The organism is Microbacterium sp. STRO-2N (assembly GCF_057747775.1).
The window spans coordinates 3743519-3799772 of record NZ_CM173223.1; the positions used below are offsets into that span (position 1 = coordinate 3743519).

The 56254-nt window shown below is 70.6% G+C and carries 53 protein-coding genes and 1 pseudogene (2 of these 54 cut by a window edge); 25 read left to right on the top strand and 29 right to left on the bottom strand.

Annotation, left to right across the window (positions count from 1 at the left end; genetic code table 11):
* The 5 genes from AC3ANN_RS17205 to AC3ANN_RS17225 form a co-directional block, all read left to right on the top strand.
* Nucleotides 1-206 carry the 3' portion of a DUF1801 domain-containing protein gene (locus AC3ANN_RS17205; protein WP_488338600.1) on the top strand. The gene continues 217 nt to the left of window position 1, outside the view, so 206 of the gene's 423 nt are visible here — the last part of the coding sequence; the start codon falls outside the window, past its left edge; it ends in the stop codon at nucleotides 204-206.
* A 72-nt stretch (nucleotides 207-278) separates the two neighbouring features.
* On the top strand, nucleotides 279-875 hold the full coding sequence (locus AC3ANN_RS17210; protein ID WP_488338601.1) for a DUF1349 domain-containing protein: 597 nt from the start codon (nucleotides 279-281) through the stop codon (nucleotides 873-875).
* Nucleotides 876-998: 123 nt separating this feature from the next.
* Entirely contained in the window at nucleotides 999-1466 is a 468-nt protein-coding gene (locus AC3ANN_RS17215; protein ID WP_488338602.1) for an NfeD family protein, read from the top strand.
* 57 nt (nucleotides 1467-1523) lie between these two features.
* On the top strand, nucleotides 1524-3047 hold the full coding sequence (locus AC3ANN_RS17220; RefSeq protein WP_488338603.1) for a flotillin family protein: 1524 nt from the start codon (nucleotides 1524-1526) through the stop codon (nucleotides 3045-3047).
* 116 nt (nucleotides 3048-3163) lie between these two features.
* Entirely contained in the window at nucleotides 3164-3631 is a 468-nt protein-coding gene (locus AC3ANN_RS17225; protein WP_488338604.1) for a GNAT family N-acetyltransferase, read from the top strand.
* 31 nt (nucleotides 3632-3662) lie between these two features.
* Here AC3ANN_RS17225 and recQ read toward each other — a convergent pair whose 3' ends face one another.
* The 7 genes from recQ to AC3ANN_RS17260 all read right to left on the bottom strand — a co-directional run bounded on the left by recQ (nucleotide 3663) and on the right by AC3ANN_RS17260 (nucleotide 12134).
* Complete coding sequence (recQ, locus tag AC3ANN_RS17230; protein ID WP_488340865.1) at nucleotides 3663-5636, bottom strand: DNA helicase RecQ; 1974 nt, start codon at nucleotides 5634-5636, stop codon at nucleotides 3663-3665.
* A 130-nt stretch (nucleotides 5637-5766) separates the two neighbouring features.
* On the bottom strand, nucleotides 5767-6765 hold the full coding sequence (locus AC3ANN_RS17235) for a class I mannose-6-phosphate isomerase (protein ID WP_488338605.1): 999 nt from the start codon (nucleotides 6763-6765) through the stop codon (nucleotides 5767-5769).
* Complete coding sequence (locus AC3ANN_RS17240; RefSeq protein WP_488338606.1) at nucleotides 6762-8063, bottom strand: ADP-dependent glucokinase/phosphofructokinase; 1302 nt, start codon at nucleotides 8061-8063, stop codon at nucleotides 6762-6764. Before AC3ANN_RS17240 ends, AC3ANN_RS17235 begins: the two co-directional genes overlap by 4 nt.
* 27 nt (nucleotides 8064-8090) lie before the next feature.
* Nucleotides 8091-8954 (bottom strand): ketose-bisphosphate aldolase, encoded by an 864-nt coding sequence (locus AC3ANN_RS17245; RefSeq protein ID WP_488338607.1) that lies wholly within the window; start codon nucleotides 8952-8954, stop codon nucleotides 8091-8093.
* Nucleotides 8955-8988: 34 nt separating this feature from the next.
* On the bottom strand, nucleotides 8989-9834 hold the full coding sequence (locus tag AC3ANN_RS17250) for a carbohydrate ABC transporter permease (protein WP_488338608.1): 846 nt from the start codon (nucleotides 9832-9834) through the stop codon (nucleotides 8989-8991).
* Nucleotide 9835: 1 nt separating this feature from the next.
* Nucleotides 9836-10759, bottom strand: coding sequence for a carbohydrate ABC transporter permease (locus AC3ANN_RS17255; protein ID WP_488338609.1), 924 nt, complete (start codon nucleotides 10757-10759; stop codon nucleotides 9836-9838).
* A gap of 79 nt (nucleotides 10760-10838) precedes the next feature.
* On the bottom strand, nucleotides 10839-12134 hold the full coding sequence (locus AC3ANN_RS17260; protein WP_488338610.1) for an ABC transporter substrate-binding protein: 1296 nt from the start codon (nucleotides 12132-12134) through the stop codon (nucleotides 10839-10841).
* A 222-nt stretch (nucleotides 12135-12356) separates the two neighbouring features.
* Between AC3ANN_RS17260 and AC3ANN_RS17265 the strand changes: the two genes are divergently transcribed.
* On the top strand, nucleotides 12357-13169 hold the full coding sequence (locus AC3ANN_RS17265) for a DeoR/GlpR family DNA-binding transcription regulator (protein WP_488338611.1): 813 nt from the start codon (nucleotides 12357-12359) through the stop codon (nucleotides 13167-13169).
* A 3-nt stretch (nucleotides 13170-13172) separates the two neighbouring features.
* Here AC3ANN_RS17265 and AC3ANN_RS17270 read toward each other — a convergent pair whose 3' ends face one another.
* Nucleotides 13173-13709 (bottom strand): DUF1697 domain-containing protein, encoded by a 537-nt coding sequence (locus AC3ANN_RS17270; RefSeq protein ID WP_488338612.1) that lies wholly within the window; start codon nucleotides 13707-13709, stop codon nucleotides 13173-13175.
* A gap of 128 nt (nucleotides 13710-13837) precedes the next feature.
* Here AC3ANN_RS17270 and AC3ANN_RS17275 point away from each other — a divergent pair, with 128 nt between their 5' ends.
* Nucleotides 13838-14713: an SDR family oxidoreductase gene (locus AC3ANN_RS17275; protein ID WP_488338613.1), complete on the top strand. Its 876-nt coding sequence runs from the start codon at nucleotides 13838-13840 to the stop codon at nucleotides 14711-14713.
* 96 nt (nucleotides 14714-14809) lie between these two features.
* Here AC3ANN_RS17275 and AC3ANN_RS17280 read toward each other — a convergent pair whose 3' ends face one another.
* Nucleotides 14810-17431, bottom strand: coding sequence for a DEAD/DEAH box helicase (locus AC3ANN_RS17280; protein ID WP_488338614.1), 2622 nt, complete (start codon nucleotides 17429-17431; stop codon nucleotides 14810-14812).
* A gap of 95 nt (nucleotides 17432-17526) precedes the next feature.
* Here AC3ANN_RS17280 and AC3ANN_RS17285 point away from each other — a divergent pair, with 95 nt between their 5' ends.
* Entirely contained in the window at nucleotides 17527-17847 is a 321-nt protein-coding gene (locus AC3ANN_RS17285) for a GNAT family N-acetyltransferase (RefSeq protein WP_488338615.1), read from the top strand.
* Nucleotide 17848: 1 nt separating this feature from the next.
* Nucleotides 17849-18862 carry a pirin family protein gene (locus AC3ANN_RS17290; protein ID WP_488338616.1) on the top strand — a complete coding sequence of 338 codons (1014 nt, stop codon included), beginning with the start codon at nucleotides 17849-17851 and terminating at the stop codon, nucleotides 18860-18862.
* Between the two features lie 90 nt (nucleotides 18863-18952).
* On the opposite strand, the gene AC3ANN_RS17295 is transcribed toward AC3ANN_RS17290, so the two are convergent.
* On the bottom strand, nucleotides 18953-21964 hold the full coding sequence (locus AC3ANN_RS17295; RefSeq protein WP_488338617.1) for a S8 family serine peptidase: 3012 nt from the start codon (nucleotides 21962-21964) through the stop codon (nucleotides 18953-18955).
* Nucleotides 21965-22105: 141 nt separating this feature from the next.
* Here AC3ANN_RS17295 and AC3ANN_RS17300 point away from each other — a divergent pair, with 141 nt between their 5' ends.
* The 5 genes from AC3ANN_RS17300 to AC3ANN_RS17320 all read left to right on the top strand — a co-directional run bounded on the left by AC3ANN_RS17300 (nucleotide 22106) and on the right by AC3ANN_RS17320 (nucleotide 27157).
* Nucleotides 22106-22657: an ECF transporter S component gene (locus tag AC3ANN_RS17300; protein ID WP_488338618.1), complete on the top strand. Its 552-nt coding sequence runs from the start codon at nucleotides 22106-22108 to the stop codon at nucleotides 22655-22657.
* 70 nt (nucleotides 22658-22727) lie between these two features.
* Entirely contained in the window at nucleotides 22728-24770 is a 2043-nt protein-coding gene (locus tag AC3ANN_RS17305) for an ABC transporter ATP-binding protein (protein ID WP_488338619.1), read from the top strand.
* Entirely contained in the window at nucleotides 24767-25615 is an 849-nt protein-coding gene (locus AC3ANN_RS17310) for an energy-coupling factor transporter transmembrane component T (protein WP_488338620.1), read from the top strand. Before AC3ANN_RS17305 ends, AC3ANN_RS17310 begins: the two co-directional genes overlap by 4 nt.
* A gap of 25 nt (nucleotides 25616-25640) precedes the next feature.
* Complete coding sequence (locus AC3ANN_RS17315) at nucleotides 25641-26513, top strand: siderophore-interacting protein (RefSeq protein WP_488338621.1); 873 nt, start codon at nucleotides 25641-25643, stop codon at nucleotides 26511-26513.
* Entirely contained in the window at nucleotides 26510-27157 is a 648-nt protein-coding gene (locus AC3ANN_RS17320; RefSeq protein WP_488338622.1) for an ECF transporter S component, read from the top strand. The genes AC3ANN_RS17315 and AC3ANN_RS17320 overlap by 4 nt, the downstream gene beginning before the upstream one ends.
* Before the next feature lie 305 nt (nucleotides 27158-27462).
* On the opposite strand, the gene AC3ANN_RS17325 is transcribed toward AC3ANN_RS17320, so the two are convergent.
* Nucleotides 27463-28626, bottom strand: coding sequence for an acyl-CoA dehydrogenase family protein (locus tag AC3ANN_RS17325; protein WP_488338623.1), 1164 nt, complete (start codon nucleotides 28624-28626; stop codon nucleotides 27463-27465).
* Between the two features lie 131 nt (nucleotides 28627-28757).
* The gene (locus AC3ANN_RS17330) at nucleotides 28758-29987 is read right to left on the bottom strand and encodes a M15 family metallopeptidase (RefSeq protein WP_488338624.1); all 1230 of its coding nucleotides are present in this window, start codon (nucleotides 29985-29987) and stop codon (nucleotides 28758-28760) included.
* Nucleotides 29988-30174: 187 nt separating this feature from the next.
* On the opposite strand from AC3ANN_RS17330, the gene AC3ANN_RS17335 reads away from it, so the two are divergent.
* Both AC3ANN_RS17335 and AC3ANN_RS17340 read left to right on the top strand, forming a co-directional pair.
* A complete protein-coding gene (locus AC3ANN_RS17335) occupies nucleotides 30175-31281 on the top strand; it encodes an Rv2578c family radical SAM protein (RefSeq protein WP_488338625.1) in 1107 nt (368 codons plus the stop codon).
* A 55-nt stretch (nucleotides 31282-31336) separates the two neighbouring features.
* Nucleotides 31337-31585: a hypothetical protein gene (locus tag AC3ANN_RS17340; RefSeq protein WP_488338626.1), complete on the top strand. Its 249-nt coding sequence runs from the start codon at nucleotides 31337-31339 to the stop codon at nucleotides 31583-31585.
* A gap of 31 nt (nucleotides 31586-31616) precedes the next feature.
* Here the strand turns inward: AC3ANN_RS17340 and AC3ANN_RS17345 are convergent, their stop codons facing one another.
* Nucleotides 31617-32552, bottom strand: coding sequence for an alpha/beta fold hydrolase (locus AC3ANN_RS17345; RefSeq protein ID WP_488338627.1), 936 nt, complete (start codon nucleotides 32550-32552; stop codon nucleotides 31617-31619).
* 73 nt (nucleotides 32553-32625) lie between these two features.
* Here AC3ANN_RS17345 and AC3ANN_RS17350 point away from each other — a divergent pair, with 73 nt between their 5' ends.
* Entirely contained in the window at nucleotides 32626-33285 is a 660-nt protein-coding gene (locus AC3ANN_RS17350; protein ID WP_488338628.1) for a TetR/AcrR family transcriptional regulator, read from the top strand.
* Between the two features lie 228 nt (nucleotides 33286-33513).
* Here AC3ANN_RS17350 and AC3ANN_RS17355 read toward each other — a convergent pair whose 3' ends face one another.
* Nucleotides 33514-35295: a glycosyl hydrolase family 18 protein gene (locus AC3ANN_RS17355; protein ID WP_488338629.1), complete on the bottom strand. Its 1782-nt coding sequence runs from the start codon at nucleotides 35293-35295 to the stop codon at nucleotides 33514-33516.
* A gap of 140 nt (nucleotides 35296-35435) precedes the next feature.
* A complete protein-coding gene (locus AC3ANN_RS17360) occupies nucleotides 35436-37166 on the bottom strand; it encodes a DEAD/DEAH box helicase (RefSeq protein ID WP_488338630.1) in 1731 nt (576 codons plus the stop codon).
* A gap of 281 nt (nucleotides 37167-37447) precedes the next feature.
* Here AC3ANN_RS17360 and AC3ANN_RS17365 point away from each other — a divergent pair.
* Both AC3ANN_RS17365 and AC3ANN_RS17370 read left to right on the top strand, forming a co-directional pair.
* Nucleotides 37448-38062: pseudogene (locus AC3ANN_RS17365) on the top strand (DUF998 domain-containing protein); the annotation flags it as partial.
* A gap of 233 nt (nucleotides 38063-38295) precedes the next feature.
* Nucleotides 38296-38934 carry an antibiotic biosynthesis monooxygenase gene (locus AC3ANN_RS17370; protein ID WP_488338631.1) on the top strand — a complete coding sequence of 213 codons (639 nt, stop codon included), beginning with the start codon at nucleotides 38296-38298 and terminating at the stop codon, nucleotides 38932-38934.
* Between the two features lie 122 nt (nucleotides 38935-39056).
* On the opposite strand, the gene AC3ANN_RS17375 is transcribed toward AC3ANN_RS17370, so the two are convergent.
* From AC3ANN_RS17375 to AC3ANN_RS17400, 6 genes are all read right to left on the bottom strand, one after another.
* Nucleotides 39057-42758 carry an efflux RND transporter permease subunit gene (locus AC3ANN_RS17375; RefSeq protein ID WP_488338632.1) on the bottom strand — a complete coding sequence of 1234 codons (3702 nt, stop codon included), beginning with the start codon at nucleotides 42756-42758 and terminating at the stop codon, nucleotides 39057-39059.
* An 88-nt stretch (nucleotides 42759-42846) separates the two neighbouring features.
* The gene (gene crcB / locus AC3ANN_RS17380) at nucleotides 42847-43233 is read right to left on the bottom strand and encodes a fluoride efflux transporter CrcB (RefSeq protein ID WP_488338633.1); all 387 of its coding nucleotides are present in this window, start codon (nucleotides 43231-43233) and stop codon (nucleotides 42847-42849) included.
* Entirely contained in the window at nucleotides 43230-43643 is a 414-nt protein-coding gene (locus AC3ANN_RS17385) for a fluoride efflux transporter FluC (RefSeq protein WP_488338634.1), read from the bottom strand. The genes crcB and AC3ANN_RS17385 overlap by 4 nt, the downstream gene beginning before the upstream one ends.
* Nucleotides 43644-43675: 32 nt before the next feature.
* Nucleotides 43676-44644 carry a DNA topoisomerase IB gene (locus tag AC3ANN_RS17390; RefSeq protein ID WP_488338635.1) on the bottom strand — a complete coding sequence of 323 codons (969 nt, stop codon included), beginning with the start codon at nucleotides 44642-44644 and terminating at the stop codon, nucleotides 43676-43678.
* 46 nt (nucleotides 44645-44690) lie between these two features.
* Nucleotides 44691-44957, bottom strand: a complete 267-nt coding sequence (locus AC3ANN_RS17395; protein ID WP_488338636.1) for a DUF7218 family protein — start codon at nucleotides 44955-44957, stop codon at nucleotides 44691-44693.
* A 48-nt stretch (nucleotides 44958-45005) separates the two neighbouring features.
* Nucleotides 45006-45911 (bottom strand): SDR family oxidoreductase, encoded by a 906-nt coding sequence (locus AC3ANN_RS17400; protein WP_488338637.1) that lies wholly within the window; start codon nucleotides 45909-45911, stop codon nucleotides 45006-45008.
* A gap of 221 nt (nucleotides 45912-46132) precedes the next feature.
* On the opposite strand from AC3ANN_RS17400, the gene AC3ANN_RS17405 reads away from it, so the two are divergent.
* The gene (locus tag AC3ANN_RS17405) at nucleotides 46133-46297 is read left to right on the top strand and encodes a hypothetical protein (RefSeq protein ID WP_164861705.1); all 165 of its coding nucleotides are present in this window, start codon (nucleotides 46133-46135) and stop codon (nucleotides 46295-46297) included.
* 72 nt (nucleotides 46298-46369) lie between these two features.
* On the opposite strand, the gene AC3ANN_RS17410 is transcribed toward AC3ANN_RS17405, so the two are convergent.
* A complete protein-coding gene (locus tag AC3ANN_RS17410; protein WP_488338638.1) occupies nucleotides 46370-47152 on the bottom strand; it encodes a MerR family transcriptional regulator in 783 nt (260 codons plus the stop codon).
* Between the two features lie 188 nt (nucleotides 47153-47340).
* On the opposite strand from AC3ANN_RS17410, the gene AC3ANN_RS17415 reads away from it, so the two are divergent.
* Both AC3ANN_RS17415 and AC3ANN_RS17420 read left to right on the top strand, forming a co-directional pair.
* On the top strand, nucleotides 47341-48237 hold the full coding sequence (locus AC3ANN_RS17415; RefSeq protein WP_488338639.1) for a DUF4097 family beta strand repeat-containing protein: 897 nt from the start codon (nucleotides 47341-47343) through the stop codon (nucleotides 48235-48237).
* A 5-nt stretch (nucleotides 48238-48242) separates the two neighbouring features.
* Nucleotides 48243-48851 carry a PadR family transcriptional regulator gene (locus AC3ANN_RS17420; protein WP_488338640.1) on the top strand — a complete coding sequence of 203 codons (609 nt, stop codon included), beginning with the start codon at nucleotides 48243-48245 and terminating at the stop codon, nucleotides 48849-48851.
* A 59-nt stretch (nucleotides 48852-48910) separates the two neighbouring features.
* Here the strand turns inward: AC3ANN_RS17420 and AC3ANN_RS17425 are convergent, their stop codons facing one another.
* Nucleotides 48911-49450: a universal stress protein gene (locus AC3ANN_RS17425; protein WP_488338641.1), complete on the bottom strand. Its 540-nt coding sequence runs from the start codon at nucleotides 49448-49450 to the stop codon at nucleotides 48911-48913.
* Between the two features lie 168 nt (nucleotides 49451-49618).
* Here AC3ANN_RS17425 and AC3ANN_RS17430 point away from each other — a divergent pair, with 168 nt between their 5' ends.
* The gene (locus AC3ANN_RS17430; RefSeq protein ID WP_488338642.1) at nucleotides 49619-49816 is read left to right on the top strand and encodes a DUF3073 family protein; all 198 of its coding nucleotides are present in this window, start codon (nucleotides 49619-49621) and stop codon (nucleotides 49814-49816) included.
* A gap of 3 nt (nucleotides 49817-49819) precedes the next feature.
* Here AC3ANN_RS17430 and AC3ANN_RS17435 read toward each other — a convergent pair whose 3' ends face one another.
* The 4 genes from AC3ANN_RS17435 to purM form a co-directional block, all read right to left on the bottom strand.
* Complete coding sequence (locus tag AC3ANN_RS17435) at nucleotides 49820-50215, bottom strand: TIGR02611 family protein (protein WP_488338643.1); 396 nt, start codon at nucleotides 50213-50215, stop codon at nucleotides 49820-49822.
* 52 nt (nucleotides 50216-50267) lie between these two features.
* Complete coding sequence (locus AC3ANN_RS17440) at nucleotides 50268-51512, bottom strand: MFS transporter (protein ID WP_488338644.1); 1245 nt, start codon at nucleotides 51510-51512, stop codon at nucleotides 50268-50270.
* A gap of 163 nt (nucleotides 51513-51675) precedes the next feature.
* The gene (gene purF / locus AC3ANN_RS17445) at nucleotides 51676-53136 is read right to left on the bottom strand and encodes an amidophosphoribosyltransferase (protein WP_488338645.1); all 1461 of its coding nucleotides are present in this window, start codon (nucleotides 53134-53136) and stop codon (nucleotides 51676-51678) included.
* Nucleotides 53137-53175: 39 nt separating this feature from the next.
* On the bottom strand, nucleotides 53176-54318 hold the full coding sequence (purM, locus tag AC3ANN_RS17450; protein ID WP_488338646.1) for a phosphoribosylformylglycinamidine cyclo-ligase: 1143 nt from the start codon (nucleotides 54316-54318) through the stop codon (nucleotides 53176-53178).
* 97 nt (nucleotides 54319-54415) lie between these two features.
* On the opposite strand from purM, the gene AC3ANN_RS17455 reads away from it, so the two are divergent.
* Complete coding sequence (locus AC3ANN_RS17455; RefSeq protein WP_488338647.1) at nucleotides 54416-55027, top strand: zinc-binding alcohol dehydrogenase; 612 nt, start codon at nucleotides 54416-54418, stop codon at nucleotides 55025-55027.
* 6 nt (nucleotides 55028-55033) lie between these two features.
* Here the strand turns inward: AC3ANN_RS17455 and AC3ANN_RS17460 are convergent, their stop codons facing one another.
* On the bottom strand, nucleotides 55034-55387 hold the full coding sequence (locus tag AC3ANN_RS17460) for a potassium transporter Trk (protein ID WP_488338648.1): 354 nt from the start codon (nucleotides 55385-55387) through the stop codon (nucleotides 55034-55036).
* 66 nt (nucleotides 55388-55453) lie between these two features.
* Nucleotides 55454-55822, bottom strand: coding sequence for a sterol carrier family protein (locus AC3ANN_RS17465; protein WP_488338649.1), 369 nt, complete (start codon nucleotides 55820-55822; stop codon nucleotides 55454-55456).
* 225 nt (nucleotides 55823-56047) lie between these two features.
* Between AC3ANN_RS17465 and purD the strand changes: the two genes are divergently transcribed.
* Nucleotides 56048-56254, top strand: partial view of a phosphoribosylamine--glycine ligase gene (gene purD / locus AC3ANN_RS17470; RefSeq protein ID WP_488338650.1) — the beginning only. The gene runs 1068 nt beyond the window's last position; the window shows 207 of its 1275 coding nt (coding positions 1-207); it begins with the start codon at nucleotides 56048-56050; the stop codon falls past the right edge of the window.

Here is a 56254-nt window from a genome sequence, read left to right on the forward strand (position 1 = left end):
AGGCGACGACGGTGTACCTGCTCAACACCGACGCGCACAGCGAGCAGCTCGCGAAGCTCGGGCCCCACGACACCGGCGTCGGCTGCCTCTACATCAAGGACCTCGAGACTGTCGACGCCGACGTGCTGCGCGCCATCATCGCGGAGGACTACCGGCGCGTCCTCGCCGACGAGACCGAGGGCGTGACCTTCACCGTCACGGACTGACGGCGGGCCACCGCTGCGCAAGACTCCCCCCCACACCCCTGCGTCGCGGCGCACACACGAAAGCAGTGACTCTTGATCACGAACGTCTCCGGCGTGCCCGCGCTCGATTGGACGAACGGACCCACCCGATTCGAATCGCTCGGCGACGACGCCCTACTCCTCGAGGCTGCGGGCGGCGTGGATTGGACCAACGACGCGTCCGGCCAGGAGGCTGAGCCCCAGCATGGGGCGACGAGCCTCGCCTTCGCGGTCGACGGGGACTTCCAGCTGTCTGCGCGCGTGCGTGTCGACCACCCGCGCACCACGTTCGACGCCGGCGCGCTCACCGTGTGGGCGGACGAGGAGCACTGGGCGAAGCTGTGCTTCGAATGGTCGCCGGACGGAGCGGCGATGGTCGTGAGCGTCGTCACCAACCACTACTCGGACGACGCGAACGCCATCGACGTCGATACGGACGAGGTCTGGCTGCGCGTCTCGAAGATCGGACCCGCCTTCGCCTTCCACTGCTCGCCCGACGGTCGGCAGTGGCGGTTCGTGCGGCTGTTCCGCCTGCTGACCGATGCGCCCGTTCGCGCGGGCTTCCTCGCCCAGGCACCGCTCGGGGACGGCGCGACGGCGACGTTCACCGATGTGCGGTACACGCCCGGGACCCTGACACAGCTTCGCTGACCCGCGACGATCGGCTGCCGAGTCGCGGATGCCGCACGCCGCGTGATTCCACAGACTCCATCGCACGACGACCGCCCGCCGATAGGGTGAGGAAACCCCACCCCCTCGCCGTGGAGACAACTCATGCTGCCGTTCCTGATCGTCGGAGGCGTCGGCCTCGCCGTACTCCTCATCTCGCTCATCGTCGGTGACATCTTCGACCACTTCGAGATCGGCGACGGCGCGATCTCGGGAACCGCGCTGGGCATCGCGGCCGTCGTCTTCGGGGCATCCGGCGCCCTCACCTACACGTCGAACCTCGACCCGGTGTGGGCGTACGTGCTCGCGGCGGTGCTCGCGATCCTGGCCTACGTCGTCGCGGTGCTCTTCGTGAAACGGCTCACCAAGAGCTCGGACGGCATGCCTGCGTCGGCGGTGGGGCTCTCGGGCGTCACTCGCTCGACCGTCTCGCCCGCCGGCGGCGAAGTCAGCCTCGACGGTCCGCACGAGGTCGAGCGCCGGCTCGCGTACAGCGACGAGACCATCGCCGAGGGCGTCCGCATCCGCGTCATCGAGCATTCCGGCACCCGCGTCAAGGTCGCCGCGGAGTAGCAGCCACTCGCCGCCGGGCGCGACGCCGGGCGCGGCATCCGTCAAGAAAGGTCGTCAATGACGAACGAACTCATCCAGGTCCTCGCTGTCGTCGCGCTCATCGTCGCGGTGCTCGGCCTCATCACCTTCATCGCGCGACGCATCCGGCGCGTTCCGCCCAACGAGGCGCTCGTGATCGTCGGCCGCGGCGCCGGCCGGCCCGCGGAAGGCGAGATCGGCACCGGTCAGCGCGTCGTGATCGGCGGGCGCACCTTCGTGTGGCCGATCCTGCAGCAGGGCTTCTCGATCTCGCTCGAGCAGCGCCAGATCGGCATCACCGTCGAGGGCGTCGACAAGAACCGCATCAAGATCGCGATCAAGGCGTCGATCAACTTCAAGGTGTCGGGCACGGAGGAGGGCGTCCGCAGGGCCGCCCAGCGGTTCCTCTCGCAGCAGGACCTGCTGACCGAGATCATCAAGGAGTCGCTCGAGGGTTCGCTCCGGTCCATCGTCGGCGACATGACGATCGAGCAGATCATCTCCGACCGCAAGAGCCTGTCGGACCGCGTCGTCGCGGAGACCAAGGCCGACCTCGTCGAGCAGGGCCTCCAGGTGGATCTCCTCAACATCAGCGACATCTCGACGCCCGGCAGCGACTACCTCGCGAACCTCGGTCGCGCCGAGGCAGCGCGTGCCCGCCAGGTCGCCGAGATCAGCGAGGCCGAGGCGTCGCGCGCCAGCGAGTTCGCGCGCATCGAGGCGGCCGAGCAGATCGCCGAGCGTCAGAAGGCGCTCGCCCTCAAGCAGGCGACGATCAAGGCCGAGACCGACCGTGCCAACGCCGAGGCCGAGGCTGCGGGCCAGCTCGCCACCGCGGAGCAGGACAAGCTCGTCGCCGTGCAGGAGCGCGAGGCTCTCACCGAGCAGGCGCTGGTGACGCAGGAGCGGCTCGACATCGAGATCCGCAAGCCCGCCGAAGCGCAGGCCTACGCCGAGGTGCAGCGCGCGAACGCGCAGCGCGACGCCGCGAACGCCGCGACCGAGGCCGACGCCTACAAGCGCACGAAGATCGCCGAGGCGAACAAGGTCGCCGCCGTGCAGGACGCCGAGGCCGCCGCGACCGCCGTGCGCGTGTCGGGTGAGGCCGAGCGTGACAAGCAGGTCGCCCTCGCAGCGGGCATCAAGGCCGAGGGCGAGGCGCGTGCGTCGGCGATCCAGGCCGAGGGTCTCGCCGAGGCCGCGTCGACCGACGCGAAGGCGCTCGCCCTCCAGAAGTACGGCGAGGCCGCCCTCGCGCAGGAGATCATCTCGCGCCTTCCCGACATCGTGCGGGCCGCCGCCGAGCCCATCGCCTCGATCGACAAGCTCACGGTGGTATCGACCGACGGCGCGTCCGAGATGACCAAGACCGTCGGCCGCGTGCTCAGCGAGGGCACCGACGTGGTCAAGGGCCTCACCGGGCTCGACATCAGCACGCTGCTGCAGGCGTACGCGCTCAAGACCGCCGGCGCCGACGCCGTCGCGGCGGTGGACGGCTCGAAGACGGTGGCGAAGAACGCCGCCAAGGCCGCCGCTGCGGCGACGGCCGGCGCGACCAGCTGACCCTCGTTTCAGTCAAACGGATGCTGCGCCGCAAGTCTGCGGCGCAGCATCCGTCGTCTTGCTCGCCGATGCACGCGGCGCGTGCGCCCGTCGTCGTGTCGCCGTACCGTGGAGGCATGGCCATCGCACCCGTTCGCCGGGCGTCGGCGGACGACGCCGGCGTCGTGGCGCAGCTGCTCCACGACTTCAACACGGAGTTCGACACCGAGACCCCAGGACCCGCGGTCCTGCAGGAGCGGCTCACCGACCTGCTCGCGGGGCCATCGACGTTCGCGCTGCTCGGCGGGGAGCCCGCCGTCGGGCTCGCGCTCGTGACGCTCCGCCTCAACGTCTGGTATCCGGGGCCCGTAGCACTCCTCGACGAGCTGTATGTCGCCCCGGCGTACCGCGGCTCCGGCATCGGCGGCGCCATCATCGAGCGGCTCGTCGGGGAGTGCGCCGCAGCCGGCGTCTCGGCGATCGAGGTCAATGTGGACGAAGGCGATGCCGACGCCCTGCGCTTCTACGACAGGCACGGCTTCCACCTGCTGCAGCCCGGCACCGGCGAACGGGCGTTCTACCTCTCCATGGAGCTCGGCTCCTAGCTTCCGCCGCGAGCCGGACGAGAGCGGCGGGTCAGGCCGCGGCGGCGACCACCTCGAGCACGGCCTCGCCGTAGGCCTCGCGCTTCTTGGCGCCGATGCCGGTGACGCCGTCCAAGTCGGCGAGACTCGACGGGCGACGCTGCGCCAGCGCGCGGAGCGTCGCGTCGCCGAACACGATGTAGGCGGGCACGCCGAGCTCCTTCGCGACAGCGGCGCGCCACGCCCGCAGCGCCTCGAACAGCGCGACGTCGCCGGGGGCCAGGTTGTCGGGCGCCGTGGTCTTGCGCACGCGCGCCGCGCCGCCGGAGCGCCCGAGCACGTCACGGCGCAGCGGCACTGGAGTCTCGCCGCGCAGCACGGCCGCGGCCGGCTCGCCGAGCGCGAGCGTGCCGTACTCGCCGCGGGCGACGAGGATGCCGCGGGCCAGCAGCTGCCGGATGACGCTTCGCCAGTCCTGATCGCTGAGGTCGGCGCCGAGACCGTACGTCGATAGAGAGTCGTGTCCCTGCTGGCGGATGCGGTCGGTCGAAGCGCCGCGCAGGATGTCGACGAGGTGCCCGGCGCCGAAGGCCTGACCGCGCTCGCGCTGCAGCCGGACGATCGTCGACAGCAGCTTCTGCGCGGGGACCAGGCCGTCCCACGTGTCGGGCGACTCGAGGCACGTGTCGCAGTTGCCGCACGGAGCGGAGTCCTCGCCGAAGTAGGCGAGCAGGTTCTGGCGACGGCATCCGACGGTCTCGCACAGGGCCAGCATCGCGTCGAGGTGCTGCCCCAGGCGCATCTTGAACGCGCGGTCGCCGGGCGACTGATCGATCATGCGGCGCTGCTGCACCACGTCGCCGAGTCCGTAGGCCATCCAGGCGACGGATGCCTCGCCGTCGCGGCCGGCGCGGCCGGTCTCCTGGTAGTACCCCTCGACCGACTTCGGCAGGTCGATGTGCGCGACGAACCGGACGTCCGGCTTGTCGATGCCCATGCCGAAGGCGATCGTCGCGACCATCACGACACCGTCCTCGCGCAGGAACCGGGACTGGTTCGCGGCCCGCGTCTCGGCGGGAAGGCCCGCGTGATACGGCAGCGCGTCGATGCCCTGACCCGAGAGATACTCGGCCGTCTGCTCGACCGACTTGCGGCTGAGCGCGTAGACGATGCCCGCGGCTCCGGCGCCCTGGGAGCGGATGAAGGACACCAGCTGGCGGCGCGGATCGGTCTTGGTCTCGATGCGGTACTGGATGTTGGGCCGGTCGAAGCTCGAGACGAAGTGGCGGGCCTTGGGCAGCACGAGCCGCTCGGTCATCTCACGGTGCGTCGCGCGCGTCGCCGTGGCGGTGAGCGCGAGCCGCGGGACACCAGGGAACCGCTCGGCGAGCCCGCCCAGCGCGAGATAGTCGGGGCGGAAGTCGTGGCCCCACTGCGACACGCAGTGCGCCTCGTCGATCGCGATGACGCTCAGCCGGCCCCGCGCGAGGAACCGCAGCGTGGACTCGGTGTTGAGCCGCTCGGGTGCGACGTACAGCAGGTCGAGCTCGCCGGCGAGGTACGCGCGCTCGACGGCGGCGCGCTCGGGTGGCGCCTGCGTCGAGTTGAGGTACGCGGCGCGCACGCCGTTGGCCACCAGCGCGTCGACCTGGTCGTGCATGAGCGCGATGAGCGGGCTGACGACGAGCCCGGTTCCCGGCCGCACGAGCGCCGGCACCTGGTAGCAGACGCTCTTGCCGCCGCCGGTCGGCATGAGCACGACCGCGTCGCCGCCGCCGATGACGTGCTCGACGATCGCGCCCTGCTCACCGCGGAAGGTGTCGTATCCGAAGACCTCGTGCAGCACGACACGGGGATCGAACCCGGTGAAGTCACGCCGCGGACCGGCGCCCTCGAACGGGTCGTACGCCCCGCCGCCTGCGGCTCCGGGGTCTGGCGGCGGAAGCCAGCCGTCGTCGGGCCCGCCGACGAAGTCCGGGATCGGCGGATCGTCGTCGGGCGGCGGGGCGTCCGCGTCGGCCCACATGAGGTCGGCGTACGGGTCGCCCTGCGGATCGGTCACCCGTCCCAGGGTAGCCGCGGCATCCGACGCGGACTCCGCCGCCTCCGGATCCGTGCAGAGGGCCGCGGCGACCGACCCTGGGGAGGAGCCGACGTCACCGCGGAAGAGGCGGGCGGCACACGAGCACGTCGGCCAGGCCGCGCGCCCGTACCGACCCCGCGGCGTGCGGGAGCACGGCGGTCGAGCCGCGGACCAGCCGCGTCGATGCGCCGCCCTGCTTCCCCGCGGCCTCGAGCTCTCCGTCGATCACCACCGCGATCGCGAACCCGGGATCCAGCGCCGCCGTACCGTCGACGCGCACGTGCTCGAGCCGGAAGAAGCGATCGGCGTCGGCGGGCAGGAGCGACCCTCCGCCACCTGCCCGGTGCACCAGCGCGGCGACGTCGTGCCGCGAACGGGCGGTGCGCTCGACCGCGCCGAGCGCCGTCTCGAAGCCGACACCGAGGTGCCCCTTCGCGGGCCCGTCGATCGCGAAGCCGTCCCACTCGACGAGGATCGAGAGATCCTCGGGCTCCTGCAGCTCGACGAGGAGGATGCCCTCGCCGATCGCGTGCAGCACTCCGGCGGGCACGTGAACGACGTCGCCCGGTGCGACTTCGAGGCGATGCATCGCCCGGAGCATCGCGGCGGTGTCCTGTCGCTCGACGATGCCGTCGAGCTCGGCGCGGGCGAGGTCCCGCGCGAGCGCGAGGTGCACCTCACCAGGAGCGAGGATGTACCACGCCTCGGTCTTGCCGTGCGCAGCGCCCAGGTGCGCAGCCGCCCACGCGCCGTCGGGATGCGCATGCACCGGGAGCCGCTGCCCCGCATCCAGCAGCTTGACGAGCAGCATCGGATCCGCGCCGAACGCGGCGGTGTGCTCGGCGCCGAGCCACCACTGCGGATCGGCTGCGATCGCGTCGGCGAGAAGGCTGCCGTCTGCCAGGACGGTCTGGCCCGCAGGCGCCTCCCCGTTGACGGGGGTGACCGAGCCGACCCAGTCCTCGGGCTCGTACTCGCCTGCCGGAGTCTCGCCGCGAAGATCGGTGATGCGGCGGCCGCCGCGGTAGAACCGCGCTGCAGGCCGGTTGGACGGCAGCACGACGATCGTCATGTCGGGTTCCCGTTCGCCGTGACGGAGGCCGCGGCTGGGTCCACGCGCCCGGAGGCTCCGGGTGACGCGCCAGCGGCGCCTGGAGGGGGCATGGGGACCGTCAGGCGCTCCTCGCGCGGCGCGAGCGCGGCGATGAAGCCGCCCACGAACGTGTCGCCCAGTCCGATCGTCGTGGGGGACGCGACGTCGAGGTCGTACGCCGGCACGCACGCGGCGCGCCCGGCGAACCGCCGCTCGAGTTCGACCGCGAACGACACTGCCTCGACCTGCCGGGGCAGCCGCTGCGTCGCCGCGTACTCGGCGGCGTCGAGCGCGTCGCCGACGCGGAACCGCGTGCCTGCCATCGTCACGCCGCCCTCGAGGGCGTCGCGCCACCGCGGCGTGCCGGACGCCACCGCGACGGCCCAGTGCTTCGTGTGCACGACCAGAGTGCGCGCCGGGATCAGCTCGGTCGCGCGGCGCAGGCCCCGCTCAGCCGCATCCGCGTCGAGCAGGTCGAACGCGCCGCCGAGGTAGCCGAACAGCTCGTCTTCGTTGAGCCCGTAGACGTCGACCGCCGGAGCCATCGCATCGCGCACGCGCAAGCCGTGAGCGGGGTCGTGCGAGCCGGCGTCCTCGAAGATCGCGATCGCGCCGGTGGGCCGCCCTGCGATCGCCTGTACGACTGTGGCGAGCCGGTCTTCCAGGACCGCGGCATCCTGAATCGTGTTGAAGCCCGAGGCGAGGAACACGCGGGCGCCGGCGACGAGGCCGGGCAGCTCGGGCGCGATGACCAGCTCGCGGTTGGGACGGTCGTTGACGTAGATGAGCCGGTTCGGATGTGGCGCCACCAACTCCGCATCGACCAGCCGCACGACCGTGCCCGCCGGGTACTGCACGATCACGTGGGGCTCGGTCGAGTCGCGTTCCGCGCTCGAGACCCACGAGACCTCGGGCGGCAGCAGTGCGCGGACGGTGTCGTCGATGCTCACCAGGTGCACGGTGCTGTCGACGCCGACGCGCGCCATCGCGAGCGCGGCGCGCACGCACGTGCCCCCGAGAGTCGTCTCGTACCGGAACCGCGCGGCGAACCGTTCGAGCACGTCGACCGACGACACGAACCGCTCGCCGCCCCGGCCGTCGCGCAGCAGCGCGAGCGTCGTGATCACGAGGCTGCGTTCGTCGTCGACGAGGATGGACGCGTCGAGATCGCGGGAACGGATGCCGTGCTCGAGGGCCAGCGCCTCGAGCACGGCGGAATCCCACGCGATCTCGTAGTCGACGGTGCCGCCGAGGCCGAGCACGCGTTCCGAGGTCACATCCAGATCCTTCCGCTCCGGCGCCGCTCAGTACAGCGATGCCTTGCCGGCCGCGCCGAACAGCTCGATCTTCTCGGCAGCGGTCGACTTCATCGCGGCGATGGGACCAGGCTGGATGGCGTTCGGCTCGCGCAGGCGCTCGTCGGTGCCGAGCACCTGCCGCATGCGGTTGTGGTACGAGACCTTGATGTCGCTCGAGATGTTGATCTTGTTGATGCCCAGCTCGACCGCGCGACGCAGCTCGCTGTCGGGGTTGGACGATCCGCCGTGGAGCACGAGCGGGATGCCGACGGCCGCCTTGATCTCCTGCAGCAGGTCGTGGCGCAGCTCGGGGTTGCGGTCGGCGGGGTACAGCCCGTGCGATGTGCCGATCGCGATCGCGAGGCTGTCGACGCCCGTCTGCTCGACGAAGCGGACGGCGTCGTCCGGGTTGGTGTAGATGATCTCCTCGGCTCCGGACTCGCCGTAGCTGTCGTTCGCGCCGATGGTGCCGAGCTCCCCCTCGACCTGGATGCCGACGGCATGCGCCGCCTCGACGACCTTGCGGGTGAGGGCCACGTTCTCGTCGAAGGGCTTCAGCGACGCGTCGATCATGACCGACGTGAACCCGGCGTGGATCGCCGTGATGATCTGCTCGAAGGTGCCGCCGTGGTCCCAGTGGATCGCAACGGGCACGCTCGAACGGTGTGCACGGGCATGCATCGCCGGGATGAGGTCGGTCGTGATGTGCGAGACCTCATCGGGATGGATCGCGATGATGACCGGAGCGGCTGTCTCCTCGCTGATGTCCATGACCCCGTTGAACATCGCCCAGTCGCTGATGTTGAATGCGGGGATCGCGAAGCCGTTCGCGTTCGCGACGTCGAGGATGGACTTGCCGGTGTAGAGCACGGGATTTCCCTTTCGATGGTGGTCTGGGCGCGCGTCAGCTCTTGACCGACCCGGAGGTCAGCCCGCTGATGAAGTAGCGCTGGAAGAACAGGAAGAGGACGAGGACGGGGATGGACCCGAGGATGCTCATCGCCATGATCTCGTTCCACTCGTACGAGTGCTGGCCCATGAGCAGCTGGATGCCGATCGGCACGGTGCGCATGTCGACGGTGCGGGTGAGCGTGAGCGCGAAGAGGTACTCGTTCCACGCGATCATGAACGTGTAGACGCCGACCGAGACGATGCCGGGAACCGAGATCGGCACGAGCACGCGCCAGAGCGCGGTGAAGGATCCGGCTCCGTCGACCCGCACGGCCTCGTCGAGCTCGCGCGGGAGAGTGTTGAAGTAGCCGGTCATCATGATGATCGCGTAGGGCAGCGTGAACACCATGTAGGTGAGGATCAGGCCCGGGTAGGTGTTGTAGAGCCCGAGCAGCACCACCAGCCCGAAGTAGGGGATGAGCAGCGTGATCGGCGGCACCGCCTGCACGCTCACGATCATGACGTTGAGGACGCGCTTTCCGCGGAACTCGAAGCGGCTGAACGCGTACGCGGCCTGGATCGCCACGAACAGGGTCAGGAGCGTCACCGAGCCGGCCACGATGTAGCTGTTGAGGAAGAAGCGCAGCTTCTCGGGGTCGGTGAAGATCGCGATGTACGCGTCGAACGAGAAGCTGTCGGTGAGCAGGCGCGGCGGCAGCTCGAAGATCTCGGTGTTCGACTTGAACGAGCTCGACAGCATCCACAGCACGGGTGCTGCGGCGAAGATCGCGCCCAGCACGAGCCCGATCACGACGCTCGCGCGCATCGTGCGCCGGCGGGCCTTGACACTCATGGCCATGTCAGTCCCTCGCCCTCTGGTGGCGCACGTAGAAGAACGCCAGCACCATCGACAGGAGCAGCACGAGCACCGCACTGGTCGACGCGAGCGCGAAGTCGTACTTGCTGAACGCGAGTTTGTAGGTGTAGGTGCTGAGCATCTCGGTGACGTTGATCGGTCCGCCGCCCGTTGTCATCCAGATGAGGGCGAACTGCTGCGAAGTCCAGATGAGATCCAGCAGCACGAGACTCACGATGATCGGCCGCAGCTGGGGGATGGTGACGTTGAAGAAGCGCTGGATGCCGCTGGCACCGTCGACGCGAGCGGCTTCGTGCAGCTCGGCGGGGATGCCCTGCAGGCCTGCGAGCAGGCTCACCATGAAGAACGGGTAGCCCGCCCAGATGTTGATGAAGGTCACCGAGCCGAGCGCGAGCTCCGGTGAGGCGAGCCACTCCACATCGGTGTTGAGCAGGTAGTTGACGACGCCGTTCGGCGCCAGGAGCATGCGCCACAGCACCGCGATGACGGCGGCGGTGAACAGCCACGGAAGGATGTACAGCGCTCTGAAGATCGCGCGCGGGACGCGGCCGATCAGCTCGCTGTTGAGCAGCATCGCGAACGTCAGGCCGAGCACGAGATGGGCGACGACGCTCGTGATCGTGAAGACGAGCGTGTTGGAGATGGCGCCGAGGAACCCGCTGTCGCCGAGGATCGTCAGATAGTTCTGGATGCCGACGAACTCGGGACTCTTGTTCAGGATCACGTTGTCCATGAACGAGTAGCCCACGACCATGACGATCGGGACGATCATCAGCACGAGCAGGAGGATCAGGGTCGGCGCGAGGAATCCGTAGGATTCGGCCGTCTTCGTCCGGTTGCGCCGCCGACGGCCCTGCTCGGGACCGACGACGAGCGTCGCGGTATCGGGTGCGATCACTGGTTGCATGGGTGCGCTCTTCTCTGGTCGGGTGCCACGCCGCGGCCGTTCACGGCGTGGCACCCGGTCTCGAGTGGGTTGCGGTTGCTCAGAACTCCGCTTCCCAAGCCGCTTGCGTGTTGTCGAGCATCTCGTCCACGCTCTGCTGGCCGTCCAGCAGCGCCTGCAGCTGCTCGCCGAACTGGCGCATGAGCTCCTCGGCGACGGGAAGACCGGTGAACTCGTTCGCCGGGTAGCCCGCCTGGTAGATCTCGAACGCGGTCGCGAAGAGCTCGTCGTCGCCCACGAAGTCGGGGACGGAGTTGACGTTGCCCGGGAACGCGTTCGCGATCGACGACAGCTCCGAGTTGACGTCCTCGCTCATGAGGAACTCGACGAGCTTGAAGGCGGCGTCCTTGTTCTCGGAGTTCTCGGCGACGCCGATGCCCCAAGAGGCGTACGGGATGCCGCGCTCTCCGTCGTAGCCGTCCTCGGCGGGGATCGCCGAGATGGAGAAGTTGAGGTCGGGGTTCGTCTCGCGGATCAGGTTGATGTGGGCGAGCGAGTCGATCATCATGCCGACGCGGCCGTTCGTGAACTCCTCGACCTTGTCCTGCTCCTTCATCGTGAACGAGCCCGGGGCGATGACTCCCGCGTCCCACAGACCCTGGATGTATTCGACCGCGCTGCGGACGTCATCGTTCGTGACGTCGGGCTGCCCGTCGTCGAGCATCGTTCCGCCGGAGGCCCACACCCACGACATCACGTCGTTCTGCACGCCGTTGGGTGCCTCCAGCGAGAGCGGCAGCACCCAGCCCGACGTGTCGCCGCCGAGGCCGGCGACCGCCGCTGCGGCGTCGGTGAACTCGGTGCGGTCGCTCGGCGGTGCGGTCACGCCTGCCTGGGCGAGCAGGTCGTCGTTGGTGAAGAGCGGATAGACGAAGTTGACGACCGGGATCATGTAGGTGGCACCGTCGACCTGGATCTGGCTCGCCAGCTCGCTGTCGTCGAAGTCGGCCTCGGCCATGAGCGCGCTGAGGTCGGCGATCACGCCCTGGCTGGCGAAGTCGTTGACCCATGCGCCGTCGAGGCCCACCACGTCGGGCATCGTCCCCGACGCGGCGCCGGCGAACAGCTGCTCCTTCGTCGAGGCGTAGGGCCCGCTGACGAGCTCCACGGTGATGCCGGGATTCTCCTCCTCGAACCGGTCCATGAGACCGCGGAAGGCGCCGTCGGGCAGCTCCGGCTCCCACCACTGTGCGAATTCGATCGTGACATCTCCGGAGTCGGTGGCATCTCCGCCACCGGATCCCGAGCAGCCGGCGACCGCCAGCATGCCGGCCGTCGCCACGGCGGCCGCGGCGATCTTCCCCAGACGGCGGCGTCCGAGAGCGTCCTTGCTCATGATTCTCCTTCTTCCGGTATTTGCCGCTTTACGCTGTTCTTTGCGGTTTGATGCGACGCCTGCGATGCTAGCCCTGCGCAGACCGATGGTCAACTGGCGAGATCGTTTCGTGACTTTCAGGCGTTTCCTCTCATCCGGGACACAGATCGATGTTTGCTGTTTTACGCTGTTTTCTGCACAGCGGCCCCGCGCGTGCGACATCCGATGTGTTAGGAATTGCTTATGGCGAACGATGTGACCATCTCCGAACGGTCGCGCCGTCTGCCCGCGGGCCGTCGCGCCGCACTGCTCGAGCACCTGACCACCGCCGGGCAGCTCACCGTGGGAGAGATCGCCGAGCAGTTCAACGTCTCGATCGACACCATCCGCCGCGATCTCGACCAGCTCGATGCCGAGGGCCTTCTCATCCGCACGCACGGTGGTGCCGTCAGCATCGCGTCGTCCCCGCGCAGCGATCGCGGCATGGATGTGCGCATGCGCATGCAGACCGCGGAGAAGGAGGCGATCGCGGAGCTCGCCGCCGGTCTCGTCGTCGACGGCTCGGTGCTCATGCTCAATGGTGGGACGACGACGCTCGCGGTCGCCCGCGCCCTCCGCGATCACCGAGAGCTGACCGTCGCGACCAACAACCTCCGCATTCCCGCGGAGATCCCGGTGAAGGCCCTGCGCGACCTCTACGTGTTCGGCGGAGCCGTGCGCACGATCGCGCAGACCACCACCGGCCCCGTGAGCTTCCAGCTCACGCCGGGCGGTGAGCAGCTGGAGGTGCAGGCCGACCTCGCGATCATCGCCGTCGGTGCAGTGTCGACCACCGGCTATTCGACGAGCAACCTCGGCGACGCGGCGATGATGGCCGAGATGATGGCGCACGCTTCCAAGGTCGCGATCCTCGCCGACTCGACCAAGCTCGGCCGGCGTCTGTTCGCGCAGATCGCGGATCTCGGCAGGGCGGACTGGTTCGTCACCGATGCGGCCCCCCCGGCCGACCTCGCGGCAGCGCTCGACGCGGCCGAGGTGCAGGTGCTCACTCCTTGAGGCTCAGCACCACTTCCGCGCGAGCGTCGTCACGACGTTGAGGTTGCGGTTCGTCGCCACGCCGAGCAGCTTCGCGGCGCCGAGCGGATCGACCGTTCCCGCCTCGTAACCCGGGCGCAGGAGGGCGTGCGCGGCGCGCCCGCGCACGACCATCTCTCCGGCATCCGTCGCCAGTTCGGCGATGCGCGCCACCGTTGCGGCGGGCAGCTCGTCCTTCATCAGGTAGACGTAGTGACGCGCGAGCCCCGGGTTCTCGGCGGAGAGGCGCTCGGCATCGCGCGCGATCTCGGCGAACTCCGCGGTCGAGTACACGATCGCCGGCACGTCGAAGCCCCGGTCGGCGGCGAACGCGGACTCGAGCGCCGCCTCGATTCTGGCGCGCGAGCGCATCGGCGTGGAGAAGCGCACGTTGCCGGTGTTGATGTGCGTCTCGACGTCGGTGAAACCCGCCGCCTCGACCACGCGCCGGATGTCGTCCTTCGGGAAGACTCGCTTGGCCCCGAGGTTGATCGCACGCAGGAACGCGAGGTAGGTCGCCACGATCCCACTATGCCGCGCTATTGTCGTGGTCATGCAATGCCTGTGACCTCGTCTTCGTCACCGAATCGTCCCGTTCGCGGACGCATGATCCCGGATGCCTCGACCCGGCGTCCCTGAAAGGCATTGCATTGTTCTCCCACCTCGAGTCCCTGCCGCTGCGCGGCAAGACCGTCCTCGTCACCGGCGTCTCGCGCCGTCGCGGCATCGGCTTCGCCGTCGCCTCCCAGTTCGCGCAGCTCGGCGCCGACGTCTTCATCCACCACTACTCGCCCCACGACGACGATCAGCCGTGGGGCTCCGACGACCTCGACGCGGTGCGCTCAGGTATTCGCGAAGCACTGACCCCTGGTGCGCGGTTCGACGACATCGGTGCCGACCTGCGGGACGCGGCATCCGCGCCCCGGGTCATCGGCGCCGCGCGGGCGCTGACCGGCCGCCTCGACGTGCTCGTCTGCAACCACGCCCTCTCGGGCGGCGACGGCTCGATCCTCGACATGACCGCCGAGCGGCTCGATGCGTTCTGGCAGACGAACGCCAGGTCGACGATCCTGCTGACGCGCGAGTTCGCCGCGTTGCACGGCGGCGAGCGCACCGACTCGCGACCGGGCGAGCGCATCGAGCGCAAGGGTCCCTTCGCCGAGCCGACGGGCCGCGTGTTCTGGATGACGTCGGGCCAGATCCACGGTCCCATGCCCGGAGAAGTCGCGTACGCCGCGAGCAAGGCGGTGCTGGCGGGGCTCACGACGACGGTGGCCGCCGAGCTGCTCTCGCTCGGCATCATCCTCAACACCATCGACCCTGGTCCCGTCAACACCGGCTACCTCGACCCCGAGACGGCCGACCGGCCGCTCGACGAGATCCAGGCGTGGATGCGGGCGACCCCGTTCGGCCGCTACGGCGAACCGGCCGACCCTGCGCGCCTCATCGGATGGCTGGCGACGGATGCCGGAGCCTGGGTCGTGGGCCAGGTGCTGACCACCGACGGGGGACTCGGCCTCGGCTGACGGGTCACGGTGAAGCGGCGGGCAGGACGTCGCGGTTCGGCTCGGAAGCCGGCCGAAACCGACGATCCGGCCCGCCGCTTCGACGGCGGGCGCCGACTACAGGCGCACGACCTCGGTGACGCGCACCACGGCGGTCCCGGACTCCTCCGAGGCGGCGAGATCGACCACCGCGCGGATGCGCCAGTCGTGGTGGCCCTCGGGGTCGTCGATGGTCTGCTCGACGCGCCAGACGCCCTCGGCCGATGCGCCCTCGTCGACCGTCACCAGGCGCGGCGAGCGCGCCGGACCGCCGGTGAGGATCTCGTCGTGCTCGTCGAAGTAGGCGTCGAGGGCCGTGGGCCAGTCGGCCTCGGGATCGAGCTCGACGAGCTCGTCGTCGCGCTGCCGCGCGGCCAGCTGCACGCGGCGGAACAGCTCGTTGCGCACCAGCACGAGGAAGGCGCGGCGGTTCGTGAGCACCGACGGCGGCGCCGGCGGCACGACGGGCGCCTCGGGGTCGGTGACCGGGTTGACCAGCGCCTCCCATTCGTCGACGAGGCTGGAGTCCACTTGACGCACGACCTCGCCGAGCCACGCGACGAGGTCGTGCAGGTCTTCGGTCTGCGCCTCGGCCGGGACGGTCTGGCGGATCGCGCGGTACGCGTCCGACAGGTACCGCAGCACGAGGCCCTCACTGCGCGCGAGCTGGTACAGCGAGATGAGCTCCGAGAACGACAGCGCCCGCTCGAACATGTCGCGCACGACCGACTTCGGCGACAGCTCGAAGTCGCGGATCCACGGCTGGCTCGACGCGAACACCTCGTACGCCTGCGTCAGCAGCTCCTCGAGCGGCTTCGGGTAGGTGACCTCCTCGAGCGCCTCCATGCGCTCGTCGTAGTCCAGGCCCTCCTGCTTCATCGCGGCGACCGCTTCGCCGCGCGCCTTGAACTCCTGCTGTGCGAGCACCGGCCGCGGGTCGTCGAGCGTCGCCTCGATCACGCTCACGACATCGAGCGCGTAGTGGCCGGTCCCGGCGCCGCCCTCGGCGCCCGACGGGTCGAGCAGCTCGATCGCGGCGAGCGCGAACGGCGAGAGCGGCTGGTTGAGAGCGAAGTTCGGCTGCAGATCGACCGTGAGACGGATAGTGTTGCGGATGCCTCGGCCGGCGGCATCCGCCGCCCTGTCATCCGCGCGAGACTTCACGATTGTCACGTTTTCGGCCCCGGACGATGACAATTGTGAAGTCTCGCGCCCGGAGGTGACCTCCACCACACCGGCCGTGACCAGGGTGCGGAAGATCGCGATCGCGCGCCGCGCCAGCTCGTAGCGCCGCGCGCGCGGCTCGTGGTTGTCGAAGACGAGCGACCGGACGTTCTCGAACACGTCGCCGCCGCGCGCGATGACGTTGATGAGCATCGCTGCGGTCAGCTGCAGATGCGGCACGAGCGGCTCGGGCTCGGCCTCGGCGAGGCGCTCGAACGAGCCGAGTCCCCAGTTGACGACCCCCGTGGGCGCCTTCTTGCGCACGATCTTCTTGCGCTTGGCGGCGTCGTCGCCGGCCTTGCGCAGCGCCGCCTCGTTCTCGATCTCCCACTCCGGCGCCATGACGACCACGGTTCCGGCCGTGTCGAATCCGGCGCGGCCGGCGCGGCCGGCGATCTGGTGGAACTCGCGGGCCGAGAGCTGCCGCATCCTCGTGCCGTCGAACTTCGACAGCGCCGTGATGAGCACCGTGCGGATCGGCACGTTGATGCCGACGCCCAGCGTGTCGGTGCCGCAGATGACCCGCAGCAGGCCCCGCTGCGCGAGCGTCTCCACCAGGCGCCGGTAGCGCGGCAGCATCCCGGCGTGGTGGACGCCGATGCCCGCGCGCACGTAGCGCGAGAGCGTGCGGCCGAACGCGGTCGTGAACCGGAACCCGCCGATCGCCTCGGCGATGGCATCCCGCTGCTCTCGCGAGACGACCTTGATGCTCGACAGCGCCTGCGCACGCTCCATCGCGGCGGCCTGCGAGAAGTGCACGATGTACACCGGTGACTGCCCGGTCTGCAGCAGCTCCTCGACGGTCTCGTGGATGGGGGTGCGCGCGTACGAGAAGTGCAGCGGCACCGGACGCTCGACGCCCGTGATACGCGACACGGCGCGGCCGGTGCGACGCTCGAGGTCCTCGGCGATGGTCGTGACGTCGCCGAGCGTCGCCGACATCAGCACGAACTGCGCGCGGGGCAGGAGCAGCTGCGGCACCTGCCACGCCCATCCGCGCTCGGGGTCGCCGTAATAGTGGAACTCGTCCATCACGACCTGGTCGACGACGGCGCCGGCGCCCTGGCGCAGGGCGAGATTCGCCAGGATCTCGGCCGTGCAGCACACGATCGGGGCATCCGGGTTCACCGAGGAGTCGCCCGTGACCATGCCGACGTTCGCGGCGCCGAAGATGTCGACGAGGGCGAAGAACTTCTCACTCACCAGGGCTTTGATCGGCGCCGTGTAGTACGTGCGCCCGCCGCGGGCGATGGACGCGGCGTGCGCGGCCACGGCGACGAGCGACTTGCCGGTGCCGGTCGGCGTCGACAGGATCACATGCGACCCCGACACGATCTCGATGACCGCCTCGTCCTGTGCCGGGTAGAGCGCGAAGCCCTGGTCGCCGGCCCACTCCACGAACGCGTCGTACAGCGCGTCGGCGTCCGGCGATCCGGTTCCGGCAGCCGCGGCCGCGATCGTCTCGAGGAGTGTCACCGTCCGAGTCTGCCCCACGATCCGCGACCCACCGCACGGTGGCGGAACATCCCCGCCCGCACCTACGTTGAGGAAAGGACGACGAAAGGATGCCGATGCCTGCCCTCGAGGACCAGATCACCGTCAGGCGCAACGACGACGAGACCCGCTACGAGGTGTGGGTGGGCGACGTGCTCGCCGGCTTCACCGAGTTCTCGGTGGACTCCCGCGGGCGCTACGTGTACCCGCACACCGAGATCGACCCGGCCTTCCGCGGCCGGGGACTCGCGCAGACGGTCGTGGCCGAGGCCATGGCCGACTCCGCACGCCGCGGAGAGACGGTGGTTCCGCTGTGCCCGGTCGTGGCGCGGTACCTGCGCGAGAACGAGGTGCCGGGACTCGACGTCCAGTGGCCCTCGCGCGTGAACGCGCACTGACATGACCAGGCTCGACGAGAGTTCGGCGGCGGGCGGTCTGGATCCGGCCGCCGCAGAGCTCGCGGGCCCGGCCGAGTGCGACGGGCCCCGTGCGCTGCTCCTCGAGTCCCGCGAGGTGCCCCTCGGCGGCGTCCGGGCGATGGAGGTGCACCGCTCGCTGCCGCAGCGCGAGCTGCCGCTGGTCGGCGCGTGGTGCTTCCTCGACCGGTTCGGGCCGCAGGATGCGCGCATGCGCGTCGAGCCGCATCCCCACATCGGACTCCAGACCGTGACCTGGCCCTACCAGGGCGACGTGCGTCACCGAGACACGCTCGGCAGCGATGTCATCGTCCGCCGGGGTGCACTCAACCTCATGACGAGCGGCGCGGGGATCGCGCACTCCGAGTACTCGGTGGGCGAGGATGCCGTGCCCCTCGACGCGCTGCAGCTCTGGGTCGCCCTGCCCGAGTCGCGGCGCCACGGACCGCCTGCCTTCGAGCAGCACGCGGTACTGCCCCAGGTGAGCCTCGAGGCGACGGCCGGCGCGGGCGGCAGTGCGACGGTGGTGCTCGGAGACCTTGCCGGCGTGTCATCGCCGGCCACGACCTTCACGCCGATCGTCGGAGCCGAGCTGCGCATCCCCGCCGGTTCGACCGTTCGTGTACCCCTCGACCCCGCGTGGGAGCACGCGCTGGTGGCGGTCGAGGGCGAGGTCGCGATCGCGGCGGGTGCGAACGGCGAGACGGTCGACCTCGACACGACGCATCTGCTCTATCTCGGCATCCGTCGGGATCACGTGGTGATCGAGAGCGCGTCGGGCGCGACGCTGTTCCTGCTCGGCGGCGAGCCGTTCGAAGACGACATCGTGATGTGGTGGAACTTCGTCGGCCGCTCGCACGAAGAGATCGTCGAGGCCCGCGAGGCCTGGGAGGCCGACTCCGCCCGGTTCGGGCATGTCGTGGGCCATGGCGACGAGCGCGTCCCCGCGCCGCCGCTGCCCGCGGTGCGGCTCACCCGTCGTCGTCGCCGCGTCTGACGGAGGGGATGCCGCTGCCGGCGGCATCCGTGCGCGAAACCGAAGAGGCGCCCGGGCCTGAGCCCGGGCGCCTCCCGTTACTGCGGATCGTTACGGCACGTCGACCGAGACGACCGTGCGCACCTGCGAGTCGCCGTAGCGGACGACGCCGAGGTAGCTGCCGGCCTCGAGACCCGACCACGACAGCGTGTACTGCGTGGGCACGGCCTCGGTCACGGGCAGCGGGTTCGGGGTCGCGGTGAGCGATCCGAGCCCGCCGGGCGTGACGAGCGCCGACGTGGCTGTCCACGTGAACGGAGCCGTGTACGAGTACACGTGCGCCTCGATCAGGTAGTAGCCCGGGGTCGGAGCGGTCAGCTGCACCGACTCGTCCGCGGCTGCCGACGCCGACGACCACGTCTCGTAGTAGCGCCAGTCCTCGGGGCCGACCACGCGGTAGACCGCGAGGTCGAGGTCGGAGCCGGTGTCGTCGGACGAGTCGAGCGCGAAGCGCGCGAGCTCGGTGCCCTCGGTCACCTCGACGAGCTCGTACGAGTAGCCGTCATCGGCGGCACCCGTCGTCTCGTTCCCCTCGATCAGGACGCTCTCAGGGGCGAGGCCCGCGAGGTTGAGCGGCAGCTCACCGGACAGACCGGGCGTGATCTCGATCTCGACGCTGCCCTCGGCGCCGCTGCCCTCGACGTCGGCCGGAGCGGCCGCCGTCACCGGGAAGATGGCGATCGGGGAGCGCACCTCGGTGTCGCCCGAGGTCCACGTCAGGAAACCCGTGGTCCACTCCTCGACGGCGGCATCCGTCTTCGTGAAGGTGACCGTGAACTCCTTGGTCTCGCCCGCGGCGCCGAACGTCAGCGTGCTCGGCTCGACGACCGCGTCGATGCCGGGGACGTCGATCGAGGCGGTGAACGTGCCCGCCTGCGTCGAGGTCACCGAACGCGTGACGGTCTGCGGACCGGGGAACGTGCCGATCGCGATCGAGGCGAGGTTGAGGTCGCTCGCGTCGATCGGCTCGATGCCCTCGAACGCGGCGAGGCCCAGTCCCTCGAGGTAGGCGGCCCAGTCGGCGGCACCGTTCTGATACACCAGGCCCGGCTCGAAGTACTTCGTCGGGTCGACGTGTCCGGCGCCCTGCGCGAACGGGTCGGTGTTGTCGGAGCCGTCGGCATTGACCGTGTTGTACGCGGTCGTCATGAGCGCCGACTTGATCTCGGCGGGGGCCGCGAGCGGCCGCTCTCCGAGGTACAGCGCGCCGAGGCCCGCCACGTGCGGCGACGACATCGACGTGCCCGACTTGAAGCCGAAGGTCGGCTCGACGCCCGGACCGTTGTGGGTCGCCGCGAGGATCGCGACACCCGGACCAGACACGTCCGGCTTGAGCACATCGGCACCGTCGGCGAGCATCGGGCCACGGCTCGAGAATCCGGCGACCTGCGGCGTCGGGGTCTCGACGCCCGTGACGTTGTCGCCCACGAGCGTCGCCGTCGCGTCGGGTGTGTTGCGGACGTAGTCGAGCAGCGCCGTGCGGTGCTGCGCGTCGATGTGCACGGTGGGCACCGAGTGGAAGTCGTTGTCGAGCGAGCCCGGCGTGACGTTCACGAGGATCATTCCCGTGCCGCCCGCCTCGGCGACCGCCTGCGACTTCTCGACGCGGGCGTTGGTGCCGCGGTCGCAGACCACGATCTTGCCCGCGACCTTGGCCGGGTCGAGCGTGCCGAGGAAGCACAGGGCCGCCTCCGCCGGCGCGGCGCCTGCCGCGGCGACGTCACCCGAGTACACGACCGGTCCGGTCATGGTCTCGCCGAAGGGCACCGTCACCGACGCGCCCACCGCCTCGAACCCGTTGGGCAGCTGAACGGTGCCCTCGTAGGTCGGGACGGTGGATGCGGCGACCGTCGTGTACCAGGGCGACGCGTGGTCGGCCGTCACGGCGCCGGGGCCGTCGTTGCCCGCGCTCACGGCGACGAAGACGCCCGCCGCGGCCGCATTGAAGAACGACACGTCCTCGGGCGCCAGCACGGTCTTCGCCGCGCCGCCGCCGATCGAGTAGTTGATGACGTCGACGCCGTCGGCGACGGCCTGGTCGATCGCCGACAGCAGGTCGCTCATGGCGCAGATGTCGTCGGCGGTGTCGAGCACGTCGGGGCCGACGTAGCACGCCTTGTACGACGCGACCTTCGCCGCGGGCGCGACGCCCGAGATGGCGCCGAAGTCGATGCCCTCGACGGATGCCTCGACCCCGAAGTTGCCGGCGGCCGTGCTGGCGGTGTGCGAGCCGTGGCCGTCGCCGTCGCGCGGCGACAGGAAGTCATAGCTGAAGTCGAAGCCCGCTGCGGCCGCGCCGTCGGCGAAGTAGTGGCCGCCGATGAGCTTCGTGTTGTAGGCCTGCTTCGTCCAGCCCTGGTCCTCGGCGTCGACGCGGCGGCTGCGGAACTCGTTGCCGTCGGACTTCTTGAAGACCACGGCGTCGCCGTTGATGTACGGCTGCGACCCCTTCTTGCCCTTGAGCTTGTCGCCCGCGAACGACGGGTTCTCGGGCGCGATGCCCGTGTCGACGACACCCACGACGACGCCCTGGCCTGCCTCGTCGACACCGCCGACGGCATCCCACACGCCACCGGTGCCGGCGTCGCCCGCGCCGAGTCCGAGGAACTCGGTCGACGGCACCGCCACGGGGTGGCGGACCTCGTCGGCGAAGACCCCGAGCACGTTCTTGTCGCTGCGCAGCTTCGCGACAGCGGAGCCGTCGAGGTCGGCGGTGAAGCCGTTGAGCGTGACCTGGTAGGTCGCCGCGGGCTCGACGCCGGCGGCCTCGGCCACGGCCTTCTGCTCGTTCTTGAGGTGCGCGATGTACTTCTGCGAGTTGGCCGAGTGGGCATCGAGCTGCTTGCCCTTGTCGGGCTTCGTGCGCTGGATGCCGGCCTCGCCGCCCTCGTAGGTGGCCAGCGGCGCGTCCTTCAGAAGGACGATGTACCGGCCTGCCGGCGAATCGATCGGAATGGGTGTGTTCACCTCCTCCGGCGCGGCACCGAAGCTGGCGGTGGCTGTACCGGTGAACAGTGCGGCGAGTGTGACGACCGCTGCTGCCCGCACGGAGGATCGACCCATGTTTGGCCTCCATCGTGGTCCTGCAGAAAGTGCTGCGCCACATCGTTGGGGCGCAGCTCGCTCAAACGTAACTCTCAGGTGAATCCCAGTAAATGAGAGGTCGGTGAGAAACGCGTCAACGACGGCCGGTAGCCTGGGCAGGTGGCGCCGACTTCCCGACTCTCGACGAGCGTTCTGCTCACCTGCGCGGCGATCGGGGTCGCAGCAGGTGTTCTGCAGGCGGGCGCGGGGGCCATCAGCGGCTTCGTCTCGGCCTTCGTCCCGATCATCTATGGACTCGTCCTCGGGGTCCACGTGCTTCCCGGAGTCGTCGCCCAGGATCTGCTCCGTCGACCCTGGGTCGCGCTCATCACCCACCTGATCGCAGCGCTCGTGGCGAGCGCGATCGTGCCGCTGTGGATCGGCCGGTACGTCGGCACCGCGCTCCTCATCGGCGGCTTGCAGGAGCTCATCGCGGCGACCTCGCGCTACCGGCGCTGGGAGCCGTGGCGGTTCTTCCTCTCGGCGGTCATCGTGGGCGTCGTGATCGCGGCCGCGATCTGGTTCGCCGCCGACGTGTCGAAGTTCCCGTTCTGGGGACAGGTCGTCTACGTCTCGCTGTTCGTCCTCGGCCCGGTCGCCTGGACCGCCGTCGGACTCGCGATCGGCGCTGCGCTGCGGCGCGCAGGCGTCGCCCGGCGCAGCCGGGGCTGACAGCAGTCGCGATCGCGGGTTAGGGTGGGCTAAATTAGGCCAGGCTAAGTTCACCCCTCCAGGAAGACCTGTGACCGCACCCGAGCGCGACCCTTCCGCCGCGCCTGCGGCGCACCTCGGCGTCCCCGCGCCGGAGGCCATCGCGAGCCTGCGATCGGTCGCGATCACCCACGAGGGCGAGACGCGGCCGGCCCCGGCATTCCCCACGCCCCCTCCACTCGCCGCTGGCGCGTCGAGCGGAGCCTCCGGGCGCGTGGGCCCAGTCACCTTCGACATCGCGGCGGGCGAGGTCGTGCTGCTGCTCGGCCCCAGCGGATCGGGCAAGTCGACGCTCACGCTCGCGCTCAACGGGCTCATCCCGCACGCCGTCCCGGCGGCCGTGTCGGGCTCGGTGCACATCGGCGGACTCGACACGCACGAGGCGACGGTCGCCGAGCTCAGCACGCGGGTCGGCATGGTCTTCCAAGACCCCGACGCGCAGCTCGTGACCGGCACGCTCCTCGACGAGGTGGCCTTCGGCCCCGAGAATCTGCGGATGCCGGTGGCCGAGGTGCTCAGCCGCGCCGAGGCCGCGCTGCGGCGGGTCGGGCTCTGGGAGCGTCGATCCGAGAACCCCGACCGGCTCTCGGGCGGCGGGCGACAGCGCCTCGCCATCGCGTGCGCGCTCGCGATGGGATCGCCGCTGCTCGTGCTCGACGAGCCCACCGCGAACCTCGACCCGCGAGGAATCGAGGAGGTCTACGCAGCGCTCGCCGAGCTCGTCGCCGACGGCGACCGCGCCATCCTCCTCGTCGAGCACAACCTCGACGCCGCGATCGGCTTCGTCGACCGCGTCGTCGTGCTCGACCACCACGGACGGCTCGCCGCCGATGGCACGGTCGACGACGTGCTGTGCCACCGCGCCGACGAGCTGCACGAGATGGGCGTGTGGCTGCCGGTATCGGCGCTCGCCGCGCTGCGGCTGCGCCGCGCCGGGTTCACCCTCGACCCGCTCCCGCTGACGCCCGACGAACTGCGCACGGCGCTCGAGGCCGAAGACGCTCCGGGCTCGAAACACCGGAGAATCGAGCCGAGATCGGAGGCTCCCGCTGAGATCGTCCGAGAATCGCGCGATTCTCCGAAGTCCGGAGCCCCCGCAACCCCAGCAAGGCCCCTCATCACGGCTCGGAACCTCACGCTCCGCCGAGGCCGCAGCGAGGTGCTGCACGGCGTCGACCTCGACATCCCGCACGGCGAGTTCGTCGCGGTGGTCGGCGCCAACGGCGCCGGCAAGACGAGCCTCATCCAGGCGCTCGCGGGCGTCGTGCCGCCGCCGCGCGGCACGGTGCACGTCGACGGCATCGATGTCGGCCGCGCGGGTTCCCGGACGCTCAGCGCGCGCATCGGCTACGTGTTCCAGAACCCCGAGCACCAGTTCATCGCGCACACGGTCTTCGACGAGATCGCTCACGGACTGCGGCGGCTGCACCTGCCCGACGACGAGGTGCGCGTCCGCACCGAGGCCCTCCTCGAGCGCTTCGGGCTCGGCGACAGGGCCGACAGCCACCCCTTCCTGCTGTCGGGCGGGCAGAAGCGGCGTCTCTCGGTCGGCACGGCCCTCGTCGGCGGCGCGCCCGTGCTCGTTCTCGACGAGCCGACCTTCGGGCAGGACCGCGCCCGGGCCGACGAACTGCTCGCGCTGCTGTCGGAGCTCAACGCCGAAGGCACCACCATCGTCGTCGTCACCCACGACATGCAGCTGGTCACCGACTACGCGCACCGCACGGTCGTGATGGCCGACGGGCGCGTGCTCGCATCGGGCGCGACCGCCGACGTCTTCGCCGACGACGACCTCATCGCCCGCGCGGGCCTGCGCCCGCCGCCCCTGCGGCGCGCGCTGCGCGGGCTGCAGCGGCATCCGGAGCTCGCCCGCGTCGCCCGTCTGGCCGACCTCCCCGGCCCCACCGCCGATCTCCCCGGCGCGGCCCTCGCCGATCCGGACGATCCCCGTGCCCAACTCCTGAGCAGCGCGGCGAACGTGCCCGAATCGCCCGTTGTCGACCCCTCGCCCGCGAAAGCTCAGGAGTTCGGCACGCCGTCGCCGGCCTCTCACCAGACGGGAGGTGCGGCATGACCGATTCCGGGCCGCTCCTCGCCGTCCAGGCCGCCGACGCGCCGTTCGATCCGTACTCGCAGCGGGTCGACGCATCCCCCGTCCGCTTCCTCTACGGTCTCAACCCGCTTGCGAAGCTCGCCGCGCCGCTGCCCGCGATGGTGCTCCTGGTGTTCGTGCGGGATGCCGCGACCCCGGCGGCGTTCCTCGCGCTCGCGTACGTCGTGCTGCTGGTGGGAGTGAACTTCACGCGGCGTCTCGCCGCGATCCTGCTGCTGGCGCTGCCGCTCGGGGCGCTCGTGATCGGTTTCGGCTTCTCGCTGTGGACCGACCCATCACGCGTCGACCAGTCCGTGGTGGTGTGGCAGATCGGCGGCTGGGCGCTCTACGGCGGCGCCGTCGAGATCGGCTTCGCGACGGGTCTGCGGCTCGCGGCGATCGTGGCGCTCACCCTCATCGCCGGGCTGTCGACGACCGGGCCCGACCTGGTGCGCGCGGGTGTTCAGCAGCTGCGCGTGCCGTACCGCATCGGCTACACGGCGCTGGCCGCGTTCCGCTTCGTGCCGCGCTTCGGGCACGAGCTCGACGTGATCCGCCAGGCGCACCGGGTGCGCGGCGCGCACGGCGGCCGCGGGCCGTTCGCCGCCGTCGCACGCTGGTTCGGCTACGTCGTACCGCTCATGGCGGGTGCGATCCGTCACGCCGAGCGCGTCGCCCTCGCGATGGACGCTCGCGCCTTCGGCGCCCACCCCGACCGCACCGAACGGTACCTGGTGCCGTTCCGCGCGCGCGACACCGTCTTCATCGTGCTCTTCTGGGCGGTCTCGGCCGCCGTCTTGTGGGTCCTCTTCCCGTGGGGCCTGTAACCCCCTCAACCCGAACGGAGAACGCATGGCTCAGGCCAGTCGACTCGTCAAGCCCGCGACCCAGGGTCTCGTGCACCTGACCGTGCTGCGCACGCAGCGCCTCTCGCCCCACTGGATGCGCGTGACGCTCGGCGGCGGTGAGATCGAGCAGTTCCGCCCGATGGGCTACGACCAGTGGTTCCGCATCTTCCTCCCGCTCGGTGGCGACGAGGGCCTCGAACGCCTCCCCGCGAAGGCCAACAAGCTGTTCGGCTATCTGCGGTACCTGCGCATCCCCGACGGCGTACGGCCGGTCATGCGCAACTACACGGTGCGCGCCTACCGTGCGGCGACGGCGACGAAGGATGCCGAGATCGACGTCGACTTCGTGCTCCACGGCTCCGCCGAGGACGGCACGGCCGGCCCCGCGTCGCGCTGGGCCGAGACGTGCGAGCCGGGCGAGAGCGTCGTCATCATCGACGAAGGCCTGGCGTTCAACCCCGAGCGCGGGGTGGATCGCGTCGTGCTCGTCGCCGACGAGACCGGGCTCCCGGCGGTCGCCGGCATCTGCGCGACGCTGCCGGCCGAGGCGTCGGGTCTCGCGATCGTCGAGGTGCCCTCGGCGGAGGATGCGCTGGACTTCGAGCACCCGCCCGGGATCACAGTCCGTTGGATCGTGCGGGAGCACGGCGTCAAGCCGGGGACACTCGCGTTGCAGGCGCTTCGCGAGACGGCGCTTCCGGATGCCCCGTTCCACGCGTATCTCGTGGGCGAGCAGGCCCTGCCGACGGACGGCCGCCGTCACCTCGTCGCCGAGCGCGGCGTCTCGAAGGACCACGTGAGCTTCTGCGGCTACTGGCGCGTGGGCGCCGCGTCGCCCGCTCCGAAGTCGCAGCGCACGACGGAGGTGCACGCGTGAGCGCGGAGGAGTCCACGGCCACGCCGGTGCGGCCCGCACCCCGCGGCCGCTCGAACCGCGCGCACGTCTCGACCGCGTACCTGCTGACGTGCGCCGCGATCGGCGTCGCAGGCGGCATCGTGCTCGCCGCGGGCTGGTGGGTGTCGTCGATGCTGTTCATCGCCGTGCCGATCGTCTCGGTCGCGATCGCGGGGCTGTGGCTCATGCCCGCCGTCATCGCGCTGCGGCTCATCCAGCGCCCGTTCGCGGGCTTGCTCGTGGGGCTCATCTCGGGCCTCGTGCTCGCGCCGTTCTTCACGATCGGCGCGATCGGCACGACGCTGTGGTGGGCGTTCTTCGCCGAGTTGGCGTTCATCCTCGTGCTCTACCGGCTGTGGAACACGTGGCTGCACTACGCGGGCGCGCTGATCGTCGGCGTGGTCTACCCGATCATGGCCGCGGCCTCGTTCGACCTCTGGACGATCCCGCTCGGCATGCAGATCGCGTACTTCGCGATCACGCTGGTCAGCTGCTTCGCCGGCACGTGGCTCGGCATCCTCATCGCCGACCGCCTGCGCAAGGCGGGGGTTGCGAAGCTCGCGCGCCGGCGCGGACTCGCGTCCCGCGGCCTCGGCCGCGGCGCGGGGCCTGCCGGCCAGCACTGACCGCTGCCGAGTCGCCCCCCGGCCCACACCTCACGGCCGCTCCGCAGCGCCCTGCTCCGCAGTCACATCGTGCGCTCCACCTCGCGGATCCGCCCCCGAAAGCGACTGCGGAAGGGACGACCCCGCGGCTCCGCAGTCAGGAAGCGCGGCGAACCGGGCCCCGAGCCGCGGAATGTGACTGCGGAGCGGATGATCGACCCAACGCTGCGCGCGAGGGGCGAGACGGCGGGAACGACGGATGCCGCGACCCGCAGCCCTCGAAAGGGCCGGGGTCGCGGCATCCGTCGCTTCGTGAGGAGTGCTGCTCAGCGCTTGCCGACGATCTGGCGGCTCACGATGTCGCGCATGATCTCGTTCGTGCCGCCGTAGATGCGGTGCACGCGGGCGTCGAGGAACGCACGGGCGATCGGGTACTCGGTGATGTAGCCGTAGCCGCCGTGCAGCTGCACGCCGATGTCGAGCAGCTCCCACTCGCGGTCGGTGGCCCAGAACTTGACCTTCGCGGCCTCTTCGGCGGTGAGCTTCGCGTCCTTGTAGAGCATCATCGCGCGGTCGATGTAGGCCCACAGCACGTCGACGGTCGTCGCCATGTCGGCGAGCTTGAAGCGCGTGTTCTGGAAGTCGGCGACCGACTGCCCGAACGCCTCCCGGCTGAGCGTGTAGTCGCGCGTCCACACGAACGCGGCCTCGGCGGCTGCCGCCGCGGCGACGCCGATCGAGAGGCGCTCGAGCGGCAGGTTCATCATCAGCTGGATGAAGCCCTGACCCTCCTGGCCGCTGATGAGGTTCTCGTCGGGCACGAAGACGTCGGTGAACGACAGCTCGGCGGTGTCCCAGCCGTGGAAGCCCATCTTCTCGAGCTTCTTGCCGTGGTCGAAGCCCTCCATGCCGTTCTCGATGATGAGGAGGCTGAAGGCGTCGGGGCGCGTGCCCTCGCCGGTCTTGACGAACGTCACCACCATGTCGGCGGTCTTGCCCGACGAGATGAACGTCTTCGCGCCGTTGACGATGTAGCCGCCGTCGACCTTCTTCGCGGTCGTCTTGATGCCGCGGAGGTCGCTGCCGGCGCCGGGCTCGGTCATCGCGAGCGCGCCGAGGATCTCGCCGGTCGCCATGCCGGGGAGCCACTTCTCCTTCTGCGCCTGCGTGCCCATGTGGGCGATGTAGGGCACGGCGAGGTCGTCCTGGATGCCGAGGGCACCGGCGAGCGAGCCGAGGCCGGCGCCGATGGTCTCTTCGAGCACGATCGCCCGGAAGCGGTAATCCTGGAGCATGCCGGCGCCGCCGAACTCCTCGGGAACGGACAGCCCGATGATGCCGGCCTCGCCCGCGGCGAGCATCGTGGCGCGGTCGATCTCGCCGGCTTCGTCCCACTGCTTGCGCTTCTCTTCGGACGCGTAGCGCTTGATGAACTCCTTGACGACGTCGCGGAACGCTTCGTGGTCCTCGTCGTAGATATCCCGCTCCATGGCAGGCGAAACCTCTCTCTTCGTCGAGCCCCCGGCCTCTCTCGACCGCGGCATGCTCGATCCTACGCCCGATGGGCGACATCCAGTCTCACCGATGCTGGAATCGAGTACCGCGCGGATGCCTCGGCGGCTCAGTTCGCGTAGCCCGGGGCGGCCTCGAGCCCGAAGAACTCCTCGAGCGAAGTCCATCCGCCGTCGTGATACGCCCGGGCCAGCTCCGGTCCGACGTAACGCAGGTGCCACGGCTCGGGCAGATACCCCGTCACCCCGGTCTTGCCCTCGAGGTAGCGGACGATCCAGCCGTGCTCCCACGCATGCTCCGCGACCCACTGGCCCTGCGGCGTCGCCGCGAGCGTGTCCAGACTTCCGCACGCACCGGCGCAGGCGACGACGTCCACGCCGAGGCCGAGCTGATGCTCGGAGAATCCAGGGCGCGCGCTCACCTGGTCGGCCTGATCCCCGCGCTCGGCGTAGTGGCGACCGTAGGTGCGCTGCTGCGCCTCGTACGACCGGAACCCGCTCAGCAGGGCGATCTCACCCGCGCCGGAGTCACGCGCGGCCGCGACCAGCGAGACGAGGGCGGATGCGGCATCCGTCCGCAATGCGCCGCCTTCGATGTTGCGCACGCCTTCGGGCATCACGAGGCTGTTCGGACGGTAGTCCATGGGCGATGCGGGGCGGAGCTTGTTGACGACGGTCCAGATGCGCGTCGAGTCGCCGAGGTTCACGCACGGCGCGCGTCCCTCCACGACGGCGTCGCGGAACGCCTCTCCGCCGCCGGCTGCGACGATCGCACCCTCGTCGTCGCCTGCCTGCAGCGCAGCCGCGACCTCCGGGACGGCGCAGATGTCGGGGACGACGGGCGCCTGCTCCAGCTCCGGCACCGGCAGCTGTTCCACCTCGGGCGGGGTGTCCGCGAGCGACATGGTCGCGGGGGCGTTCGTCGCCGCAGGCGGGGCCATGAGCGCCGTCACCACGGCCGACGAGCCGAGCAGCAGCACGGCCCCCGCCGCGAGTCCCGTGGCGACCGCGATCCGGCCCATCCTCCGGGGACGGGCGTGGCGTGCCGGCGAGGCCTCCGCCGCGTCGAGCAGTTCGGCGCCGCGGGCGGCGCGGCGGGCGCTCGCCACCGGCCGCGCTGCGGCTGTGCCGGTCGTCGAGCGAGAGGCGACGCCCCGGCCCGCGCCGGGCGGATCGGAGACGCTGCGTGCGGGCCGGATGACGAGGTCTCGGGGCAGCCCGCCGGGTGGCACGACCGGCCCCGGCACGGGCGCGAAGTCGTCGCTCGGCATGTCGAATGCGACCAGCCGGTCCGCCTTCGTGTCGGTCTCGCGGGCGCGCCGTTCCGCCTCTTCGCGCATCGCTCGAGCGGCACGACGAGTTCCGGGAATGGACCGGGGGGCTGCGGGCGGGCCGGGCACCGTCACGTCTGCCATTCTGGCCCGAACGTCGGATGGGCGCGAGGGACGAGGCATCAGTCGCTTCTTGATGTTCGAGGCGTGCGCGTCGTGTCTTGACGTCGGATCGAACATCTGTTCTCATGGACTCATGCGGTGGCAGGGTCAGGAATTGGGCGTGGCGGATGCCGCGGCCCTGCCGGGCATGGAGCAGCTCAACGGTCTGGTGCGCTCGGTGACGACCCCCGAGTTCGCCGGAGTGACGTTCCACGAGGTGCTCTGCAGGTCCGCGCTCAATCACGTGCCGAGTGCATCAGCGATGCCCTTCGACTGGACCGTGAACCCCTATCGGGGCTGCTCCCATGCGTGTGTATATTGCTTCGCCCGCGGGACGCATGAATACCTCGAGCTCGACGCGGGCCGGGACTTCGATACGCAGGTCGTCGTCAAGATCAACGTCGCCGACGTGCTCGAGAGGGAGCTGCGGCGCGGGTCGTGGCAGCGCGATCCGGTGATGCTGGGCACGAACACCGACCCGTACCAGCGCGCCGAGGGCCGGTACAAGCTCATGCCGGGCATCGTGTCGGCGCTCACCGAGTCGGGCACGCCGTTCTCGATCCTGACGAAGGGCACGTTGCTTCGCCGAGACCTGCCGATGCTGAAGGATGCCGCAGCCACCGTGCACGTGACCCTCGCGATGTCGATAGCGGTGTTCGACGACGAGCTGCAGCATCTCATCGAGCCCGGCACCCCGAACGCGACCGCTCGACTCGAGACCGTGCGGGCGGCGACCGAGGCCGGGTTCCGGGTCACGGTGTTCCTGATGCCGATCATCCCGCACCTCACCGACTCCATCGCGGCGATCGATCACGCCCTCACGCGTATCAAGGAGGCGGGCGCAGTGCGTGTCGTCTATGGGGCCCTTCACCTTCGCCCCGGGGCGAAGCAGTGGTTCTTCGAGTGGCTCGAGCAGCGGCATCCGGAACTGGTCTCGTCGTATCGCGGGCTGTACCCCGGCATGAGCGCCAACGCGCCGAAAGCGTACAAGGCGTGGCTCGCCAAGCGCGTGCGGCCGCTGCTGCGGGTGCACGGTCTCGACGGACGCGCCGAAGACGACCAGCCTCGCGGCACGCCGGTCTCGGGACTGGCTGCGCGAGCCGACGCACGTGCTGCGTCGATCGTCGTGACGTCGCGTGGCCGCGCGGCTGCACGCCCCGCCGGTGCGCGAGCCGCCCCGACGGCGACGCCGCTGTTCTGAGGTCGAAACGCACCGGGACGCCTGCCGGGTGCGAGTCGCTCGGTAGGCTCCGACCGTGACCCCCTCGCTGCGCAAGCTCGATGTCCTGGTCGGCATCTGGATCGTCCTCGGGCCGATCCTGCTCGTGGCCGGCCTGATGTTCGCGTTCTCGAGCCCAGGACTGCTGCCGCTCATCGGGGCGGTGTGCGCCTCGTTCGGCGGCATCCTGCTGATCGCTGCGCTCGTGGGCAAGGTCGCGATTCTCGCCGTGCAGGCCGTCGACGAACGCGCCCGAGTGGCCCCGGGACACGACCCCGAGAACTGACACTCCGCCCGCCCGACCGACGGCCTGGCCGTCAGGCGAGTGCCGACACCGGCTCGGGCGTCGCGTGCTGTGCAGCGGCCTCGGCTTGCGCAGCCGGCCGGGGCGCGGCATCCGTCGTCACGAACTCGAGCACCGCGTCGAGGAGAGCATCCGCGCGCAGGATGCGGCTGTGCCCGAGCCCTGTCGTGGTGAGCGAGATCGAGCCGGCGTTGGCCCCGGCGATGCGGGCGGCCTCGTCGAAGGGCACCATGCCGTCACGCTCATCGTGCACGACCAGCAGCGGAGTGCCCTGCGGCAGTGGTCGACGGACGGCACTGAGCCACGCGAACGGGTCTTGGTCGGCGGGGAAGTAGCGCCGGGCGAACAGCGCGGTGAGCTCGCGCGTGACCCCATCGGAGTAGCCGAGCATCGTCTGGAACTGCGCGAGCAGCAGCTCGGCGTCCGCCGGTGAAGAGACCGTGACCACGCGCTCCGCCTCGATGCCACCGGCGACCGATACGAGTGACCCGAGCCCGCCGAACGAGTGACCGACCACCGCGGCGAACCTGCCGTGTCGCGTCTGCAGCTGCGTCAGCACGTCGACCCAGTCCACGAGATAGGTGCGTCGTCCGGCGGAGTCGCCGTGAGCCGGCGCGTCGAAGGCGACGACCCGGTAGCCCTCGGCGACGAGCTCGCGCACGAGCGTCGCGAACTGGCTGGCCCGGCCATTCCAGCCATGGGCGAGCACGACGGTCCGAGGACCCGTGCCCCACTCGTACACGACGACGTCGACGCCGCGGCGATCGACTCCCGCGACCCGGATGGTGCGGCGGAGCGCACGCGACATCGTCGGCTCATCATCGACGTGCACCGGCCGTGGCTTCGACACGTAGGCGAACAGCGGCAGCGCGATCGACGCTCCCCAGCGCGGGGAGACGGCCGATGCGGCACGGACGGACGTGCCGGCGAGCGCGAGTCCGAGGTCCATGGGTTTCTCCGATCTCGAAGTGTACGAACGATCGTACGTATGAATACGAACGATCGTACGGTAACATGGACCCATGGCACAAGAGCGGATCGACGGCCGGCGCGTGCGCGGCGACGAGTCACGGCGCACGATCCTCGCGCACGCTGTCGACACCGCATCGGTCGACGGGCTCGACGGTCTCACGATCGGGCGTCTGGCGGATGCCGCGGGCCACAGCAAGAGCGGAGTCGCCACGCTCTTCGGCTCGAAGGAGCAGCTGCAGCTCGCCGTGGTCGCGGCGGCCCGCGAGGTCTTCATCGAGCACGTCGTCGCCCCTGCGCGCGCCGGCACCGAACGGGGGCTCGCGCGCGTGTGCGCCCTCCTGACGCACTGGATCGAGTACTCCGAGGCCCGCGTCTTCCGCGGGGGCTGCTTCTTCGCCGCGACCTCGGTCGAGTTCGACTCCAAGCCGGGGCCCGTCCGCGACGCGATCGTCGCGGCGTCGAGCGAGTGGGAGGACTACCTCACGGTCAGCATCGAGTACGCGATGGCCGCGGGCGAGCTGCCCGAGCTCGTCGACGCCCGGCAGCTCACGTTCGAGATGGTGTCGTTCCTCGAGGCCGCCAACACCCGCTCGCTGCTCTACGCGAGCGCCGAGCCGTACGCGCGCGCCGCGACGGCGCTGCGGACGCGGCTCGCGAGCCTGGGCGCCGACCCCGTGCTCGTCGCGACCGTGAGCGCACACGTGGCCTGAGCGGCCGCATCCGTTCCCGTCGCGAACTCACGGCACGACGGGCGCGCACCGGCGTGTACGGATGCGGGGGGATCTCGCCGACACGCCGACGACGGATGCCGCCACGCGGCGTGTCGACCGAGACCTCCGCTTCTGTGCATCGCGACCCGCCGCTGGACGCCGCAGGGCGGGCGCGCCTTCGGGTGGCGTGCCCGCCCTGGGCCGATCAGGGGTGTCGGCGCGGGCCGGTCAGCGCGTCCACGGTCCGTGCTTGGCGCCGGGCTCGTCGGCGCGACTCCACCACTGCGCGGTGTAAGTGACCCCGTCGTAGATCACCTGGTCGCCCTTCGCGTAGATGCGGTCGGCGTACCAGTCCTGCACAGTCGCCGGGTCGACCCCGCACGCGGTCAGCGTGCTCCACGGGCCGCGCACGGATGCACCGGGTTCGTCGCCCTTCGCGTACCACTGCGCCTCGTACACGCGCCCGTCGAGGAACACCAGCTCTCCCCCGCGGTACGTCGTCCGGGCGTTCCACGGCTCGGCCGCGGCATCCGGGGTCTGCGCGCACAGGAGCGCGGGCGAACCGGCGACCGGCCCCGCCGCCGCGGCACGCAGCACGTCGGCCGATGCCGCCGAGAGATCGCCCGCGACGTCGTTGCCGATCTCCCAGAAGTCGACGCCGCCGAGCCCCTTCGAGATCGCCCACGCTGTCTTCTCGGCGACGGCGAGCTCGTCGTCGAACGACCAGAACTCGCGGGTCGCGGCGTCGTAGCCCCACGTCGCGTTGAACGCGCCGTCGGCGGTGTACTCGTGATGGATCTCGAGGTCGCGGGCCTTCAGCTGGTCCCACGTGATCTGGCCGAGGCCGCCGCCCGAGACGCTCCACGGCTGCGGCTCGGCATCCCGCCATCCCTGCCCGTAGGCCGCGAGGCCGAGGTTGAGCTTCGCCGGGTCGACGCCCGCGGTGATGTAGGAGGCGACGACGGTGTCGAGGCCGAGCCCCCAGTTGTGCGCGGGGTCGCCGTACACGTTGCCCTGATGCCCGGTCTCAGCCGCCCATGAGCCCCACAGGTCGTAGCCCTGCAGGTTGCCGTAGTCGAGGTGCGCCCACAGTTCCGGCGAGTTCCAGCCGCCCGCGGCGATCTGGGTCGGTCCGGCCGGCAGGAACGCCGAGATCTCGTACTCCGCGCCGCTCTCGGCCTCGACCGCGTCGAGCTGCGCCCGCAGTTCGGCGACGAACGCGAGGAAGTTCGCCTTGTCGTTGACCGGGTCGACGCTGTTGCCGACCTCCTGGGCCCAGTCGGGGGCCCCCGGCCACTCCCAGTCGAGGTCGAAGCCGTCGAAGATCCCCGTCGCGACGCCGTCGCCGCCGCGGCCGTCGATCTCGGGCAGGTTGCCGCGGATGTAGAGGTCGATGCACGACTCGGCGAGCCCCGCGCGCAGCTCGGGTGTCGCAACCGCCTTCGAGAACGACTTCGACCACGACCAGCCGCCCAGCGAGATGTTGACCTTGAGGTCGGGGTACAGGCGCTTCAGCTGCCGCAGCTGGTTGAAGTTGCCGGCGAGCTTCTGCTTCTTTCCGTCCGGGGTGCCGAGCACAGACTGCTCGGCGGTGAAGGCGTGGACGAAGTCGCTGTCGGCGTCGCCCGCGGTGTCGGTGAGCCCGGGACCGGCGGCCGGCGTGTCGGAGATGAAGCACGTGTACGGCTCGACCTCGTCGAGGCCCTGCACGCCGGCCGCACGCGCGGCGTCGAGCGCCGCCTGGTCGCCGGCGATGTTGCCGAACGAGTAGTTGAGGTGCGTGAGGTTCTCGCCGGCGGCCGTGTCGACGAACAGCCGCTTGAGCGTGGCCTGGGCCTCGCCGGTCGCGCGCCATTGGCCGTAGTAGCCGACGTTGCGGTACCCGTTGAGGGTCGTGGTGGGGGTGGGGTCTTGAGGGGCGGCGGCGACGGCAGGGGATGCCGCCATCAGGCCGGCGACGAGCGCTCCGGCCACGGCGGCTGCGAGAGCCGGGATTCTGCGGGGGGACACACAAGCTCCTTCGGTTGCGGTGGGGCGGCATCCGTCGGAGCGATTTAGGTAAGCGTCCTAACAAATACCGTATGCTCATTCTGGCATGAGCGACCGCTGCGAGGGAAGACCCCCGGCTGAGCCGGCGTAACGGGCAGCTGTCAGCGCGCGGCGCGCAGTTCGTCCAGGATCGCGACCCCGGGGCGTGCCTCGTCGAACGGCGCCTCGATCTCGGCGCGCTCGAGCAGCTCGGCCAGGCGTGCGCGGCGCTGGCGCGTGACGAGGGTCACGACGGTCCCCGAGCGCCCGGCGCGTCCCGTCCGGCCGGCGCGATGCAGGTACGACTTGAACTCGTCCGGCGGGTCGGCCTGGATCACCAGGTCGATGTCGTCGACGTGGATGCCGCGTGCCGCGACATCCGTCGCCACCAGCACGCCGACCTTGCCCGAGGTCAGTCGCTCGAGGTTGCGGGTGCGGCGAGCCTGGTCGAGGTCGCCGTGGAGGGCGAGCGCGCGGACCCCCGCTTGCTCGAACTGCTCGGCCAGCATCTCGGCGTAGGCGCGGGTCCGCGTGAACACGAGCGTCTTGCCCGGGCGGTCGACGAGCGCCCGGAGGATCTCGGCCTTGTCGCGGTGATCGATGACGAGCACGCGGTGGTCGATCGCCGCCGTCGCCTGGGTCTCGCCGGCGACCTCGTACACCGCCGGATCGGAGAGGAACTCGGCCACGAGCGCTTCGACCTCGCGGTCGAGCGTCGCCGAGTACAGCAGCTTCTGCGAGCGGCGCGGGGTGCGGCGCAGCAGCCGCTGGACCGCCTCGACGAAGCCGAGCTCCGCCATATGGTCCGCCTCGTCGAGCACGGTGACCCGGATCGCAGAGAGGTCGAGCGCTCGCTGTTCGACGAGGTCCTCGATGCGGCCGGGCGTGCCGATCACGATGTCGACGCCCTTCTTGAGGGCGCCGAGCTGCCGCCCGTGCGAGACCCCGCCGTAGATCTGGGTCGTGAACAGCCCGACGCTCCGCGCTATCGGCTGGATGGTCGCATCGATCTGCAGCGCGAGCTCACGGGTCGGTGCGAGGATCAGCGCACGCGGCGCACGGCCGAACTCGCGCTTCTGCCCCGCCTGCGACCGCAGGATGCTCTCCACGAGCGGCGCGCCGAATGCGATCGTCTTGCCCGATCCGGTGCGGCCACGGGCGAGCACGTCGCGTCCCTCGAGGATCGGCGGGATCGTGGCGGCCTGAATCGCGAACGGATGCCGCGCCCCGAGCTCGTCGAGCGCCTTGACGATGTTCTGGCCGAGGCCGAGGTCGCCGAAGGTGGCCCCGGCGAGATCACCGGGTGCGATGGCCTGGGCGTCGAGCCGCCGGTGCTCGGCTGGCTGGGCGTCGCTCCGCGCGGGGCCGCGGCCGCCACGGTCGGGCTCGCGTCGTGCACCGGAGGTCTCGCGTCGTGCACCGGCGGTCTCGCGACGGCGGTGGTGCTCGGTGGGGCGGTCGCTGCCGGCTGAACGGCGGTCACGGTCGACGGGGCGATTCTCCCGGTCCGCCGGACGACGATCCCGGTCGGGCCGGCCCTTCGACGGCGTCGCGGGTTCGGAGCCGGTGCGCCCGTCGCGGGCGTGGGTGCGGATCGCCCGTGCCTCATCCCGCCCCGCCCGCTCCTGCTCCGACCAGCGGCGCTTGGCGGAGGCATCCGGAGCCTGCGCGCGGAAGCCGCGATGACCGGGGCTTCGGCTTCCCGGTTTGCCCGCCGAGGCCTCGCCGGGGCGGCGCTTCGGCTCGTCGCCGGCACCGCGCCCGGCGTCCTTCGCCGCGCGGTACTTCGGGTTGTACCGGGGGTCGAAGTTCTTGGCGGCGCGGCCGCCGGCAGGCTTCTTCTTCTTGGGCATGCGCGTTTCCTCGTTGTGCGTCCGTGTGGACTCGCACACCGCCCGAACCCGCGCGGCGGCCGGAGCCGACCGCACCAGCGTACCCGCGCGCATCCTGCGCAAATCCTTAGCGATGCGAAAGACAACCAGCATTCTTTCCGCTGTCCGGGCTACTGTGTGAGCTAGCGGCTTGCCGCTGACTGGGGAATTCTGTTGTTGTCGTACTGGCGGGCCCCGGTGTCGGGTCCCGTTGGGGGCGGCCCGGTACCGGCAGGTGCGCCACAGAACCGATCGTGAGTCGCATGCCTCCCACGACCCTCGCCGACGCATCTGAAGCACCACCAGCTCCTCTCGCCATAGGCGCCATCGTCGATGTCGCCGTGTCCACGCCCGTTCCCTCGCCGCGTCCGGCACGCTCCGGCGCGGAGCCCGCACACGACGCCGTCGCGCACGGCATCGGCCGCCTCGCGGTGCTGTCGCTCCCGGTGGGCGTGATCGTCGCGGCGCTCACCACGCAGGACCCGCTGTGGTGGCACCACCACTTCTCGCAGCTGGGAACGTTCACCGACTTCTCGGCCCGCACGTTCAACACCACGGTGATGTTCTCGGGGTTCTTCCTCGCCGCGTACGGCGTGTTCCTCGCCGTCGCACTTCCTCCGCAGACCGGTCGCCGCGCGGCTCGTGCGTTCCGCGGCTCCGTCGTCTCGGCGGGACTGCATCTCACGGCCGTCGGTCTCGTCCCGATCCCGGTGAGCCCGGTGATGCACGACATCATCGCGAGCGGCCTCGGCCTCTCCTTCCTCGCGATCGTCGTCAGCGCCCTCGCGCTGCCGGGCTGCAGCCGCGGCTTCCGGCGGGCCACGGCGGTGTGCGTCGCGCTGCTCGCGGCGGGAATGGTCGTCCTCACCGCGGGGCTAATCACCCTCGCCCTGTTCGAGCTGGTCGCGTTCGTGTCGATGGGCGTCTGGCTCCTGTCCCTCCCCCGCGCGCTCGTCCGCCGTGGCCCGGCCACCGGCCTCACTCGACCGCACCGCACGCTGCGTTCCGCTCCGCATCGCGCTCGCCGGGCCGCATCCGCACCGAGCCGGCGCGCGAGCTGGCGCCCGGGGCCGGTCTCGCGCATGGACGAGGTCGCCCGAGAATGGACGACATGGCAGAACCCGTGGCCCACCCCATCACCGTCGCGATCGAACGACGCATCGATCCCGCCCGCACCGTCGAAGCCACGAGCTGGATGCAGGCAGGAACCGATCTCGCGAGCGGCTTTCCTGGATTTCTCGGCTCAGGCTGGGTCCGCGCCGGCGAGGGCAGCGACCTCTGGTACATGCTCTACCGCTTCCGCGACATCTCGACCCTCGAGGACTGGGAGCAGTCGCCCCAGCGTGCGTGGTGGCTCGACTCGGGTCGCGCCTTCGCCCGCGAGGTCCGCGTCGAGCGACGCACCGGCATCGAAGGCTGGTTCGACGCTCCGTTCGCGACGACGGTCGAGTCGCGTGCGGCCGGTGCAACCGGGGCGCACGGTGGCGGCGAGCCGTCGCGGACCGGGCCGATCCAGCAGCCGATCCCGGCGGCGCCCCCGCGCTGGAAGCAGGCGGTCACGATCTGGCTCGGGTTCTTCCCGACGAACCTCCTGGCGACCTGGCTCCTCGGGTTCGTCCCCGGCTTCGGCGAGTGGCCGCTGATCGCCAGGGTCCTGCTGACGACCATCCTGCTGACCCCGGTCATGACCTATGCGGTGCTGCCCTGGGTGACGCGCCTACTGCGCCCGTGGCTGCAGCGCTCCGCCTGACGCTCGGGCCGACGACCTGACCCCCGGATCCGGGGGCGCGAAACACCAGTCCGTCACCCCGACACACCGGCGACGGATGCCGAGTCCCGGCGCGTCAGGTCACCGACCCCTGCTTCCGCGTCTCAGTCGCGGCTCTCGTCGGCGCCGGGCTCGTCGGCGCCGGGCTCGGGCTCCGGCTGCGAGTCGCCTTCGGCAACCGGCGCTGAGGGTTCGGGCTCAGGCTCACCCTCGGATCCCGGTCCGTCTCCGGCCTCGGCCTCGGCCCGAAGCTGGGGCTCGCCCTCGGCGCCGAGATGCTCGGCGTCCGAAGCGGACGCCTCCGCGACCGGCTCACGCTCGACGACTTCACCCTCGATCGGCTCAGCCTCAGCTGCATCCTCGGGCTGCACGTCCTCGCCCTCGACGGGCTCGCTCTGCTGGTCGTCGACCTCAGCCGCGGCCCCCTCGGGCACGTACGCCTCGACCCCGGCGCCGGGCTCAGCCGCGGGGGCGTCGACCGGCTCCCCGCCGGGCTCCGCGTCCTCCGGCACCTCGACGTCAGGGGCCTCCTCGAGCGGCGGGACCGCGATCGCTGCGGCGCCGGCCGCACCGGCCGCCTCCCGCAGACGCCGCTGACGACGCGTCTCGAACCCCGCCTCCGTCGCACGCGCACCCACGAGCGCGGGCTCGGCCGCGGCATCCGTCCCGTCGGGCGAACCGCCCTCGGGAGCCGGGCCGCCGTCGCCACCGTCACCGCCGTCGTCGCCGCGGCGTCGTGCCTCGCGACGCTCCTTCGCCCCTTCCACGAGGTTGTAGAGCGTCGGCAGCACGAGCAGGGTCAGCACGGTCGAGGACACCAGTCCGCCGATGACGACGATCGCGAGCGGCTGCGAGATGAAGCCGCCGTGACCGGTGATGCCGAGCGCCATCGGAGTGAGCGCGAAGATCGTCGCGAGCGCCGTCATGAGGATCGGGCGCAGGCGTCGCGCGCCGCCGGCGATCGTCGCGTCGCGGGCGGACAGGCCCTTGGCGCGGTACTGGTTCACGAGGTCGACGAGCACGATCGCGTTCGTCACCACGATGCCGATGAGCATCAGCACACCGATGAGCGAGGCGACGCCGAGCGGCACGCCGGTGGCGATCTGCAGCAGGATCGCGCCGGTCGCGGCGAACGGCACCGAGATCAGCAGCAGCAGCGGCTGGCGCAGCGACTTGAACGTCGCCACCATCACGATGTACACGATCAGGATGGCGGCCAGCAGCGCGAGGCCGAGCTGCGAGAACGAGTCCTGCTGCTGCGACACCACCCCGCCGAGCGACGCGTCGGCGGATGCCGGCAGGTCGGCGTCCGCGATCGCCTCGGTGACCGCCGTGGTCGCGGCGGTGAGGTCGTCGATCGACGGCGTGACCGTCACGGTGGCGGTGCGCTGGCCTCGCTCGGTGGTGATGGATGCCGGACCCTCGCTCTCTTCGACGGTCGCGACCTCCTCCAGCGGGACGGGTCCGGCCGCGGTCGGCACCGGCAGCTGCCGCAGCTCGTCGAGGGATGCGGGGGTCTCGGGAGCGGCGAGGTAGACCGTGAGCGAGGTGTCGTCGATCTCGGCCGTGCCGATGGAGCGCGGCTGCATGGTGTTCGACACGAGGGCGCCCACGGCGACCTCCGACAGTCCGAGCGAAGCGGCGGCGTCGCGATCGACGACGACGGCGATGTACGGGAGCGAGGCCGACAGGTTGCTCGACACCTGGCCGATGCCGTCGAGACCCTCGACCGAGTCGACCACCGCGTCGGTGGCCTCCTGCAGCGTCTCGGAGTCGGGTGCGGTGACGTCGATCTCGATGTCGCTCGAGCCGAATCCGCCGCCCGCAGCCGCCACGGTGACCTCGCCGACGTCCTCGAGGTCGGCGACGGCCTGCTGCACGTCCTCGCGGATCGCGACCTGGTCGGCGTCGGGATCCGTCGTGATCGAGTAGGTGATCCCGGCGCCGCCGCCTGAGAAGGCGTCGCGCAGCGGCGACCCGCTCGAGCCGATAGAGACCTGGACGGTCTCGATGCCGGGGATGCCGATGAGGGCCTCCTCGACCTGCTGCGCGGCGGCGTCCTCGGCCTCGAGGCTCGGCGAGGCCCCGATGTCCTGCGTGACCGTGAACGTGTTCTGGCCGGAGTCGCCCAGGAAGTTCGTCTTCATGAACGGCGCCGCAGCCGCGGTGCCGACGAGCACGAGCACCGCGAGCAGCAGCGTCACCCACGAGTGCTTGAGCGTCCAGCGCAGGATCGGCAGGTACGACCTCTGCAGGCGCGACGGCGGGGCGTCGGCCGCCTCAGGGTCGACCTGGTTGCCGTCGGCGTCGAGCAGCGGCTTGCCGGGCTTGAGGAACCAGTACGCGAGCACCGGCACGATCGTGAGCGCGACCAGCAGCGACGCCGACATCGCGATGGTCACGGTGAGGGCGAACGGCCGGAACAGCTCGCCGGTGATGTCGCCGACGAACGCGATCGGCAGGAACACCGCGACCGTCGTGATCGTCGACGACGTGATGGCGGTCGCGACTTCGCGCACCGCGAGCTTGATCGACGCCAGCTTGTCGGCATCGCCGACGTAGTGCCGTTTGATGTTCTCGATCACGACGATCGAGTCGTCGACCACGCGTCCGATCGCGATCGTGAGTGCACCGAGGGTGAGGATGTTGAGGGAGTAGCCGAACGCCTGGATGCCGATGAATGTGATGAGCACGCTCGTCGGGATCGAGATCGCCGCGACCAGCGTGGAGCGCACCGACAGCAGGAACACGAAGATCACGAGCACGGCGAACACGAGGCCCAGCAGGCCTTCGACGGCGAGCGTCTCGATGGACTGCTCGATGTAAGGCGCCTGGTCGAACACGACGGTGAACTCGGCGCCGTCGAGCGAGTCCTCCAGTTCGGGAAGCAGCGTGAGCACCGCGTGCGACACGTCGACGGTGTTCGCAGCCGGAAGCTTCGTGATCGCGATGGTCAGCGCGGGCTCGCCGTCGACGCGCGAGATCGAGGTGACCGGGTCGGTCCCCTGCTCGACGGTGGCGACGTCGCCGATCGTCACGGTGCCCGCCGCGGCCTGCTCCGGTGTGGTCGGCACGAGCGGAAGCGCGGCGATGTCGTCGACCGTCGTGATCTTCGACCCGGTCTGCACCGTGAGCGTCTGCTCGCCCTCGGTGACCTCGCCGCCCGGGAACAGCACGCCGTTCTGCTCCATCGCATCGGTGATCGCCTGCTGCGTGAAGCCGGCCTCGGCGAGCGCGGCCTGGTCGGGCGTCACCGTGATCCTCTGCCCCACGCCGCCGACGATCGTCGCCGTGTTCACGCCCTCGATGTCTTCGAGGTCGGGGATGACCGATGCCTCGAGCTGCGCCTGGATCGCCTCTTCGTCGTCGTAGCCGGTCACCGCCAGCTGCACGACCGGGAAGTCGTCGATGCTCGCGGTGAGCACCTGCGGCTCGACGCCCTCCGGCAGCTGGTTCTCGATGCGGTTGATCGCCTGCGTGACCTTCTGCTCGGCGGTCGCGAGGTCGGTCCCGTAGGTGAAGGACGCCTGGATGACCGAGGCGTTGGTGGTGCTGGTGGCGCTCGTGGACTCGAGCCCGGCGACGCCCTGGATGGCGGTCTCTATCGGCGTCGACACGTCGTTGCCCACGACCTCGGGCGACGCGCCCGGATAGGTCGACACGATGATGAGCGCGGGGAACTCGATCGACGGGATGAGTTCCTGCTTCAGATTCGTCAGCGCGAGCCCGCCGAAGATGGCGGCGACGATCGTGATCAGCGCGATGAGCGCGCGGTTCTTGAGACTCAGGACGGCGAGGTTCGACACGGCTGCCTTCGCAGGTGAGGTGGTGCAACGGAGGACGGGAGCCCAGGACGATACGGGAATGTATCCGTTTCAGTATTTCATGCGGTTCTCATCCGGCCGCGCCGGCGATCCACGCTCCCAGGAGCAGACCCACTCCCGCGCCGAGCAGCGCGAGCGCGAGCGTGCCGAAGAGGTTGAGCGCGGCATCCCGCCACCGCCGTCGCTGAGCGAGCAGCACGGTCTCGACCGAGACGGTGCTGAACGTCGTGTAGCCGCCGAGCAGCCCCATCCCCACCGCGACGGCGAGCTCGGGCGCGATGCTCGTGCCGAGCCCGGTCAGCAGCCCGAGCGCGAAGGACCCCGAGACGTTCACCACCAGGATCCCGATCGGGAACCGCCGGCTCTCCGCCGGTGTCAGCAGCAGGTCCACGACGTACCGGAGCGCCGCGCCGAGACCGCCCGAGACGGCGACGACGAGCATGAGCCACGCCCTCATTTGGCGGCCTCCGGCGGCTCGATCTCACCCGGCCGGTCTGCGATCCGGCGTCCGACGAAGAGCCCCGCGATCGCGCCCGCGACTCCTCCGGCGACGGATGCCGCGGCCAGCCCTGCGGCGACCACCGGCGTCGAGATCCACAGCGCCGTCTCGACCGCGAACGCGCTGTAGGTCGTGAACCCGCCGAGCACGCCCGTGCCGAGAAAGGCGCGCAGGTGCGGGTGGCGCCCGTCGAGCCCTCCGACGACCACGCCGAGGAGCAGCGACCCGAGCAGGTTGATCGCCAGTGTCACCCACGGCACGAGCTCGGCATCCCCGAGCGGCGCGACGATCGCCGCGCGGGCGAGCACCCCGACGGTTCCTCCGACCGCCACGTACGCGAGCACGCGGGAGTCGACGCGCCGGGGCATGCGTTCACGCTACCCCCGGGGCCACGCTGCGTTCAGCGGCCGGGGCGGATCAGGGCGCGGATCGCCGATTCCGGCGCGACCGTGAGGTCGAGCAGCCGGCCGTCGCGATAGCGCGAGAACACGCGGGGATCGATGTACGAGCCGCGCGCGACGGACGGGGTGTTCCCCAGTGCCTCGGCGGTCACCCGAACCGCCAGCGACTCGGCGCGCTTGCGGTCGCGCTCAGTGTCGACGGTGCCGATGCGCGCGAGCGCCTCGGCTGCGAGGATCGTCCCGCGCAGCGTCCTGAAGTCCTTCGCGGTGAACTTCTGACCGGTGAGCGAGCGGACGAACTCATTCACGTCGGCCGCGGTCAGCGGCACGCGCTTGCGGCCCCGCGACCAGGCGAGCAGCGGGGAGCGCGGTCGCCCGATCACGAGCAGCTCCATCGAGCTGGCGAGGTCCTCGTCATCGATCTCGAGCTGCTGCCGCTTGCCGCTCTTGCCCGGAAATGACAGGGTGACCAGCGAACCGTCCACGGCGGCGTGCCGACGCTGCAGCGTCGTGAGACCCCGGCTTCCGTGCCGCACGAGGTACCGCTCGGCCCCGATGCGGGGCGCGGCCTGGTCGAGGAGCCGGAACGACACGGCGAGCACGTGCTCGCGGTCGAGCGACGAGTGCCGCAGCAGCGTCGTGACGCGAGCCCGGGCCCGGGGCAGCGCTTCGGCGAGCGCGAGGGCACGAGCGAACTTGCCGCGGTCCCGGCCGGCCGTCCACATGGGGTGGTACACGTACTGCCGGCGCCCGGCGCCATCGACGCCGACCGCCTGGATGTGCCCGTCCGGCCGGACGCTGATCCACACGTCTTCCCACGCCGGCGGAATCACCAGCTTCCGGATCCGCTCCGAATGGCGCCGCGGGGGCGTGCGCCCCTTCGCATCCAGGTAGCGGAAGCCGGATCCGGCTCGCACGCGGCGGAATCCGGGATCCTCGTAGGGGCGCACGCGCGCGAGTCTCGGCATCCGTCACCCCCTTCGACAAGCCCGGATGCCGCTTCGCGTCGCCGGTTCAGTGGTTTCGCAGCATCGAGATGAGCTCGGACTTGTTCTTGCCCGAGTATCCCTTGAGCCCGAGTTCCTTCGCACGCTTGCGCAGTTCGGGCACGGTGCGCTCGTCGTAGTCCTTGGCGTTCGCGCCGCGGCTGCCGACCTTCTTGCGCCCCTGGCTCGCGGCCGCGTTCGAGATGCGCGCCGCCTTCTCTTTCGACGCACCGTCCTCACGCAGCTCTTCGTACAGCTCGCGGTCTTTGAGGTTCGATCCGCGTCCCTTGGGCATGCGATGCTCCTTCCCTCGTCGTCCGCGCTCACGGACGTCTCCTTCTCGTCAGAGTCCCTTGCCGCCCGTCACCGGCAGGATGGCACCCGACGTGTACGACGCCTCCTCGCCGGCGAGGTATACGTACGCGCCGGCGAGCTCGGCCGGCTGGCCCGCACGCCCGAGCGGCGTGTCCTGGCCGAACGACTCGAGACGCTCGGCATCCCATCCCGTCGCCGGGATGAGCGGGGTCCAGATCGGTCCGGGCGCGACGCCGTTCACCCGGATGCCCTTCGGCCCCAGCTCCTGCGCGAGCGCCTTGACGAAGGCGACCTGCGCCGCCTTCGTCATGGCGTAGTCGATGAGGCCAGGCGACGGGTTGAACGCCTGGATCGATGTCGTCACGATGATCGACGACCCGGGGTTGAGGTGCGGGATCGCCGCACGCGCCGTGAACAGCTGCGCGTACAGGTTGGTGCGGAACACGCGGTCGAACTCGGCCGTCTCGAGCTTGTCGAGCCCGTTCCGGTCCTTCTGGTACGCGGCGTTCAGCACCAGGATGTCGAGCCCGCCGAGCTCGCCGACGGTGCGGTCCACGATCTCGGCGCAGAACTGCTCCTCGCGCAGGTCGCCCGCGAGCGGCAGCGCCTTGACGCCCGCCTCGCTCACCCACCGCACCGTCTCGTCCGCATCGTCCTGCTCTTCGGGCAGATAGGCCAGCGCGACGTCGGCGCCCTCGCGTGCGAACGCGATCGCCACCGCCCGGCCGATGCCCGAGTCGCCGCCCGTGATGAGGGCACGGCGCTCGCTCAGCCGAAGCGATCCGCGGTAGGTGCGCTCGCCGTGGTCCGGGGTCGGACGCATCTCGTCGGTGTGGCCGGGCTGATCCTGCTCCTGCGAGGGGAAGCCGCCCTCGTGGTGCTTCTGGGTCGGATCTGTCGGCTCGGTCGGCTCAGTGGGCGCGGAGGTGCTCATGCCGCGACGCTACGGCGGCGGGAGGTCCCGCTCACGGGGGTTGACATCGCGACGGGGCGCCATTACCCGCCAGAGCCGCCGCGTGGCGCGCGCGGCTATCACCGCCGCGGGAATCTCGTCAAGCCCCTACGACCGCGCCCTTGGCGGTGCCACTCTCGGATCGTGCCCACGAGGCATCCGATGCGCTTCCGCGCATCGACTACGCAGAAGGAGTGACTCCTATGAACCTCGCCCTGATCATCATCATCGTCGTCGCGATCATCCTTGCGATCGTCGGCGGCCTCAACTCGGCGCTGAGCTGGCTGCTGTGGGTCGCGCTCATCGTCGGAGTGATCGCGCTCATCGCGTTCCTGTTCCGGGTCATCAGCGGCAGCCGCAACACCTGACGACGGCACCGCATCCCGGAGAGACCGGATGCCGCGACCCGGCCGGGTCGCGGCATCCGTCTGTCCAGGGGACTACAGGTTCGCCTCCGCGTACACGCGCAGCGCGTCGCGCACGAACTCGGCGCCCGCGGTGCCACCCTGGCTCGTCGCGTAGTTCGCGCCGAAACGCGGGTCGGCCACGTACATCTCGCCGAGGCCGATGACGTAGGCCTTGACGTCGCCGCCCGGGGCGGCCGCGGGCGTCCCCGGGATGCCCGTGAGCCACTGGACGTGGCGCTCCGCGAGCGCCTGAGCGTCGCCGCTGTCGGGTGCGATGCCCGCCTCGGCGGCCGCGATCCAGTCGCGGCCGAGGTCGGACGCACGCTGCTGCCACGCGGACTTCTCGTCGGCGCTCATCGAGCGCCACCAGCGGTCGCTGTCGGCGTAGGCCTTCTTGCCCCACCGCTGCTCGACCTCCTCCTTGTACTGGGTGTGGTCGAATCCGTCGAACATGTTCTCTGCCATCAGTTCTTCACCTCCCTTCAATGCCGTGATGGTGCTCTCGACCGACGCGATCTGCCGCGCCAGCCGGTCCTGCTCCTGACGCAGCCACGCGAGGTGCGTCTCGAGCGCGTGGGCTTCGGATGCCTCGCGGTCGAGCACGTCGGTGATCTGCGGCAGACCGAGCCCGAGCTCGCGCAGCAGCAGGATGCGCTGCAGGCGCACGAGCGCGGCCTGGTCGTAGTAGCGATAGCCGTTGTGGCCGATGCTCGACGGTGCGAGCAGGCCGATGTCGTCGTAGTGGCGGAGCGTGCGGCTGGTGGTGCCGGCGAGCTTCGCGATCTGCTGGATCGACCATTCGCGATCGTGGTCCATGACGCCTCCTCTCGTGTCGTTCGCGTCGTCGTGTGCTCCACGCTAGAGGTTGACGTTGCGTCAAGGTCAAGCGTCCGTTCTCTGGCGACGAAGACGGACGCTTGACATGAACGCGATATATCGTGTTATGCTTCTGGCACGCGATATATCGCGACATGACCCTCGCAATCAGCACAGGAGAACCAGACATGACCCTGGAGAAGTGGATCATCCACCCGGGCGAGACGCGCGTCATCGACATCGAGGATGTGCGCTCGCTCAAGGTCGGCCTCGTGGGAGGCCAGATCGACGTCATCGCCCACGACGAGCCAGGCGCCCGTATCGAGGTGCACGGCGTCACCATCAAGGACCTGCGGATCGAGGTGACCGGCGACACCGTCGAGATCGATCACCCGCAGCTGCGGTGGGACAACTTCCTCGAGGTGTTCCGCAACTTCGGCGCCGGCGGGCCCAAGGCCGAGATCAGCGTCGCCGTGCCCCGCTCGGTGGCTCTCAACCTCGGCGTCGTCAGCGCGAGCGCGCTGGTGTCGGGCCTTCGCAACGACGCCCGGCTCAACACCGTCTCGGGCGACATCATCGTCGACGGCCTCACCGGCGACCTCACCGTCAACGCCGTCTCGGGCGACGTCCAGGTGCGCGAGCTCGTCGGCGGCCTGAGCGCCAACAGCGTCTCGGGCGACGTCGCCGCCACGGGAGCGCTGCGCAAGGCCACGATCGACACGGTCTCGGGCGCGATGCTCGTCGACTCGACCGGCGACCTCAGCGCGGTGAACCTCAACACCGTGAGCGGCAACGCGACGGTGCGCCTCGACAAGGGCTATCCGGCGAACTACGCCATCCGCAGCGTGAGCGGCCGCGTGCTCGTGGACGGCGCGGTCCGCTCGGGCACCGGCGCCGGTCCCCTCACGAACTTCGTCGGCTCGACCGGCGAGCTCAGCGGCAACTTCGCCGACGTGCGCGCCAACAGCGTGTCAGGCGATGTGACGGTGCTGCGCCGCGCCGACACGACGACGGATGCCTCGGCTTCGGCCGACGCCGCGGGCGTCGATGAAGCGGCCGCAGGCGTCGATGAAGAGGAGTGGTGAACGCTATGACCCCCGTCTTCTCACACGGCGACCTCCGCCTGTACCTGCTGAACCTGCTCGATGAAGGACCGCGCCACGGCTACGACATCATGCAAGCCCTGTCGGATCGCACCGGTGGCACCTACACCCCGAGCGCCGGCACCATCTACCCACGGCTCGCGAAGCTCGAAGAGGAAGGCCTGGTGACCAAGACCGTCGAGGGCCGCAAGACGGTCTACGCGATCACGGACGCGGGGCACGCCGAAGTCCAGGCCAGGGCCGGAGAGCTCGAGGGCATCGAAGCCGGCCTCGCCGACTCGGTGCGGCTGATCGCCGATGAGGTGCGCGGCAGCGTACGCGAGGCCATGAAGAGCCTCCGCGCCGACCTCGCCGCCGCCTCGCAGGCGGAGCGGGCCTCCGCCCCGCACCAGCCTCGCGACGACGACCCGCGCGTGCTCGCACGCGAGCAGCTGCAGCGCGCCGACGCGGCAGTGAACGAGTTCCGCGCCCGCGTACGCAGCGACCTCCGCACGCACGTCGCGCGCGGCGGCGACCTCGCCGCGACCTTCGTCGACGAGCTCCTCGCCGATCTCGACCGCGTCGCACGCGACGTCACGCGACACCTGCGCGGCTGACCGCCCCGCCTCGCCCCGCCCGATGACCGCTCGCCCGGTCGTCGGGCGGCTGCGTCCGCTCAGGCGGGCCAGATCTCCTCGTCGTCCGGCACCGGCTCGCCGAGCGGCACGATCAGGATCGGACGATGCTGGCGGTGCGCCAGCCGCGCCCCGACCGATCCCGTGAAGAACTCGCGGATCGACTCGCCGATCCCGCGCTTGCGCGTCCCGACGACGAGCAGCCTCGCGTCGACCTGGTCGGCGAAGTGCTTGATCGCCATCGCGGGGTCGCCGACGAGCTGGCGGACGGTCCATTCGAGCCCGGAGTCGCCGAGGACGGCGGCCGCGGCATCCTGAACCTGCGCCAGATCGCTCTCGCCCGACGCGATGTTCATGTCGATGGGAGCGGAGTGCACATAGCCGTCGGGGTCCTCGTAGGTGACGAAGCGCGTGACATCCACGTGCACCACGACCAGCGGCGCATGGAAGAGCCTCGCGTAGCGAGCGGCCTCCTTGAGCACGCGCGGCGGGTGGTCGGGAATCACCCCGACGATCACCGCGCCATGCAGCTTCTCGTTGTCGCTCGCGTCGCTCGCGGTCTCGGATGCCTCGTCGGTCATATGTCCCCGCTCCTCCGGCTTCGGCGGCCTCGGAGCCGCCGGTGTACAGGGCCCCGTGTTATCCTGAATGCTACTCTTACCGGTTCGAAGCCGGATTCGTGAATGCCCGGGTTTGCGGCGGCTGAGAGCCCGCAAAAAGCCCGCGACTCAGATATGAGGGGGTCTCGCATGGGGCGTGGCCGTCAGAAGGCGAAGCACACCAAGATCGCCCGTGAACTCAAGTACGACACGTACAGCGTGAACTACGCGGCGCTCGAGCGTGAGCTCGGTCATCAGGCGAACGACGAATACGTCGACAAGTGGGCCGACGAGTACAGCGACGAGGACGAAGAAGAGACGTCAGCCGTCTCGTCGTCGCAAGCCTGACCCTCACCCGGCGCTCGTCGCGGAACGATCGCGACGCGCTGCCTCGACGTCGGCCGCCCGGCGTGCGCGACGCGCGCGCCACCAGGTCCAGAACCGATCGAGCATGCGCTTGAGCCATCCGGCTGCGCGCGCCGCCCACCGGAACTCCGTGCCCAGCACGGCCAGGCCGACGAACACCACGAGCCACCCCGGTCCTGGCAGCGGCACGAGCAGCAGCCCGCCGACCGCGAGGATCCCGCCCACCACGCCGACTCCGGTGCGGTAGGCGGCGTTCAGTCGCGGACGCGTGTCGATCCACCCGCGCGTTCGGCGCAGCATCCGTCGAATCGGGCGATCGGGCCGCTCGCCGGCGGCGATGTCGGCACGGACGGCGGTCTCGAGGGTGTCGGACGTGGTCATGCGCGCGACGCTAACACGATATATCGCGAAGTTCCTGTGAGCGACGGATGCCTCACCAGGCGCCGTGACGGCGCTCCCAGTCGTGCTCGACCGTATGCGGGCGCGCGGCCACCACGCCCGCGGGAATGGCCGCCGCGATGACGCACGCGAGGACGATCAGCGGACCCGTCCACGAGCCCGTCGCGTCGTGGAGCAGGCCGATGCCCACCGGGAAGAGCGCGGCGATCGCGTACCCGCCGCTCTGCACGAACCCGCTGAGTGCGACCGCGCCCTCGTGCGTGCGGGTGCGCAGGCCGAGCAGCACGAGCAGCATCGGGAACAGCAGCGGCGCGAGTCCCACCAGCACGACCCACAGCCACGGGGCGACGGTCGGCGCGAACAGCAGCCCGGTGATGCCGGCGAGGCCCGTCGCGACCGCGACACCGAACAGCACGCGGGTCGCGTTCCACCGGGTGACCAGCAGCGGCACGACCAGCGAGGCGGGCAGGCCCATGAAGCCGAACAGCGACAGCAGTGCGCCGGCGGCGGCAGGCGTCACGTCCGCGATGTCGACGAGCATCTTCGGCATCCACGCGAACGACGTGTAGGCGACCGTGCTCGACACCGCGAAGCCGACGAGCAGCGCCCACGCGAGAGGGATGCGCCACATGCGGCCGAACACGCGCGGGTTCGGTCGCTCGATATCGGCGTCGGCCTCGCTCCGCTGCTTCTCGAGCGTCGCGCGGCGCACCGCCAGTCCGATCCACGGAACCATCGCGACGAGCGCGAAGACCGCCCACAGTCCGAGCGAGAGGTGCCAGTCCGAGGCATCCGCCACCGGCACCGCGACGAGCGGCGGCACGAACGTCGCGACCGCCATGGTCGTCGAGAACACCGTGGTCATGAGCCCGACGCGGTCGGGGAAGTAGCGCTTGACCAGGGGCGGCAGCAGGATGTTGCCCGTGCCGACCGCGGCGAAGATGAGCGCCGTGCCGGCCAGCAGCAGGACCGAGTTCGGGGCGAGGCTGCGCGCGACGAGCCCCACGGTGACCACGATCACCGCCGCGACGGCGAGCCGCTCCAGACCGAACCGGCGTTCGAGCGCGGGCGTCAGCAGGCCGAACACCGCGAAGCACACCGGCGGCGCCGTGCCGATCAGGCCGATGACCGCGGCCGGCAGCTCGAAGTCCGCGGCGATGTGGTCGAACAGCGGCGACAGCGACGCGACCGCCGATCGCAGCGAGAACGCGAACAGCACGATGCCCACGAGCGCGAGGGTACGACCCTGCCAGAGCGGGCGGGCAGGAGTCGAGGTCACTCGTACAAGCCTACGGCGGGAACGGATGCCGGCGCCCGACGTCGCGCCGATTCAGGTGGCGCAACACGCGGAATCCCCGACACGACCCCGCGTGTCGTGACCCCCGAACAGCCAGGGGATGCCGGGGGCCCGGGATGCTGGGGGCCCGGGATGGCGAGGCGGGTCAGCTCTCCTGCGAGCCCTCGACCCAGGCGAGGTACTCGTCGGTCACGGTGCCGGTGATGTAGCGGCCGTCGAAGCAGCTCATGTCGAGGTCCTCGACGTCGGATCCCTCGAGGATCGCGGCCTTGAGGTCTGCGACCTCCTGGTACACCACGAAGTCGGCGCCCAGCTCCTCCGCGATCTCGGGGATCGTGCGGCCGTGCGCCACGAGCTCGTGACGCGACGGCATGTTGATGCCGTACACGTGCGGGTAGCGCACGGGCGGCGCGGCCGAGGCGAAGGTCACGGTCTTGGCGCCGGCATCCCTCGCCATCTGGATGATCTCCTTCGATGTCGTGCCGCGCACGATCGAGTCGTCGATGAGGAGAACGTTCTTGCCCTTGAACTCGCTCGACATCGCGTTGAGCTTCTGGCGCACGCTCTTCTTGCGCACCGCCTGGCCCGGCATGATGAACGTGCGGCCGACGTAGCGGTTCTTGTAGAAGCCCTCGCGGTACTCGACGCCGAGCTTGCGGGCCACCTGCATCGCAGCCGGGCGCGACGAGTCGGGGATCGGCATGACGACGTCGATCGCCTCGCGCGGCGTGTGCTTGGCGATCGTGTCGGCGAGGCGCTCGCCCATGCGCAGGCGCGCCTCGTACACGGCGATGCCGTTCATCACCGAGTCGGGCCGGGCGAGGTAGACGTACTCGAACGAGCACGGCACGAGCTGCGGGTTCTCGGCGCACTGCTTGGTGTGGAGGTTGCCCTCGAGGTCGATGAACACGGCCTCGCCGGGGTCGACGTCGCGCACGATCTCGAACTCGCCGTTCTCGAGCACGAGCGACTCGCTCGTGACGACCCACTCGTAGTGGCCGTCGTCGTGCTTGCGCGTGCCGAGGATGAGGGGACGGATGCCGAAGGGGTCGCGGAACGCGAGGAGTCCGTAGCCCGCGATCAGGGCGATCGCGGCGTACGAGCCCTCGACGCGCTCGTGCACGCGGGTCACCGCCTGGAACACCTGCTCGGGGTCGAGCTCGAGGCCCGAGATCGAGGCCTGCAGCTCGTTGGCGAGCACGTTGACCAGCAGCTCGGTGTCGGAGGACGTGTTGAGGTGGCGGCGGTCCTTGTGGAAGAGCTCGGCGGTGAGCTCGCGGGTGTTGGTGAGGTTGCCGTTGTGCACGAGGACGATGCCGTAGGGCGCGTTCACATAGAACGGCTGCGCCTCCTCCTCGTTGGTCGCGGTGCCCTTGGTCGCGTAGCGCACATGGCCGAGCCCGATCTCACCGAGCAGCGCCCGCATGTCGCGCGTGCGGAACGCCTCGCGCACCTGCCCGCGCGCCTTGTGCATGTGCACGGTGCCGCTGCGCTCTGCGGTCGAGATGCCGGTCGAGTCCTGGCCCCGGTGCTGGAGCAGCAGGAGGGAGTCGTAGATCTCCTGGTTGACGGGGCCGCGCCCCACCATCCCGACGATTCCGCACATGGGTGTTGCTCGCTCCGTGTCGTTGTTCGGGTTCGCAGCTCAGCGAGCCGCGTGATCTGCATATGCGCCGACGAGACGAACCGCGCCGCCGTCGACGCCCTTGGCGCCCTGCTCCCAGTGCTCGCCGCCAGGGCGATCACCGCTGTGCACGATTCCGACCTGCCAGGTCGCGATGCCGGCGCCGGCGAGGGCGGATGCCGCGGCCTCCGCCTTGTCGGCCGCCACCACGGCGAGGAACCCGATGCCGAGGTTCCACGTGCCTTCAGTCTGCTCCAGGTCGAGTCCGCCGAGCTCGGCGAGCACGCGGAACACGGCCGGCGGCGACCACGTCGACCGGTCCACCTCGACCCACGTGTCCTGGGGAAGCACCCGCGCGAGGTTGGCTGCGATGCCGCCGCCGGTGACATGGCTGAGGGAGTGGACTGCGGCATCCGTCTCGGCGATCAGCCGCAGCAGCGGCTGAGTGTAGAGGCGCGTCGGCTCGAGCAGGGCCTCCCCCCACGTCGTGCCGAAGTCGGCGGCGTTGTCGCCGTACTGGATGCCGGCGCCGGCGACGATGTGCCGCACCAGCGAGTAGCCGTTCGAGTGCAGGCCCGAGCTCGCGAGCGCGAGCACGACGTCGCCGTCGCGGACCCGCTCGGCGCCGAGGATGCGCGAGGCTTCGACGATGCCGGTCGCGGCGCCCGCGACGTCGTAGTCGTTGATCCCGAGGAGCCCGGGGTGCTCGGCCGTCTCGCCGCCCACGAGGGCGGTGCCGGTCTCGGCACAGCCGGCGGCGATGCCGCGGACGATGTCGGCGATCCGCTCGGGGAAGACCTTGCCGCATGCGATGTAGTCGGTCATGAACAGCGGCTTCGCGCCGACCACGACGATGTCGTCGACGACCATGCCGACGAGATCCTGGCCGATGGTGTCGTGCTTGTCGATCGCCTGTGCGATCGCGACCTTGGTGCCGACGCCGTCGGTGCTGGTGGCGAGCAGCGGCCGCTCGTACGCCTTGAAGGCCGTCGCGTCGAAGAGCCCCGCGAACCCGCCGACCCCGCCGAGCACCTCCGGCCCGTGCGTGCGGCGCACGGCGGACTTCATCAGCTCGACGGCGAGATCACCGGCGGCCGTGTCGACGCCGGCGGCCGTGTACGGGTTCACAGGCTGGGCGGGGGCATCGCGATCGGAGGAGGCCACGGCTACCAGCCTACCGGCGGCGTACCGGCCCGGACGCCGGGTGACGGATGCCGCGGCGCCGGGTCGGCCCGACGCGGCCGGACCTAGAATGGGCGGCATGGGCAGCGCCGCCGCTCCGGAGTGGCTGATCCGCGAAGACGCCGGTCAGCCGGTGCTTCTTGCCCTCTATCTGCGCCAGGTCCTCGGCATCCGCTCGCCCGAAGAGCTGCCGCATCTGCGTGGCATCCCGCCGCGCGCGAACGATCGCGGCGAAGAGGCGCAGGCTCTCCTCGAGCGCCAGTGGCGCGAGTACTGGGCGATGACGGTCGAACCGCAGGCGCATCCTTCGCCGGTTCCGCTCGACCTCGTCGACGGCTTCGAGACGCTGCTCGCACTGCCGGCGGAGGGCGCGGACGAGCTGAGGGCGGCGGTGATCCCGCACGCGACCGAGGCCCTGGCGTTCTCGCAGTCGGCGAACGCGCGCTACCGCCGCGACGCCTCGCACGGCACCGGCACGGCCTACCGCGCCTACGCGAGCGCCATCGCCGAGTACGAGCGGCAGGTGGGGCGCCGCGCCCACTCGTTCGAGCTGAACGTGCAGGTGCTGCCGCTGTCGCAGCGCGGCGTGTGGTGGATCGGGTCGCTCACGATCGCCGTCACCGACGGACTGCGGGGGGACGTCGCGGCGTTCGACGCCGCGATCCACCCGATCATCGCCGAGCTGGCCTGACCGGCGTCAGTGGCCCGGGCCGTGGCCGTTCGTGCCGGGCTCGGGGTCGACGTGGACGGAAGCGTGATCGACCGCGACGTCGTGCGAGCGGCGCTGCGAACGCCGGTCGAGGATGAGCGCCAGGATGCCCGCGAGCGCGATGCCGATCGGCGCGCAGACGAGCACGAGGAATCCGAAGACCTGCCCCTGCGAGTACTCGACGCCGGTGTTCGGGCTGACCTCGGAGGTGCCGTTGAAGACGAACGTGAGGATCAGCGCCACCAGCGCGCCGAGCAGGGCGCCGGTGATGAGGAAGACCGAGATCTTCGGCGCCCGCCGCACGCGGACGGTCTCGATGTGGTCCTGGCTGTGCTCGGGCATGCGTCCATTGTCGCACCGCGCGTGCCGCCGCACACCGGTGCTTCCTCTGGGCGCCGCGCCCCCGGGTCAGGGTCGCAGCGGAAGCAGGTGCGAGATGTCGGCGCGCGTGCCCGAGGCGCTGATGCGGCCGGCGGCCGCGGCATCCGCCCACTGCTCGGCACCCGTCGCGAGAGCAATCCACGTCGCAGGATCGGTCTCGACCACGTTCGGGGGCGTGCCGCGCGTGTGCCGCGGCCCCTCGACGACCTGCACCGCGCCGAACGGCGGCACCCGCACCTCGACCGAGTTGCCCGGCGCCTTCTCGGCCAGCAGCTGTAGCAGGTAGCGCACGGCGGTCGCGTGGTCGGCGCGGGCGGGGGCGACGGATCCCTCGGCCGCCGCCGCGACAGCGGCGAGGGCCGTGCGGCCGTCGTCGGTCGAGATCCTGCGGGGCATGGCTCCCACGCTACGCGTCGAAGCGCGGGGCTCAACCCGCGCCTTTCAGCAGCCCGCGAGGCGAGAGCCTCGATCGACCCCGCGCTTTCACACCCCGTCTCCCGCCGCGGCTGTCGAGAAAACAGGAAGGAACGGCCGCGACGGCCCGTCGGCGGCGGCCGGCACGGCGTGTCTCCTGATTTACGGGCGCGGTCGGCGTTCGCGGCCGCTCGGTAGGCTGGCGGGGTGAAGATCCTGGTCCTCGGCTCGGGCGCGCGCGAGCACGCCATCATCCTCGCGCTGCGGTCGGAGGAGGCCGAGCACGAGATCTTCGCGGCTCCAGGAAACGCGGGGATCGCTCACGACGCGCAGCTGGTCGCGCTCGACGCGAACGACCCGGCCGCTGTCACCGCCTTCGCCAACGAGAACCACATCGACCTCGTCGTCATCGGC

Coding starts and splice junctions, on each gene's coding strand:
- AC3ANN_RS17420 (WP_488338640.1), top strand. CDS start 48,243: ATGACCCCCGTCTTCTCACACGGCGACCTCCGCCTGTACCTGCTGAAC.
- AC3ANN_RS17310 (WP_488338620.1), top strand. CDS start 24,767: ATGACCGATTCCGGGCCGCTCCTCGCCGTCCAGGCCGCCGACGCGCCG.
- AC3ANN_RS17215 (WP_488338602.1), top strand. CDS start 999: ATGCTGCCGTTCCTGATCGTCGGAGGCGTCGGCCTCGCCGTACTCCTC.
- AC3ANN_RS17260 (WP_488338610.1), bottom strand. CDS start 12,134: ATGAGCAAGGACGCTCTCGGACGCCGCCGTCTGGGGAAGATCGCCGCG.
- AC3ANN_RS17385 (WP_488338634.1), bottom strand. CDS start 43,643: ATGCCCCGGCGCGTCGACTCCCGCGTGCTCGCGTACGTGGCGGTCGGA.
- AC3ANN_RS17315 (WP_488338621.1), top strand. CDS start 25,641: ATGGCTCAGGCCAGTCGACTCGTCAAGCCCGCGACCCAGGGTCTCGTG.
- AC3ANN_RS17410 (WP_488338638.1), bottom strand. CDS start 47,152: ATGGACCACGATCGCGAATGGTCGATCCAGCAGATCGCGAAGCTCGCC.
- purF (WP_488338645.1), bottom strand. CDS start 53,136: ATGTGCGGAATCGTCGGGATGGTGGGGCGCGGCCCCGTCAACCAGGAG.
- AC3ANN_RS17290 (WP_488338616.1), top strand. CDS start 17,849: ATGACCAGGCTCGACGAGAGTTCGGCGGCGGGCGGTCTGGATCCGGCC.
- recQ (WP_488340865.1), bottom strand. CDS start 5,636: ATGTGGGCCGACGCGGACGCCCCGCCGCCCGACGACGATCCGCCGATC.
- AC3ANN_RS17360 (WP_488338630.1), bottom strand. CDS start 37,166: ATGCCCAAGAAGAAGAAGCCTGCCGGCGGCCGCGCCGCCAAGAACTTC.
- AC3ANN_RS17400 (WP_488338637.1), bottom strand. CDS start 45,911: ATGAGCACCTCCGCGCCCACTGAGCCGACCGAGCCGACAGATCCGACC.
- AC3ANN_RS17415 (WP_488338639.1), top strand. CDS start 47,341: ATGACCCTGGAGAAGTGGATCATCCACCCGGGCGAGACGCGCGTCATC.
- AC3ANN_RS17345 (WP_488338627.1), bottom strand. CDS start 32,552: ATGGACCTCGGACTCGCGCTCGCCGGCACGTCCGTCCGTGCCGCATCG.
- crcB (WP_488338633.1), bottom strand. CDS start 43,233: ATGAGGGCGTGGCTCATGCTCGTCGTCGCCGTCTCGGGCGGTCTCGGC.
- AC3ANN_RS17395 (WP_488338636.1), bottom strand. CDS start 44,957: ATGCCCAAGGGACGCGGATCGAACCTCAAAGACCGCGAGCTGTACGAA.
- AC3ANN_RS17370 (WP_488338631.1), top strand. CDS start 38,296: ATGGCAGAACCCGTGGCCCACCCCATCACCGTCGCGATCGAACGACGC.
- AC3ANN_RS17250 (WP_488338608.1), bottom strand. CDS start 9,834: ATGGCCATGAGTGTCAAGGCCCGCCGGCGCACGATGCGCGCGAGCGTC.
- AC3ANN_RS17455 (WP_488338647.1), top strand. CDS start 54,416: ATGGGCAGCGCCGCCGCTCCGGAGTGGCTGATCCGCGAAGACGCCGGT.
- AC3ANN_RS17430 (WP_488338642.1), top strand. CDS start 49,619: ATGGGGCGTGGCCGTCAGAAGGCGAAGCACACCAAGATCGCCCGTGAA.
- AC3ANN_RS17295 (WP_488338617.1), bottom strand. CDS start 21,964: ATGGGTCGATCCTCCGTGCGGGCAGCAGCGGTCGTCACACTCGCCGCA.
- AC3ANN_RS17460 (WP_488338648.1), bottom strand. CDS start 55,387: ATGCCCGAGCACAGCCAGGACCACATCGAGACCGTCCGCGTGCGGCGG.
- AC3ANN_RS17405 (WP_164861705.1), top strand. CDS start 46,133: ATGAACCTCGCCCTGATCATCATCATCGTCGTCGCGATCATCCTTGCG.
- AC3ANN_RS17350 (WP_488338628.1), top strand. CDS start 32,626: ATGGCACAAGAGCGGATCGACGGCCGGCGCGTGCGCGGCGACGAGTCA.
- AC3ANN_RS17235 (WP_488338605.1), bottom strand. CDS start 6,765: ATGACGATCGTCGTGCTGCCGTCCAACCGGCCTGCAGCGCGGTTCTAC.
- AC3ANN_RS17390 (WP_488338635.1), bottom strand. CDS start 44,644: ATGCCGAGACTCGCGCGCGTGCGCCCCTACGAGGATCCCGGATTCCGC.
- AC3ANN_RS17335 (WP_488338625.1), top strand. CDS start 30,175: ATGCGGTGGCAGGGTCAGGAATTGGGCGTGGCGGATGCCGCGGCCCTG.
- AC3ANN_RS17325 (WP_488338623.1), bottom strand. CDS start 28,626: ATGGAGCGGGATATCTACGACGAGGACCACGAAGCGTTCCGCGACGTC.
- AC3ANN_RS17225 (WP_488338604.1), top strand. CDS start 3,164: ATGGCCATCGCACCCGTTCGCCGGGCGTCGGCGGACGACGCCGGCGTC.
- AC3ANN_RS17425 (WP_488338641.1), bottom strand. CDS start 49,450: ATGACCGACGAGGCATCCGAGACCGCGAGCGACGCGAGCGACAACGAG.
- AC3ANN_RS17255 (WP_488338609.1), bottom strand. CDS start 10,759: ATGCAACCAGTGATCGCACCCGATACCGCGACGCTCGTCGTCGGTCCC.
- AC3ANN_RS17435 (WP_488338643.1), bottom strand. CDS start 50,215: ATGACCACGTCCGACACCCTCGAGACCGCCGTCCGTGCCGACATCGCC.
- AC3ANN_RS17285 (WP_488338615.1), top strand. CDS start 17,527: ATGCCTGCCCTCGAGGACCAGATCACCGTCAGGCGCAACGACGACGAG.
- AC3ANN_RS17265 (WP_488338611.1), top strand. CDS start 12,357: ATGGCGAACGATGTGACCATCTCCGAACGGTCGCGCCGTCTGCCCGCG.
- AC3ANN_RS17220 (WP_488338603.1), top strand. CDS start 1,524: ATGACGAACGAACTCATCCAGGTCCTCGCTGTCGTCGCGCTCATCGTC.
- AC3ANN_RS17465 (WP_488338649.1), bottom strand. CDS start 55,822: ATGCCCCGCAGGATCTCGACCGACGACGGCCGCACGGCCCTCGCCGCT.
- AC3ANN_RS17330 (WP_488338624.1), bottom strand. CDS start 29,987: ATGCGCGAAGAGGCGGAACGGCGCGCCCGCGAGACCGACACGAAGGCG.